Genomic DNA, 55,800 nt, shown 5'->3' on the forward strand with positions numbered 1-55,800 from the left:
CCGAGTGCGCCGAAGTGGGCGGCGATGTCTGGCGGGTACGCCTGCGTGCGCCAGCGGGCAAGCCGCCGCGCTACCACGCGGGGCAGTATTTGATGATTGAGCGGGAGAACGGTGAGAAGTCAGCGTTCTCCCTGGCTTCTGCACCGCATTCGGGGCGCGACCTGCAATTGCATGTATTGGTGCGCGAAAGCAGTGCGCAGAGCCTTTTGGACCAGCTGCAGCGCAACCCCAACGTGCGCATCGAGATGCCTTTTGGTGACACGCATCTGTCCGAGCTGCCGGATGGCCCGCTGGTCTTGATCGCTGCCGGGACCGGCATGGCGCAGATGCACAGCCTGATCGAGCACTGCCGCGCGCAGGGGTTCAAGCACCCGGTGCATCTGTATTGGGGTGTGCGGCGTCCGGAAGATTTCTATGAGATCGAGCATTGGGACGAATGGAAGTCGCTGCCCAATCTGTACCTGCACAAAGTCGTCAGCGATTTGTGCGGCTGGGAAGGGCGCTGCGGCATGCTCCACGAAGCCGTCTGCGAGGATATCGCTGATCTTTCGGGGGTCTATGTCTACGCCAGCGGTTCGCCGGCGATGATCTACGCCACGCTCGATGCGCTCGTGGGCGCTGGAATGGACGCTCATCAGATGCGTGCCGATGTGTTTGCGTATGCGCCGCGGGCTTGAACCGCGTTCATCAACCTGGGTTCAATGAGCTTTTTGTGGCGAGGGGATTTATCCCCGCTGGGCTGTGAAGCAGCCCCAAACCAGGCACCTCAGTCTGCCAGGAAGATTGAGTTCACTGTATTAGGGTTGCTGCGCAGCCCAGCGGGGATAAATCCCCTCGCCACAGGAATGGGTACTACCTTCCCGTCGATATAACTTTATATATTTCGTTTCGATATTTAGTCTCGGGGCTAGATACCGATAACGTATATAGGGTACGCAATGGCATTTAACTTGCCTGAATTCCCCTCACCGTCAATGCCATGACGGCACACCGACCACTTTTCGCCCCGCGAGGAGCCAACCGCTACCGGCCATGACCGCTATCGAATCCGCCATAACCTGCGCCCTGTACCCGCCACGACTCGAGTTGGGTCCACAGCTGACCCGCGAACAATTGCTCGCCTCCATGCAGTCGACCATGAGTCTTCATCAAGGCGGCCCGGTCTGGTTGTTCGCCTACGGCTCGTTGATCTGGCGGCCGGAGTGCACGGCAGCGGAGCGATTGCGCGGTCGGGTCCACGGTTATCATCGTGGATTGTATCTATGGTCCCATGAGCATCGCGGTACGCCGGAACTGCCGGGCTTGGTGTTCGGGCTGGATCGCGGCGGCTCTTGCAGCGGTTTCGCTTACCGATTGCCACAAGAGAACCTTGAGGATTCGTTGTTTGCCCTGTGGCAGCGCGAAATGCCGGTCCCGTCCTACCGCCCGCACTGGCTCACGTGCCGTCTTGAGGATGGCAACCGGGTTCAAGCCTTGGGTTTCGTGTTGGAGCGACACTTGCCCAGCTATGCCGGCAACCTGCCGGATCATGTGCTGAGCCAAGTGTTCGAAAGTGCCTGCGGGCGTTATGGCACGACTCGCGATTATGTCGAGCAGACCATCCACGCCCTGCGCAGCCACGCCATGCCAGACCGGAATCTGGAGGCGCGGCTCAGGCGCTGCAAATCAACGCTGGATCAGACGACCGCTTCGCGGCTCTGACTGGCGATTTGCTTGTGCCACAGGGTGGGCGCGAGGAATGCCATTGCCAATAGGCAGGCACCGATCAACAGTACGAAGCCGCCGTCCCAGCCGAAGTGGTCCACGGTGTAGCCCATGGCGGCGCTGGCCGCGACCGAGCCGCCCAGGTAACCGAATAACCCAGTGAAGCCCGCGGCGGTACCGGCGGCTTTCTTCGGCGCCAGCTCAAGCGCTTGCAAGCCGATCAGCATGACCGGGCCGTAGATCAGGAAGCCGATGGAAACCAGGGCGATCATGTCGACGGTCGGGTTGCCGGCCGGGTTCAGCCAGTACACCAGGGTCGCCACGGTTACCAACGCCATGAATACCATGCCGGTCAGGCCACGATTGCCACGGAAGATCTTGTCGGACATCCAGCCACACAACAGCGTGCCCGGAATACCTGCCCATTCGTAGAAGAAGTAAGCCCAGGAGCTCTTGTCCACCGTGAAGCCCTTGGCTTCCTTGAGGTAGGTCGGCGCCCAGTCCAGCACGCCGTAGCGCAACAAGTAGACGAAGACGTTGGCCATGGCGATGTACCACAGCATCTTGTTGCGCAGCACGTACTTGACGAAAATTTCCTTGGCGCTGAATTCGTTCTCGTGGCTGGCGTCGTAGCCTTCAGGGTAGTCGTTCTTGTATTTCTCGATTGGCGGCAGGCCCACCGATTGCGGGGTGTCGCGCATGGTCGCGAAGGCAAATACCGCGACGAACAGCGCCACCGTGGCCGGCACATAGAATGCCGCGTGCCAATCATTGAACCAGGCCATGCCCAGCAGGAACAGCGGGCCGATCAGGCCGCCGCCGACGTTGTGCGCCACGTTCCACACCGACACCACGCCGCCACGTTCCTTCTGCGACCACCAGTGCACCATGGTCCGTCCGCTCGGCGGCCAGCCCATGCCTTGGGCCCAGCCGTTGATGAACAGGAGGATGAACATGATGGTTACGCTGGACGTTGCCCACGGCGCAAAACCGAAAACGAACATCACACCGGCTGACACCAACAAGCCAAATGGCAGGAAGTAGCGTGGATTGGAGCGATCGGACACCAGGCCCATCAAGAATTTCGACAATCCGTAGGCAATGGCAATGGCCGACATGGCCAAGCCCAATTGGCCGCGGGTGTAACCCTCGTCGATGAGGTATGGCATGGCCAGGGAGAAGTTTTTGCGCAGCAGGTAGTAACCCGCATAGCCAATGAAAATCCCGGCGAAAATCTGCCAGCGAAGGCGTCGGTAGGTGCTGTCTATTTTTTCTTCAGGCAGGACTGCCTGGTGTACGGCTGGTCGGAAGAAGGCAAACATTCAAGTGCTCCAGTTCTTGTTATAACGGCGGATGCGAATGTTACAGTTTCGTTACCGAAAATAGCACCGCTCGTTGTCGCATAAATAGTGGAAAATTCGATTGATCATGTTCTTAAGCGAACATGTCGCGTGCGTATAAACTGACGGCGCTGTGGGAATCGTCGTACGCAGAAAAAAAGGCCAGAACCGCCTTATCAGCGGTTCTGGCCTTTTTTGTCCGTCTGGTTTCAACGCACCTGCACAACCACCTTCCCCACAGCCTTGCGCTGCCCAAGGTCATTGATCGCCTGGGCGGCGTTGCTCAGTGGGTACACTTGCGATACCAGCGGCTTCAGCTTTCCTTCGGCGAACCAGCCGAACAATTGCTGGAAGTTGGCAGCGTTGTCTTGGGGCTGGCGCTGGGCAAATGAGCCCCAGAACACGCCGACTACGGCGGCGCCCTTGAGCAGGGCCAGGTTCACCGGCAGTTCGGGGATGCGTCCGCTGGCGAAGCCGACGACCAGCAACCGGCCGTTCCAGGCGATGGCGCGGATGGCCTGGTCGAACAGGTCTCCGCCCACCGGATCGTAGATCACATCGGCGCCCTGGCCGTCGGTCAGGCGCTTGATTTCATCCTTGAGGCTGTTTTCGCTGTAGTTGATCAATTCGTCGGCACCGGCGGCCTTGGCCACGGCGAGTTTCTCCGCGCTGCTGGCGGCGGCAATGACCCTGGCGCCCATGGCCTTGCCGATTTCCACCGCCGCCAGGCCGACTCCGCCGGAGGCGCCGAGCACCAGCAGGGTTTCACCGGGCTGCAAGTTGGCTCGCTGCTTGAGGGCGTGCATCGAGGTGCCGTAGGTCATGCTGAAGGCGGCAGCGGTGTTGAAGTCCATGGTCGAAGGAATCGACAATACGTTGTAGCCCGGTACCGCCACCTGCTCGGCGAAGCTGCCCCAACCGGTGAGCGCCATGACCCGGTCGCCGACTTTCAGGTGGCTGACCTTTTCTCCCACTTCACGGACGACGCCCGCCGCTTCGCCGCCCGGGGAAAACGGGAAGGGTGGCTTGAACTGGTATTTGCCCTCGATGATCAAGGTGTCAGGAAAATTCACCCCGGCGGCGTGCACGTCCAGCAGCACTTCATTCTTCTTTATGACTGGACTGGCGACGTCTTCCAGCACCAGCGATTCGGCGGGACCGAACTCTTTGCACAGCACGGCTTTCATCAGGGCTATTCCTTTGGGAGTGATGGCCGATAAGTGTAGGTGTGAGAGTCAAGGGGTCAACGAGCATGCCCCGCCCTGATAGCTGTTCATAAGCTTGTGCTTGGACGGCGGGTCGGTATGCTGGGCCGCAAATCGGATGAGGAGTGGAATGTGAAAGCGTGGATCATGTTGTTGCTGGCCCTGTCGTTGCCTGTGGCTGCGATGGCCGAAGAAGCCAAAGAGGGCGAGGCGCCGCCGAAGGTCAGCTACATCACCCTGAGCCCACCGTTCGTGGGCAATTATGGGCTGGACGGTACGACGAAGCTGAAGGTCTACAAGGCCGACGTTGCCTTGCGCGTGACCGGCGATGCCGCCGCTGCAGCGGTGAAGGCAAACGAGCCGTTGATTCGCAATCAATTGGTGGCGCTGTTTGCCCAGCAGACCAGCGAGACCATGAATAACCTCGAAGCCAAGGAAAAGCTCCGTCAGGAAGCGTTGAAGCAGACCCAGCAGGTCATGAACGACGAGACCGGCAAGCCGATGGTTGAAGATCTGTTGTTCAACAACCTGATCATCCAGTAAGCCCGATCAAGCGGGTCAGCCGCCTATCGTTCAAGATTTCAATGCAATGACCGCCGCCCACTGTTCGGCCGTCACCGGCATCACCGACAACCGTGAGCCTTTTTGCACCAGCGGCATCTCGGCCAGGGCGGCCTGCTGTTTTAGATAGTCGAGCTTCAGGACGCGTGAGAACGTCTCGACATGGGCCACGTCGATCGCGGTCCAGGGATTTTTCTCCAGGCTGGCCTTGGCGTCGAAGTAATGGCCGTCAGGTTCCAGGGCCGTTGGGTCGGGATAGGCGGCCTTGATGATTTTGCCGATCCCGGCGATGCCGGGCTCGGGGCAGCTGGAGTGGTAGAAAAAAAATGAGTCGCCGACTGTCATGGTTCGCAGAAAGTTGCGCGCCTGATAGTTGCGAACCCCGTCCCAGCGCGCTTGGCCGAGCTTTTCCAGGCCCTGGATGGACAATTCGTCGGGCTCGGATTTCATCAGCCAATAGGCCATGATTTCTACTCCTGGGGGGTGTTGAGTTAAAAAAGTTCAGCGATTTTATGACAAACCGACAGTCGGTTGACGCCAGAGTTTGCGTGTGGGTTCAGGTTGCCGCAAAATGCCGGCCTTCCAAGCTTGACGCTGCTGCACGGCCAATAAGAAAACCGCTGCTGTCATCGTGTGTGATGTGCCTTGAGGGGGGCAATCGATGAAACGCAAACCGGATTTGTTGTGGATACTGGTCATCCTGTTCGGCCTCGGGGTCGTAACCACGGGTTACGCCCAGAGTTTATGGAGCAACAAGACCGATGCTCCGGTAGAAATCACCCAACCAGCGCCTTCGCTCAAGCGCTGAGCTTCTTTTCCAGGACGCCGCTATTCTCGCGGCGTCTCTCGTGCAAAGTACCAACGCCTGTCGCTGACCGTTCCCTGTAGCGGTACATCCCAACTTGCCTGTGCCAATCGTTCGACTTTCTGACACTCGTGGGCCAAGCCCAGTAACGTCGGCTTACGCCATTGTCTGCGTCGCGACAGGTACGCCAGGCTGCGGTCATAAAAGCCGCCACCCATGCCTAGCCGACCTCCCGCGTCGTCAAATCCGACCAGCGGCAACAATACCAAGTCCAGTGTCCAGACCTTGCGTTGCCGGGCGATCTTCTTGCGCGGTTCAGGGATACGAAAGCGATTGGGCTGCATTTTCTCGCCGGGATGGATTCGCTGGAAGACCATCTTGGTTTGCGGCCATGGGCTGAGTACCGGCAGGTAGACGGCCTTGCCCCGGCGTTGGGCAGCGCGCAGTAGCAGGCGCGGATCGATCTCGCCGTCGTTGGGCAGGTACAGGGCGATGTGTCTGGCGCGGCGAAACAGCGGATGCTGGGCCAGTTGCCGATAAAGCCCGTGAGCGGCTTGCCGCTGTTGGGCAGGTGTCAGGGCGCGACGGGCCTGGCGCAGCAGGCGTCGAAGTTGCGGGCGAGACAGCAGCGCAGGTTCAGTCATATCGATGCTTCACGAGTCGGCGACATCGGACAGCGTAACCGCAAACGATGCGACCAGAAATGCCAAACGCCAGAAACGACAATGCCAGTCATGAATGACTGGCATTGTTTCGAGAATCAGGCTCCCCGGATGAACCGCTGTCGGCTTAGCCCTTGAACCCGAAAGTTCAAGGTGGAAGTTGCAGGAGGCGTTAAGGCTTTCCGTCAAGCGGACATGCACACCGGCCCCAACGTGCAACCCCCGTGGTTGTGCGTATCGGCTCAGGGACATCACCAACTGGCAAGCACCCCAGGGAGTGACGTCAGTATACCCCAGGCAGTCGCGCGAATCAGCCCTTGCTGACGTCCGGATCGGTGGCGAGTACCAGATCCACCCGATCGAGCAGGTCGCGAACCTGTTCACGGGTCGAGCCACTGACCTGTACGTCCGGCGTATCCTGGCGATGCAGCAGGTCGTGGGTGATGTTCAAGGCGGCCATCACGGCGATGCGATCAGCGCCGATGACTTTGCCGCTGCTGCGGATCTCGCGCATCTTGCCATCCAGGTAACGGGCGGCGCTCACCAGATTGCTGCGCTCTTCCTGGGGACAGATGATCGAATACTCTTTATCGAGGATCTGCACGGTAACGCTATTGCTTGAACTCATGAGTCTTGCTCCAGGGCCTTGAGGCGCGAAATCATCGATTCGACCTTACGCCGGGCGATTTCGTTTTTTTCAATGAGGTGCGCGCGTTCCTCGCGCCAGGTTTTTTCCTGAGCTAATAGGAGTCCGTTTTGGCTCTTAAGTTGCTCGACCCGGTCAATTAGCAACTCGAGTCTGGCCATCAGCGCTTGCAGGTCGGTGTCTTCCATTGTGTCCACTGAAGATTGTGTCTGATGGGGGATAAGGGTCGCACAGCCTTTAATGGTCTTGGCGAGTCTGTCGATGTAGGATACAAGGCCTCCATTCTAGACATAGCGCCGTCTGGCGCCTAGCTGCCCATGCCCATTCAGAATTCCCCGTACCAAGCGTTCGCCACACTGCTGAGCACCAGCGGTCATCCTGTCTCGCCTGCAGAGCTGCATGGCTTGTTGCTCGGTCGCAGTTGCGCCGGCGCCGGTTTCGAAGCCGAAGGTTGGTTGGCCGATGCCGCCGAGCTGCTCGAAGGCGAGCCGACGGACAACGTGCGCAACGCGCTTATCGGCCTGCAAGAGATGGTCAAGGGTGAGTTGACCAGCGACGACATGACCGTCGTCCTGCTGCTGCCGACCGACGATGCGCCATTGGCCGAACGCGCCGCTGCGCTGGGCCAGTGGTGCCAGGGTTTCCTTGCGGGCTTCGGCCTGACCCGTCGCGAATACGCGTTGAGCGAGGAGGCAAAAGAAGTGTTGCAGGACCTGGCGGCGATCTCTCAGGTGCAGGATGCCCTCGAAGAATCCGACGACGGCGAAAGCGACTACATGGAAGTGATGGAATACCTGCGGGTGGCACCGTTGCTGCTGTTCACCGAGACCAAGAAAACCGATGCAGCGGCCGCCAAGCCGTCCTTGCACTGATTGCTTGAAAGGAAACTCCGCCTGCCCATGATTCATATCCCGAAATCGGAATACAGCCGTCGCCGCAAGGCCTTGATGGCGCAGATGGAACCCAACAGCATCGCAATCCTGCCCGCCGCCGCCGTTGCGATCCGCAACCGCGACGTCGAGCACGTCTACCGCCAGGACAGCGATTTTCAATACCTCAGCGGCTTCCCCGAGCCGCAAGCGGTCATCGTGCTCATGCCGGGTCGGGCCCATGGCGAGTACGTGCTCTTCTGTCGTGAGCGTAACGCCGAACGTGAATTATGGGATGGCCTGCGCGCCGGCCAGGAAGGCGCGATCCGTGACTACGGCGCCGACGACGCATTCCCCATCACCGACATCGACGACATTCTGCCGGGCCTGATCGAAGGCCGCGACCGGGTGTACTCGGCCATGGGCAGTAACCCGGAGTTCGACCGGCACCTGATGGAATGGATCAACGTGATCCGGTCCAAGGCCCACCTTGGCGCCCAGCCGCCGAACGAATTCGTTGCCCTGGATCATTTGCTGCACGACATGCGCCTGTATAAAACGGCTGCGGAAATAAAAGTCATGCGCGAAGCGGCGCGGATTTCCGCCCAGGCGCACATCCGCGCTATGCAAGCGGCGCGTCCGGGTCTTTACGAATACAGCCTGGAAGCGGAGCTAGACTATGAGTTTCGCAAGGGCGGCGCAAAAATGCCGGCCTACGGTTCCATCGTCGCGGCCGGGCGCAACAGCTGCGTGCTGCATTACCAGCAGAACGATGCGCTGCTCAAGGACGGTGACCTGGTGCTGATCGATGCCGGTTGTGAAATTGACTGCTACGCCAGCGACATCACCCGGACCTGGCCGGTCAGCGGCAAGTTCTCGCCCGAGCAGAAGGCGATCTACGAAATAGTGCTGGCCGCCCAGGAAGCCGCATTCGCCGAAATCGCGCCGGAGAAACACTGGAACCAGGCCCACGAAGCAACAGTCAGGGTCATTACCGAAGGTCTGGTGCAGCTCGGGCTGTTGGAGGGCGAGGTGGATGAATTGATCGCCAGTGAAGCGTACCGGGCGTTCTACATGCACCGCGCCGGTCATTGGCTGGGCATGGACGTGCACGACGTGGGCGAATACCGGGTCGGCGGCGAGTGGCGAGTGCTGGAGGTCGGAATGACCCTGACGGTGGAACCGGGCATCTACATCGGCCCGAACGACCGCCGCGTCGCGAAAAAATGGCGCGGCATTGGCGTGCGCATCGAGGATGACGTGGTGGTAACCAAGACCGGTTGTGAAATCCTGACCCGTGGCGTGCCGAAAACGGTCGCCGAAATCGAGGCCCTGATGGCCGATGCGCGGACCCAGGCGGCATGAGCCGGGTCAATGTGGCAATCATCGGGGGCGGCCTGGTTGGCGCAAGCCTGGCGCTGGCCTTGCAGGCCGGGGCCAAGGCCCGGGGCTGGACGATCATGCTGATCGAGCCCTTTGCGCCTGGTGATGCCTGGCAGCCAAGCTACGATGCGCGTTCATCGGCGCTCTCATTCGGCGCGCGGCAAATTTATCAACGCTTGGGCCTGTGGCAGGAAATTTCCCGCCGCGCCGAGCCGATCAAGCAGATTCACGTTTCCGACCGTGGGCGGTTTTCCACGGCGCGGTTGTCCGCCATGGAGGAGGGCGTGCCGGCCCTGGGCTACGTGGTGGAAAACGCTTGGCTCGGCCAGTGCCTGTGGCAAGGCCTGGATAAAGACGTTGTCAGTTGGCGGTGTCCGGCGCAAGTCACCCGAATGGAGCCGCAAGTCGCTGGGTATCGACTGACCCTCGACGACGAAACCACCGTGGAATGCGAACTTGCGGTATTGGCCGATGGCGGTCGCTCCGGATTGCGAGAGCAGTTGGGCGTCGGTGTGCGAAATCGACCCTACGACCAGAGCGCCTTGATTGCCAACGTCACGCCTGGTGAGGCTCACAACGGCGTGGCGTTCGAGCGCTTCACCGATGACGGCCCGATGGCCTTGTTGCCGTTGCCGGAAAATCGTTGTGCATTGGTCTGGACGCGCCAGGGCATGGACGCGCAACGGCTGGCGGCCCTCGACGAGCGCAGCTTCCTCGCTGAATTGCAGCATGTGTTCGGCTACCGGCTGGGCACGTTGAAACAAGTGGGCGCGCGGCATCTGTATCCGCTGGCGCTGGTGGAGGCCGAGGAGCAAGTCCGATCGCACCTGGCGATCCTCGGCAATGCTGCCCACAGCCTGCATCCGATTGCCGGACAGGGGTTCAACCTGTCCCTGCGCGATGCCCAGGCCTTGGCCGATGCATTGCTCGAGAGTGACAGCGCGCCAGGCGATTTTGCTGTATTGCAAGCCTACCGCGAGCGTCAGCGGCTGGACCAGGCCCTCACCGTGGGCTTCTCCGACCAAGTGACGCGCCTGTTCAGCAGCGACCTGCCCCTGGTCTCCCTCGGGCGCAACCTCGGTCTGCTGGGGCTTGACCTGCTGCCACCGGCCAAGCGCTGGTTCGCCCGCCAGGCCATGGGATTGGGGACGCGTCCCGATGCGTGATCCGGCTCATTCTTTTCACGGGCGACCGATGTCGCCAGCAACACAGGCTTAAAGCATGGAATTGCGTGCAGATCTGCTGATTGTCGGTGCCGGTATGGTCGGCAGCGCCCTGGCGCTGGCGTTGCAGGGCAGTGGCTTGCAAGTGCTGTTGCTCGACGGCAGTCCGATGAGCGTCAAGCCCTTTGATCCCCATGCGGCGTTCGAGCCCCGGGTAAGTGCCTTGTCGGCCGCCAGCCAGCGCATCCTCGAGCGTCTGGGCGTCTGGGACGGCATCACCGCCCGACGTGCGAGCCCTTACTCCGACATGCATGTGTGGGACGGCAGCGGCACTGGGCAGATTCACTTTTCAGCCGCCAGCCTGCATGCCGAAGTCCTGGGGCATATCGTTGAAAACCGTGTCGTGCAGGACGCCTTGCTGGACCGATTGCACGATTGCGACCTGGGCCTGCTGGCCAATGCGCGGCTGGAGCAGATGCGTCGCTCCGGCGATGATTGGCTGCTGACCCTGGCCGATGGCCGCACCTTGCGCGCGCCCCTGGTGATTGCCGCCGACGGGGCGAATTCCGCCGTGCGTCGACTGACGGGGATCGCCACGCGTGAGTGGGATTACTTGCACCACGCTATCGTCACCAGCGTACGCAGCGCCCGGCCTCATCGTCACACCGCGTGGCAACGCTTTACCGACGACGGTCCGCTGGCATTCCTGCCGCTGGAACGCGACGGTCAACACGACTGGTGCTCGATCGTCTGGTCGACGACACCGGGTCAAGCGCAGCGCTTGATGGCGCTTGATGACGGCAGTTTCTGTGCCGAACTGGAGCGGGCTTTCGAGGGCCAGCTAGGCACTGTCTTGAATGCCGACCCGCGTCTGTGCGTACCGCTGCGGCAACGTCATGCCAAGCGTTACGTGGCCGAAGGGCTGGCGCTGATCGGCGATGCGGCCCACACCATCCATCCGCTGGCCGGGCAGGGCGTGAACCTGGGGTTTCTCGATGCCGCGGTGCTGGCCGAGGTGCTGTTGCAAGCATCCGGGCGCGGCGAGCGCCTGGCGGACGCCAAGGTACTGAGTCGCTACGAGCGGCGGCGCATGCCGCATAACCTCGCATTGATGGCGGCAATGGAAGGCTTCGAGCGATTGTTCCAGGCCGACCCATTGCCGGTGCGCTGGCTGCGTAATACTGGTCTGAAGCTGGTAAACCGCATGCCCGAGGCCAAGGCCTTGTTCGTGCGCGAGGCGCTGGGGTTGACTGGAGACTTGCCGGATCTGGCCAAGGTTTAAGTCCGGATATCCACTCTTGCAACATTTGGAAATGTGTCTGACCACTGTTCGATTGTGGTGCTAAATGTGAGTCCTTATCATTTGCGCTCGTTCACCATCGAGAGACCGCTACCATGTTGGCAACCAGACGCCTGCTGTCCGCCCTCGCACTGACCCTGATTGGCACTTCTGTCGCTCAGGCCGCCGATGAGGTAGTGGTCTATTCCTCGCGCATCGATGAACTGATCAAACCGGTTTTTGACGCCTACACCAAGAAGACCGGCGTATCGGTGAAGTTCATCACCGACAAGGAAGCGCCATTGATGCAGCGGATCAAGGCTGAAGGCGCCAACGCCACTGCCGACCTGCTGCTGACCGTCGATGCCGGCAACCTCTGGCAGGCTGAGCAGATGGGCATTCTCCAGCCGTTCACCTCCCCGGTGATCGATGCCAACATCCCGCCTCAGTACCGCGCGTCTTCCCACGCCTGGACCGGCCTGAGCCTGCGGGCGCGGACCATTGCCTACTCGACCGACCGGGTCAAGCCGGGCGAATTGACCACCTACGAGGCGCTTGCCGGTAAAGAGTGGGAAGGCCGCTTGTGCCTGCGCACCTCGAAAAAGGTCTACAACCAGTCGCTGACCGCCACCCTGATCGAAACCCACGGCGCGGAAAAAACCGAGGAAATCATCAAGGGCTGGGTCAAGAACCTGTCCACCGATGTGTTTTCCGACGACACCGCATTGCTTGAAGCGATCAACGCCGGCCAATGCGACGTTGGCATCATCAATACCTATTACTACGGTCGCCTGCACCAGCAGAAGCCAGACTTGAAAGTGAAGCTGTTCTGGCCTAACCAGGCCGACCGAGGCGTGCACATCAACCTCTCGGGCATCGGCCTGACCAAGCATGCCCCGCATCCGGAAGCCGCGAAGAAACTGGTGGAATGGATGACCACCCCAGAAGCGCAGAATATCTTCGCCGACGTGAACCAGGAATTCCCGGCTAACCCGAAAGTGGAGCCGTCGAAGGAAGTCGCGGCGTGGGGCAAGTTCAAGGCCGATTCCCTGCCGGTGGAAGTGGCGGGCAAACGCCAGGCCGAAGCCATTCGCCTGATGGATCGCGCTGGCTGGAACTGATACAAGTCCGCTTCAGTTCGTTGATGATATGTGGCGAGGGGGCCTGCTCCCTCGCCACATAAGCCATTTGTCAGCGACGACCTTCAACCGAGAACTCTCCTTGACCCACCCCGCCCAACGCCGTTGGTATCCCCTGGTCTTCGCCGTTGCCGGGCTGGTCCTGTTGCCCCTGAGTGTCTTGCTGCTTTCCTGGCAGAGCGTCGACCAGCAGATATGGTCCCACCTGTGGGATACGCAAATGCCGCGTCTGTTGGGCAACACGTTGACGCTGATCGTAGGCGTCGGCATCGGCGTGACAATGTTGGGTGTCAGCCTCGCCTGGCTCACCAGCCTGTGCGAATTCCCCGGCCGCCGTTGGCTGGACTGGGCGCTGATGCTGCCGTTCGCGATTCCCGCCTATGTGCTGGCGTTTGTCTTCGTTGGCCTGTTGGATTTTGCCGGCCCGGTACAAACGCTGATGCGTGAGTGGTTCGGCAGCGGCTTGCGCCTGCCCCGGGTACGTTCGACCGGCGGTGTGATCCTGGTGTTGGTGCTGGTTTTCTACCCGTACGTCTACTTGCTTGCGCGCAGTGCTTTCCTGGCCCAGGGCAAGGGCTTGATGGAAGCCGCCCGGGTGCTCGGCCAATCGCCATGGCAGGCGTTCTGGCGAGTGGCGCTGCCGATGGCCAGGCCGGCAATCGGTGCCGGCGTGGCCCTGGCCTTGATGGAGACCCTGGCAGATTTCGGGGCGGTGTCGGTGTTCAATTTCGACACCTTTACCACGGCCATCTACAAAACCTGGTACGGCTTTTTCAGCCTCTCCAGCGCTGCCCAACTGGCCAGCCTCCTGCTGCTGGCGGTCATGGTGGTGCTTTACGGCGAACGTCGCGCCCGGGGCGCCCAACGGGCCGGCAACGAGCGACCGCGGGCCAAGGCGCTGTATCATTTGCGAGGGCTCAAGGCGGTGGCGGCCAGCGGCTGGTGTCTTTTGGTATTCGCCTGCGCGTTTGTCATTCCGGTGCTGCAGTTGGTGGTGTGGTTCTGGCAGCGCGGTCGTTTCGACCTGGACGAGCGTTATGCCGGCTTGATCATTCACACCCTCTACCTGGGCGCCCTCGCGGCCCTGGTCACCGTTTGTGTCGCATTATTGCTGGCTTTCGCTCGACGTCTGGCGCCAAGCCGGCCCATCCGCGCGGGTGTCGGCCTGGCGAACCTGGGCTATGCCTTGCCCGGATCGGTGCTGGCGGTGTCGATCATGCTTGCGTTCAGCTATCTGGACCGTGAGCTGGTCATTCCCCTGTCGGTCCTGCTCGGCGGCGCAGGCAAGCCGTTGCTGCTGGGCAGCCTGTCAGCGCTGTTGTTGGCGTATCTGGTGCGTTTCCTGGCCGTGGCCTACGGTCCTTTAGAAAGCAGCTTGGCGCGTATTCGCCCGTCATTGCCCGAAGCAGCACGTAGTCTCGGGGTCAGTGGGCCGCGACTGTTTTTCAACGTGTATCTGCCGTTGCTGCTGCCCGGCACGTTGAGCGCGGCACTGCTGGTGTTCGTCGATGTACTCAAGGAAATGCCGGCGACGCTACTGATGCGCCCGTTCGGCTGGGACACGCTGGCGGTACGGATCTTTGAAATGACCAGCGAAGGGGAATGGGCGCGGGCTGCATTGCCAGCGCTGACCCTGGTGCTGGTGGGGCTATTGCCGGTCATCGGATTGATACGGCGTTCGGCCCATCGACGCGTTCTCAACTAATTGAGAGCACGCCTAGGTGTCAGTCCAACAGCATGCGGATACAATGCGCGGCATTCGGTGCGGTCCGTCTGTCGGATCGGGTAGCTGAGGACGTCAGAAAAATCTGTTTTTCAGGCGTTCGGGCTGTGGCTGTACCCGTCCGCACCTTCGCCAAGCCCGGAAGGAGAAACCCATGGGACAGCGTACGCCTCTGTATGACCTTCATCTCGCCCTTGGCGCGAAGATGGTCGATTTTGGCGGTTGGGATATGCCCTTGCACTATGGCTCGCAGGTAGAGGAGCACCATCAGGTGCGTCGTGACTGCGGCGTGTTCGATGTATCCCACATGACCGTGATCGACGTGGCTGGTCCCCAGGCCAAGGCCTGGTTGCAGCGCTTGCTCGCCAATGATGTCGATCGCTTGCAGGACACGGGCCGTGCGTTATACAGCGCCATGCTCAACGAGCGTGGCGGCATCGTCGACGACATGATCATCTACCGGGTCGAGGACGGTTACCGGCTGGTGTTCAATGCTTCCACCCGCGACCAGGACCTGGCCTGGATGCAGGCGCAACTTGGCGAGTACGCCGTGCAACTGCACGAGCGCCCCGAATTGGCGATGCTGGCCATCCAGGGGCCGCAAGCTCGCCTCAAGATTGCCGAACTGGTCACGCAATCTCGCGGCCAGTTGATCCAGCAGCTCAAGCCCTTCGAAGGCCGCGCCGACGGTGACTGGTTCATCGCCCGTACCGGCTACACCGGTGAAGACGGTTTGGAAATCGTCCTGCCGGCCCATGAAGCCCCGAGTTTTTTCAACGACCTGGTGGGCGCCGGCATTCCGCCCATCGGACTCGGCGCCCGGGATACCTTGCGCCTGGAAGCCGGCATGAACCTCTACGGCCAGGACATTCACCAGGATGTTTCACCCTTGGCCTCGAACATGGCCTGGAGCATCGCCTGGGAGCCTGCAAGCCGCCAGTTCATCGGTCGCAGTGCCCTCGAAGCCGAACTCGTTGCCGGCGTGCAGGACAAATTGGTCGGATTGGTGCTCGAGGAGCGCGGCGTTCTACGCGCCCATCAGGTAGTTCGTATCGCCGATATTGGCGAAGGAGAGATCACCAGTGGTAGTTTTTCTCCTACGCTTAGCAAGTCGATTGCCCTGGCACGTGTTCCGATGGCTACCGCCGACCGTGCCGAGGTGGAAATTCGTGGCAAGTGGTACCCGGTACGGGTGGTCAAGCCGACCTTCGTCCGCCATGGCAAAACCCTGATCTAACCTTTTGCGGCGGGCCCCTGGCCGCTGACACTTCTCTTGAGGACACAGAATATGAGTGATATCCCTGCCGAACTGCGTTTTGCCGAAAGCCATGAGTGGGCGCGCCTGGAAGCCGACGGTACTGTCACCGTGGGCATCAGCGATCATGCGCAGGAAGCCTTGGGCGATGTGGTGTTTGTCGAGTTGACTGAAGTCGGTAAGGTTTTTGCTGCGGGCGATCAGGCCGGTGTGGTCGAATCGGTTAAAGCGGCTTCCGATATCTATTCCCCGGTTGCGGGCGAAGTGGTTGCAGTCAATGAAGAGCTGGGCGGAACGCCGGAATTGCTGAGCTCCGATCCCTACGGCGCCTGGATCTTCAAGCTCAAGCCAAGCGACAAGGCCGAGCTGGACAAGTTACTCGATGCGGCAGGCTACAAGGCTGCTATCGGCGAATAACCCACACAGGTTATTCAGCTCAGCCTTGGAATATCTTCAGGCAAAAAAATGCCGCTCAACCGAGCGGCATTTTTCATCGACCTGGAATCACTCCTGGGCGATGGCGTTTTTCGCCAGGATCGCGTTGGCCAGTTCCATGTCGGTGGCCTGCAGGCCTGGGTTGTCGGCACGGACTTTCTGCATCGCGGCTTCCAGATAAGGGCCACGAATACCGCCGTCGCTGGCGACGAAGCTGCCGGCGTCGTCCTGGGCGGCAACGATCAGCTTGTTATCCTTGAAGGTCAGGTAGGTGGAACCGGTGGTCGCACCGGACGAGATGACGTTACGCCAAAACGTGTCGGCCATTGCCGAGCCAACGGGAAGAGAAAGCAAGGCCAGGGTCGCGACAGCAAGTTTGAGACGCATGATAGGTGACTCCACAGGGTTAACTATGACGTTGGATTACCCACGCACTGATTCAGTTCCGTGACATGTCAGTCCGTCCGTTCGACTGTCAATATCGCGCCTTCCTGGGCAATTACCTTGACCCGGGCGCCAACGGGCGAATCGGGCCCCTTGGCCAGCCAGACGCCGTCGGCCACCTTGATCTTGCCGCGGCCGTCGACAATCGCTTCATGCACCAGGAAGGCCTTGCCGATGAGTTCCTGGCCACGCAGGTTCAGGTGCGGCTGATCGCTTTGACGAACAGCGCTGCGCTGGCGTCGCCACCAGTACAAGGCTGTCGCGATGGCGAACAGGCCGAACAGCAGGAATTGCATTTCCCAGGGCAGCTGCGGCAGGACGAACGTGAGCACCCCGACGGCGGCGGCTGCCATGCCGATCCACAGCAGGTAACCGCCGGCGCCAAACACTTCCAGGATCAGCAGGATGACGCCCAGCGCCAGCCAGTCCCAGTACGACATTTGCTGCAGGAATACCCACATACGCGCGCCTCAGGCTTTCTTGCTGTCGAAAGTGGCCCTGACGATTTCGCCGATGCCGCCCACTGCGCCGATGACCTGGCTGGCTTCCAGTGGCATCAGGATCACCTTGCTGTTGTTGGCCGAGGCCAGGCGGCCCAAGGCGTCGATGTATTTTTGCGCGACGAAGTAATTCACCGCCTGGACGTTACCGTCGGCGATGGCCTGGGACACCACCTGGGTGGCCAGGGCTTCGGCTTGCGCCTGGCGTTCGCGGGCTTCCGACTCAAGGAACGCAGCCTGGCGGCTGCCCTCTGCCTCGAGGATCTGCGCCTGCTTCTTGCCTTCGGCGGTCAGAATCGCCGCCGCTCGCAAGCCCTCGGCTTCGAGGATCTGGGCGCGCTTGATCCGTTCGGCTTTCATCTGCCCGGACATGGCGGCCATCAGGTCGGCCGGTGGGCTGATGTCCTTGATCTCGATACGCGTGATCTTGATGCCCCACGGCGCCGTGGCTTCATCGACGGTGCGCAGCAGTTTTTCATTGATACCGTCGCGTTGGCTCAGCATGGCATCCAGCTCCATGGATCCGAGCACCGTGCGAATATTGGTTTGCAGCAGGTTGCGGATGGCGTGTTCGAGGTTGTTGACCTCGTAGGCGGCCTGAGCCGTATTGACCACCTGGAAAAAGCACACGGCGTCGATCTGTACCGTGGCGTTGTCGGCGGTGATGACCTCTTGTGGCGGGATGTCCAGCACGCTTTCCATGACGTTGATCTTGCGACCGATGCGATCCATCACGGGAATGATGATGTTCAGGCCGGGCTTGAGCGTGTTGGTGTAGCGGCCGAACCGCTCGACTGTCCATTGGTAGCCTTGCGGCACGACCTTGAACCCCATGAACAGGATGGCGACCACGAGGCCGATAAAAAGTAGAAGTACGCTACCGATTTGCATGACTGTTCCCTGTGCGAATTAATGGACCTGCGAAGCCCCCAGTGTAGGGCAACCGGCCATTATCTTTGCCATGGTCCTTTCCGGTTTGTTTGTGGGACCTTTCCGTTCCTTCGCCGGACGGTGCCTACTTCTGCTCGCTCTGCGGCGTTACCCGCAACACTTCCTCGACGGTGGTCAAGCCCGCCGCGACTTTTTGCGCCCCTGAAAGTCGCAGGCTGCGCATGCCTTCCTTGAATGCCTGGCGGCGCACGGCCAGCAGGTCGGTGTCGGGGTGGATCAAACCTTTGACGCTGTCTGTCAGTTGCATGATTTCGTACACCCCGGCGCGCCCGCGATAGCCGGTGTCGCGACATTCCGAACAACCGACGGCTTGATGGGCGTTGGTGGGCAGGGGAGCCTGCCAGGGACGCGTCAGGGTTTGCCAGTCGTCTTCGTCCAGGGTCAAGGGCGACTTGCAATGCGGGCACAAGGTGCGGACCAGGCGCTGGGCCATGACCCCGAGCACCGTGGCCTTGATCAGGTAATGCGGCACGCCGAGCTCCAGCAGGCGGCTTATGGCACTCGGCGCATCGTTGGTGTGCAACGTCGATAGCACGAGGTGCCCGGTGAGTGCTGCCTGGATCGCCATTTCCGCGGTTTCGAGGTCACGAATCTCACCGATCATGATGATGTCCGGGTCTTGTCGCATCAGCGCGCGCACGCCCGCGGCAAAGGACAGCTCGATATTGTGCTGCACCTGCATCTGGTTGAAGGACGACTCGACCATTTCAATCGGATCTTCGATGGTGCAGAGGTTCACCTCCGGCGTCGCCAGTTTCTTCAGCGTGGTGTAGAGAGTGGTGGTCTTGCCGGACCCGGTGGGGCCCGTTACCAGGATGATGCCGTTGGGCTGGCGGGTCATGTCCTGCCAGCGCCGCAGGTCGTCGGCGGAAAAACCCAACTGGTCGAAATCCTTGAGCAGCACTTCCGGATCGAAAATCCGCATGACCATTTTCTCGCCGAACGCTGTCGGCAGGGTCGACAGTCGCAACTCCACTTCACCGCCGTCCGGGGTCTTGGTCTTGACGCGGCCGTCCTGCGGCTTGCGTTTCTCAGCGACGTTCATTCGGCCCAGGCTCTTGAGTCGGCTGATGATGGCCATCGTCACCTGGGGCGGGAACTGGTAGACAGTGTGCAGCACCCCGTCGATGCGAAAGCGCACGGTGCCTTGCTCGCGGCGCGGCTCGATGTGGATATCGCTGGCGCGTTGCTGGAAGGCGTACTGGAACAGCCAGTCGACGATGTTGACGATATGCGCGTCGTTGGCGTCCGGCTCCTGATCGCTGGCGCCCAGGTTGAGCAACTGTTCGAAATTGCTCAGGTTGCTCGGTTGCTGGTCGACCGTGGTGGCGCCGCTGACCGATTTGGCCAGGCGATAGAACTCTACGCTCAGGCGCTGGATATCCACCGGGTTGGCGACCACCCGCTTGACCGGCAGCTTGAGCACATGGGTCAGGTCCGATTCCCAACTGCTGACATAGGGCTGGGCACTGGCGACGGTGACGGCGTCGCGATCGACCGCCACGGCGAGGATCTTGTGACGTTGCGCAAAGGCATAGGACATCAGCGGCGTAACGGCCGCCACGTTGATTTTCAACGGATCGATGCGCATGTAGGGCTGGTCGGCCTGCTGGGCCAGCCACAGGGTCAGGTTTTCCAGGTCCAGGCGCTTACCGGGGCGACTGAGGTCGTCGAGGTGCTGGTTGGCAATGAATTCCAACGGGTGCAACTGGCTGTTGGCGTTATGGCGCCGGCGGGCGTTAAGCGCTGTTTCGGCTGAATCCTGGCTGATGATGCCCTGGGCGACCAGTTGGCGCAGCAGATCGTTGAGGTCCAGCCAGCGATCCTGAGTGGCGTGTTTGGTGGACATGAGCGTTCGAGTTCCTATTGGACAATTGCAGCAAAGCCGCGAAGCAGACGCTTCGGCATTCCGGCTTGTTCTGCAAAAGAATAGTCCCGACCCTATGGACCGTTGGGCCACTACCCGACCAATGCGTTTCCAATTTTTGCCCCGAGGCCCTCAACCGACCGCTTGAACCGGTCCGCCCAGCGCAATCTCGGCGTCTTGTACGTCCACCGAACAGATGCTGATTAAGTTACGCAATTTTTCAGCCAGCACTTGGGCACGGTGCCAGCTCAGGCCGCCCAGAAGAACTTCCATGGACAGCAAGTCGTCGTGACGCTGGATCTGCGCAGCCTCAAGTGTCAGGCCCTGCAAGGCAAACAGGTTTAGCACCCGGCACGGCAAGTCCGGCTCGGCTTCGCCCTGCAGCTGAAATTGAACGCGACAATGCGCGTTGGCGGTGTGCCAGACATCGGCGCGGGTCGGGGCTGTTGCGACGGTTTCGAATGAAGGCATGTGCGATCTCCTGAAGTGCGGAAGAAATGTTTACATGCGCGGCGGGGTATTTCTTATCTAAGATGCGTAAGATTCCTAAAATTATGAATTGGCCAAGTCCATAGTTGGATAATTACGGGTTTATCTATGCAAATTGAGCTGGACGCCTACGACCGCAGGATATTGGCGCTGCTGCAAGAGGATGCATCCCTGTCCAGCGCGCAGATCGCCGAGCAGGTAGGTTTGTCCCAATCACCTTGTTGGCGGCGGATTCAGCGGATGAAGGAGGAGGGGGTCATACGTGGGCAAGTGACGCTTCTGGATCGCAAGAAAATTGGCCTGAACACGCAGATTTTCGCCGAGATCAAGCTCAACGCCCATGGCCGCTCGAATTTCACCGGGTTCACCGAGGCGATCCGTGGCTTTCCCGAGGTGCTGGAATGCTACGTGCTGATGGGATCGGTGGATTTCCTGCTAAGGATTGTCACGGCGGATATCGAGGCCTATGAGCGATTCTTTTTCGAGAAACTGTCGATGGTGCCGGGGATTCAGGAAGTGAATTCGATCGTGGCGCTGTCGGAGATCAAATCGACGACGAGCTTGCCGGTTATGCGCTGACCGGCCGTTTTTGTGGCGAGGGAAGCAAGCTCCCTCGCCGCAGTTTCAGCGCATCACAGGCGCAACAAAGTCTTCCAGGCCCGATTCTGATACACCGCAATAGCCTGCTGCTTGCGCGCATCCAGGGTTTCGTCGGTGATCGGCTCGTTGGCCAGTTGCGCCAATTTGTTCAGTTCGCCATAGAGGCGGTCCATTTCCGGGATTTCCAACACTTGGCGAGCATGGTGAAGCCAGGCCTGGATGCGCTCGATGCGTGGCAATTGCTCCGCGAGGTCTTCCGGTTGCTGCTGGTAACGTTGCAGTTGCAGCGACGAGGCCTCCTCGCTCAGCAGGCGTGGCAGCCAGCTGGCCAGTTGCGCGGCGCCCTGGCGATCGCCACGGGTGTTGCGGCCGGTGGTCCAGCTACGGGCCAGCAGCCAGCGTGAAGCGTTCAGCGAAAAGAGGCCCCAACGTGGGTCTTGCAGCTCTTCGAGGAACTGTTCCGGCGCTGCCTTGCGCACGTCTTCGTCATCCAGCCCAGCCTGGACCAGCGGACGCCAATCTTCCAACAGCGCATCCAGGGCGACGCGCAAGTCGTGGGTCGATTGGCGCGGCGCGGCCTGGCCAAGGCTGCTGAGCAAGGCGCGCAGTTCGGCGAGGTTCTCCACCCAGTCCTGCAACAGTCGCCAATGGCCGTTGAAGCGATATTGCTCGGCCAGGCGCTGGCTGCTGCCGAGCAAATGCCAGCTCAACGCGGCGAAGGCGTCGTCCAGCGGTGTCTCGCCGGCCAGTTGCGGGGCAGGCAGGCTCAGGGCGTAACTGCTGGCGTCATGCAGGCGATAGCCACGTTCGGCCTTGCTGATGTCGCAAGGCATCAAGGGCAGGGTGGCGGCCAGCTCGGCGGCGAGTTCCAGCAGGGCAGCCGGCTCGCCTTCGCGCAATTCCAGCTCAAGCTCGCAGATTTCTTCCTTTTGCTTGCCGACTACGACGTGACCCAGGTCCAACGCGGCTTCGATGACGACTTTGCTTTTGCCACGGCCCCAGGCGATCTCGGCGCGTTCGCGGACGAAATCCGTGGTGAAGATCGGCTTGAGGGTCTTCTTGTCCAGTTCGGCCAGCGCCTCTGGCCAGCATTCGCCTTCCAGCTTCTTGATGTCGAGCTTGGCCTTGGCCAGGTGCCAGTCGTATTCGTTACGCTCGGACAGGCCGGCGATGCTCTGGCCGCGGGTCTTGAGGGTCTGGATCACCTCTTCGCCGTCGCGACGCAGGCGCAGGGCGACTTTGGCCCGGGCCAGGTCACGCTCCGGCGTGTCGAAGTACTGGTTCATCAGTTCGTGGCGTTCCCAGCCACTCTTGTTGCGCTTTTTCAGCAGCGGATGCTCGCGCAGCGCTGCCAGGGTCTCGCGGCTGACGCGGAGTTTGATTTCGGTTTCTTTCTGCATGGCCGGAAAATCCAGGGATCAGGTGCGCAGCCGGGGGAAGGTGTGGCTGCCAAGGTCGTGCAGTGTACAGGACTCGTCCGTCCTACGCGCCGCGACGGTTCCTTCCTGACTCCCGATGGTTCTATGATGGACGTCAAATTGGTATGCCCCGGAGCCAGCGATGCCTTTGCCATCCATGAAAGATCAGTTCGCTGCCCTGATCGCCGCGCCTTCGGTCAGCTGTACCCAGCCAGCGCTGGACCAGTCCAATGCTGCCGTGATCGAACTGTTGGCGGGCTGGCTCACCGAGCTTGGATTTTCCTGTGATATCCAGCAGGTCAGCCCCGGCAAGTTCAATCTCCTGGCCAGTTTCGGTACCGGCCCCGGCGGGCTGGTGTTGGCCGGGCACAGCGACACGGTGCCGTTCGATGGCGCGCTGTGGCAGACCGATCCCTTGAAGCTCACCGAGGTCGATGGGCGTTGGGTGGGCCTGGGCAGTTGCGACATGAAGGGCTTCTTTGCCTTGGCCATCGAAGCGGTCAGGCCTTTGCTGGATCAACCGTTCAAGCAACCGTTGCTGATCCTTGCCACGTGCGACGAAGAAAGCTCCATGGCCGGCGCCCGTGCCCTGGCCGACGCAGGACGCCCGCTGGGGCGCGCGGCGGTGATCGGCGAGCCCACGGGTCTCAGGCCAATCCGCCTGCACAAGGGGGTGATGATGGAGCGCATCGACATCCTCGGGCGCAGCGGCCATTCCTCCGACCCGAGCCTGGGCCATAGCGCCCTCGAAGCGATGCACGACGCCATGGGCGAGCTGCGCGGTTTGCGCCTGCAATGGCAGCGGGAATTCCGTAACCCTCAGTTCACCGTGCCACAGCCGACCCTGAATTTCGGCTGCATCCACGGCGGTGACAACCCCAATCGGATTTGCGGCCAGTGCTCCATGGAATTCGACCTGCGGCCCTTGCCGGGCATGGACCCGCAAGTTCTACGGGCGGCTATCCAGCAGAAGCTCGATCCGATTGCCGAGCGTCACAAGGTCAGGATCGACTATGCGCCGCTGTTTCCCGAAGTGCCGCCATTCGAGCAGGCCGAGGATGCGGAATTGGTCCGGGTCGCCGAACGGCTCACCGGTTATCGCGCCGAAGCAGTGGCGTTCGCTACCGAAGCGCCTTATCTTCACCGTCTTGGCTGCGAAACCCTGGTGTTGGGTCCCGGCGATATTGCCTGTGCCCACCAGCCCGGCGAATACCTTGAAATGTCACGTTTGCAACCTACCGTAGAGTTGTTGCGCCAGTTGATCGGGCATTATTGCCTGACACCGGCCACGGCCGATTAAATTGCCCGCCTGCGGGCCCGTATTTCATCTCATGAGGAGAGCGCGCGTGTCGCCAAGCCTGTTCCGACGATAACCACCAGCCCGCTGTGCGTTCCGCTTCGTCTTTATTTCGGCTGTTATTTATTACAGGCCCAGGTTCATGCCCGAATACGTCAATTGGCTTCGTCACGCTTCGCCCTATATCAATGCCCACCGCGATTGCACCTTCATCGTCATGCTGCCTGGCGATGGGGTGGAGCATCCCAACTTCGGCAACATTGTCCATGACCTGGTGCTGCTGCACAGCCTCGGCGTACGCCTGGTGCTGGTTCATGGTTCGCGCCCGCAGATCGAAACCCGCCTCGCTGCCCGGGGCCTGACACCGCATTATCATCACGGCATGCGCATCACCGATGCCGCCACGCTGGAGTGCGTGATCGACGCGGTCGGGCAGTTGCGCATCGCCATCGAGGCGCGCCTGTCCATGGACATGGCGTCCTCGCCGATGCAGGGCTCGCGGCTGCGGGTCGCCAGCGGCAACCTGGTCACCGCGCGGCCGATCGGCGTGCTTGAAGGGGTGGATTATCACCACACCGGCGAGGTGCGTCGGGTCGACCGCAAGGGCATCAATCGCCTGCTGGACGAGCGCTCCATCGTGCTGCTGTCGCCGTTGGGCTATTCGCCCACCGGCGAAATCTTCAATCTGGCCTGCGAAGACGTCGCCACCCGGGCGGCCATTGATCTGGCGGCCGATAAACTGCTGCTGTTCGGTGCCGAACAGGGATTGATCGGTGAAGATGGCCGGCTGGTTCGCGAGTTACGGCCGCAGCAGGTCCCGGCCCACATGCAGCGCCTGGGCAGCGACTACCAGGCCGAACTGCTGGACGCGGCCGCCCAGGCTTGCCGTGGCGGTGTCGCGCGCAGCCATATCGTCAGCTATGCCGAAAACGGCGCGTTGCTGGCTGAGCTGTTCACTCGGGACGGTAGCGGCACGCTGGTTGCCCAAGAGCAATTCGAAGTGGTGCGCGAAGCGGCCATCGAGGACGTCGGCGGCTTGCTCGACCTGATCAGCCCGCTGGAGGAGCAAGGAATCCTGGTGCGTCGCTCTCGCGAAGTGCTGGAGCGTGAAATCGAACAGTTCAGCGTGGTCGAGCGCGAAGGCATGATCATCGCCTGCGCGGCGCTGTACCAGATCGCCGATTCTGACGCCGGGGAGTTGGCCTGCCTGGCGGTGAACCCGGAATACCGCCACGGTGGCCGGGGCGATGAATTGCTGGAGCGGATCGAAACCCGGGCCCGTGCCAAGGGGCTCAAGACCCTGTTCGTACTCACGACCCGAACCGCCCACTGGTTCCGTGAGCGGGGCTTTGAACCCAGTAGCGTCGAGCGCCTGCCAGCGGCGCGAGCGTCGCTTTACAACTACCAGCGCAACTCGAAAATCTTCGAAAAAACCCTGTAGCTGATTGTTCCAAACCTTCGCGCGACCGCGATCTTCTTGATTTCAGACAATGAGCAGCTAGTCTGGAACACGTCAAGATCGCGGCATGCCGAGCCGTCGTGATCCTGATCGGCGCCATTGGAGGCGTCGGAGCCTATCTCGCCGCCAGGATTCGCGGACCTCGCAAATGCCCATAAAACACCATTCAGTATTCCTCGACGTCGCCGATAAGCCTTGTCACGGCTTGATGACGCTTTGATGGCATCCATATGTCGAAACGAGCTGAAAACTGTTGAAACAATTCTTTTTGGATTTATAAAGAATCCATTATTCTTCGGGCCGGTGTCGCGGGGCTAGACCATGGTCGTAGTCCGAAAGGGTTGCGGTTGACTTGCCAGTCACGGTCTGGCGCTAATCGCGCATCCGCGGATTCCGGGCGTTCGAACCGGAACCAACGACACACAAGAATTAGAAAACGAGAGGAGCGAAACATGAAGAAGTCCACCTTGGCCATGGCAGTGGCCGTTGGGGTATTGGCGCAGCAAGCAGGCGCCGCCGGTTTTATCGAAGACAGCAAGGCGTCTGTTAGTTCTCGTACCATGTATTTTGACAACGATAACCGTGAAGGCGCCGAAGATCAGCGTGAGGCGGCGACCGGCCTGAAGTTCGATTACAAGTCCGGCTTCACTCAAGGTGTCGTTGGTTTTGGTATCGATGCCCAAGCGTTGGTTGGTCTTCACTTGGATGGCGGTAAAGGCCAGCGCCCAGCAGACAACAACTCTTTCTCGCCTAGCGATTCCGACGGTTCGGCGGAACACAGCTGGAGCCGTGCGTCGGGCAATGTGAAGGCGCTCTTCTCCAAGACCGAGGCACACCTGGGGGGGGCTCTGCAGCCTAACCTGCCGATCCTGGTCGCCAACGATGGCCGCCTGCTGCCGCAAACCTTTGAAGGTGGCACCATCACCTCCAAGGACTTGGACAACGTGACGTTCAATGCCGGTCAACTGGAACACGCCGTTGGCCGTGCCGGGACTAACAGCACCGGCTTGGCGGTCAACGGTGGTACTGAAGAAAGTAACCAGTTCCGTTATGCCGGTGCTGATTGGAAGGTCACCAAAGACCTGACCCTGCAGTACTACTACGCCAACCTGCAGGATTACTACAAGCAACACTTCCTGGGCGCAGTACACGTGTTCCCGATCAGCGAAGGCCAGTCGTTCAAGACTGACCTGCGTTACTTCGACAGCAGCTCGGACGGCCGCAACGGCGACGCGGGCTACAGCTTCAACAACAACGGTGGCTATGCCAAGACCCCGGGCGAGGTCGATAACAAGACCTGGAGCGCCATGTTCACGTACACCCTGGGCGGTAGCGCGTTCCTGTTGGGTCACCAGCAAGTGGGCGATGACGGTGGCTTCGTCTACATGAACCAAGGCAGCCTGCTTAACGACAACGGTCGCAACGAAGGCGCGGGTGGTTCAAGCTTCTACCTGTTCACCGACAGCATGATCCATCAGTTCGTTCGTGCAGGTGAGAACACCACGTTTGGTCAGTACTCGTACGACTTCACTGGCTTGGGCGTTCCTGGCCTGAAGGCAGCGATTGCCTATCTGCACGGCGATGACATCAAGTCCGCCACCGGCGGAAGCGAAACTTCCGAGTGGGAACGCGACATGCGTCTGGACTACGTTGTCCAGCAAGGTTCGCTCAAGGGCTTCGGCGCTACCCTGCGTCATGGCTCTTACCGTGGCAGCAGCACCGGTATTGACGACCAGGATCAGACCCGCCTGATCTTCAACTACACTTACAACTTCATGTAAGACGTAGCGAAGTAAAAAAGCCCCGCCCGGCATCACGCCGGGCGGGGCTTTTGCGTTTCGGGTCTGGCCCACCCCTGTAGCCTTCCCCGAACCTTCTCCTCTTTTCAGCAACTCGAGGCCTTCTCGAACCTCGGGGTGATCTTCGGCTGCTATGCGCAATGACGCCAGTGAACAGTTTCTTATATTCGCTAAAAGTATAAAGAACTGAGTATTCATTCTTTTTCAAAAAATCAAAACCGGTGCACAGTTGGGCTCACAAAACCAACCAGGAGCCGAACCATGAGCCTCAGACTTGGCGACATCGCCCCCGATTTCGAACAGGATTCCAGCGCCGGCACGATTCGCTTCCACGAATGGCTTGGCGACAGCTGGGGCGTGCTGTTTTCCCATCCGGCGGACTTCACGCCGGTGTGCACCACCGAACTGGGCCTGACCGCCAAGCTCAAGGACGAATTCGCCAAGCGTGGGGTCAAGGCCATCGCTCTCTCGGTAGACCCGGTGGACTCGCACCACAAGTGGATCGACGACATCAACGAAACTCAGAATGCCGTGGTCAATTTTCCGATCCTGGCCGATGCCGACCGCAAGGTGTCGGACCTGTACGACCTGATCCACCCCAACGCCAGTGACACGTTGACCGTGCGTTCGCTGTTCGTGATCGACCCGAACAAGAAAATTCGGCTGACGATCACCTACCCGGCCAGCACCGGCCGCAACTTCAATGAAATCCTGCGCGTGATCGACTCCTTGCAACTGACTGACAACTACAAAGTTGCCACGCCGGCCAACTGGCAGGACGGCGACGAAGTGGTAATCGTGCCGTCGCTCAAGGATGAAGAAGAACTCAAGCGGCGCTTTCCCAAGGGCTATCGCGCTGTGAAGCCTTACCTGCGCCTCACACCGCAGCCCAACAAGTAGAGCTTCGGATTCCCCGATGATGATCGTTCCAACGCTCTGCGTGGGAACGCCTCAACGGACGCTCCGCGTTCGGCTTTGGGACGCAGAGCGTCCCTGGCTGCATTCCCACGCAGAGTGTGGGGACGATCACAGCAGTTTGATCTTTTCTGTGCACCAAGGGTTTTGGCCGTTTCTACGGCCTTTTTTTATTGCATCAAGGAAGTAAACCGCATAGCTCAAAATCGCATAACCAAATGAATAAATATGATTTAAAGATATATAAATCCACTGTTATGGTTTGCTCCATACAGCGAGATCGCCCACCGCGAATCGCAAGTGAGATTTAAGGAAGGATTGGCATGTTGGTTGTCTCGCTCGGTGGCAGTCCCAGCCAGCGCTCCCGTTCAGGTGTGCTGTTGGAGCGCTCGCAACGTTGGTTGCAGCAGCAGGGTGTGGAGGTGGTGAGCTACCAGGTGCGGGATTTTCCGGCCGAAGATTTGCTCCATGCCCGCTTCGACAGCCCCAAGGTGGTGGACCTGCTTGCCCAGATTGAAAACGCCGATGGGCTGTTGATCGCAACGCCGGTTTACAAGGCATCTTTTTCCGGTGCATTGAAGACGGTGCTGGACCTTCTGCCAGAACGGGCCCTGGCCCATAAGGTGGTATTGCCCATGGCCACGGGCGGTAGCATCGCCCACATGCTGGCGGTGGATTACGCCCTCAAGCCGGTGTTGTCAGCGCTCAAGGCCCAGGAAATGCTTCACGGGATTTTTGCCGAAGACAGTCAGATCGCTTACGGCGAAGGCAGTGCCCAGGCGCAATTGGCGCCGGCCCTGCAACAGCGCTTGGATGAGGCACTGGAACAGTTTTTCAGCGCCATGGCCCGTCGGCCCAGGCCGTTGGACCCGCACGTATTGAACGAACGTTTGCGGAGTGCTCACTGGAGCATTTGAACCCGAAACACCCCTGATTCAACTCACCTTACTCAGCCGTCAACGGCCAAGCAGGTGCAGCCAAAACCCCACAGCAAAAAGGAGAGGCGCCATGCGCACTGTCATTTTGCGTCGCGGGCTGGTCGCTCTGTTTGCTGCGGCTGTGTCCTTCGGCGCCATCACCCAGGCTCAAGCCGAAACCTTGCGGATCGGTTATCAGAAGTACGGCACGCTGGTGCTGCTCAAGGCCAAGGGCACGTTGGAAAAACGCCTCGCAGCCCAAGGGGTGGACGTGCAATGGACCGAGTTCCCCGGCGGCCCGCAGCTGCTTGAAGGCTTGAACGTCGGCTCCATCGATTTTGGCGTGACCGGTGAAACCCCGCCGGTGTTCGCCCAGGCCGCGGGCGCCGACCTGCTCTACGTCGCTTACGAGCCCCCGGCGCCAAACAGCGAGGCGATCCTGGTGCCAAAGGGTTCGCCCATCCAGTCGGTGCAGGACCTCAAAGGCAAGAAAGTCGCGCTGAACAAAGGCTCCAACGTGCATTACCTGCTGGTTCGTGCACTCGAAGACGCCGGCCTCAAGTACACCGATATCCAGACCGTTTTCCTGCCGCCGGCCGACGCCCGTGCCGCGTTCGAACGCGGCAGCGTGGACGCCTGGGTCATCTGGGATCCGTACCAGGCTGCCGCCGAACAACAGTTGCAAGCGCGCACCCTGCGCGACGGCAAGGGCATCGTCGACAACCACCAGTTCTACCTGGCCACCAAACTCTATGCGCAGAAAAATCCCCAGGTGATCACGACGCTGGTGGAAGAAGTGCGCGCGGTGGGGGAGTGGTCCCAGGCCAATCCTGAAGAGGTGACCCAGCAGGTCTCGCCGCTGCTCGGCCTGCCTGCCGACATCACGCTCACTTCCGTCAAGCGCCAAGGCTACGGGGCGCTGTTTCTCACCCCGGAGGTGGTGGCGGCGCAACAGAAAATCGCCGACAGCTTCTACCAGCTCAAATTGATTCCCAAGCCCTTGCACATCAAGGACGTGATCTGGACGCCGCCGGCGGCCGTTGCGAACGCGCAGTAATTCGATCCCTTAGGAGACCACTCCATGAGCCTCAATATTTTCTGGTTCCTGCCCACCCACGGCGATGGCCATTACCTTGGCACCGCTGAAGGCGCTCGCGCTGTTGATCACGGTTATCTGCAACAAATCGCCCAAGCGGCGGATCGGCTGGGTTTCGGCGGAGTATTGATCCCCACTGGTCGTTCCTGCGAAGACTCCTGGCTGGTGGCCGCTTCGTTGATCCCGGTGACCCAGCGCCTGAAGTTCCTCGTTGCCCTGCGCCCCGGGATCATTTCCCCGACGGTAGCGGCGCGGCAGGCCGCGACCCTCGACCGGTTGTCCGGCGGGCGGGCGCTGTTCAACCTGGTCACCGGTGGCGACCCGGACGAACTGGCCGGCGATGGGCTTTTCCTTGATCACGAACAGCGCTATCAGGCATCGGTGGAATTCACCCGCATCTGGCGGAGAGTGTTGGAAGGCGAGACCGTGGACTACGACGGTGAGCACATCAGTGTGAAGGGCGCCAAATTGCTCTATCCGCCGATCCAGCAACCGCGTCCGCCGCTGTATTTTGGCGGCTCGTCCGAAGCTGCCCAGGACCTGGCCGCCGAGCAGGTGGAAATGGTCCTTACCTGGGGCGAGCCACCGGCCGCCGTCGCGGAAAAAATTGCCCAGGTGCGAGCGAAGGCGGCGAAGCTGGGGCGCACCGTGCGCTTCGGCATCCGCCTGCATGTGATCGTGCGTGAAACCAACGCCGAAGCCTGGCAAGCGGCGGATCGGTTGATCTCTCACCTGGACGACGAAACCATCGCCCGCGCCCAAGCGTCCCTGGCGCGTTTCGACTCGGTGGGCCAGCAACGCATGGCCGCGCTGCACGGTGGCCGGCGCGACAAATTGGAAGTCAGCCCCAACCTGTGGGCCGGCGTCGGCCTGGTTCGCGGCGGTGCCGGCACGGCGCTGGTGGGCGATGGCCCGACCGTGGCCGCGCGGGTCAAGGAGTACGCGGACCTGGGCATCGACACCTTCATCTTCTCCGGTTATCCACATCTGGAAGAATCCTATCGGGTGGCGGAGCTGCTGTTCCCGCACCTGGACGTCGAGCGTCCCGAGCTGCCAAAGAGCCAAGGCTACGTGAGCCCGTTCGGTGAAATGGTCGCCAACGACATCCTGCCCAAAGCCGCGTCCCAGAGCTGAGGCGGCCATGAAGAAAATCATCCACAACCTCGCGCCCTGGGTGGTGCCGCTATTGTTGGTGGCGGTGTGGCAATTGTCGGTATCGGCGGGCTGGTTATCCACGCGAATCCTGCCGGCGCCGTCAGCGGTGATCGAGGCCGGAGCGAGCCTGGTGCGCAGCGGCGAAATCTGGACGCACCTGGCAATCAGCGGCTGGCGAGCCGCGGTCGGCTTTTTGATTGGCGGCGGCCTCGGCTTGGCGCTGGGCTTTATCACCGGCCTGTCGAAATGGGGCGAACGACTGTTGGACAGCTCCGTGCAGATGGTCCGGAACGTCCCGCACCTGGCGCTGATTCCACTGGTGATCCTGTGGTTCGGCATCGATGAGTCAGCGAAGATTTTCCTGGTCGCGCTGGGCACGCTGTTCCCCATCTACCTCAACACTTACCACGGCATCCGTAACGTCGATCCGGCGCTGGTGGAGATGTCGCGCAGCTACGGCTTGTCCGGCTTCAGTCTGTTTCGCCAAGTGATCCTGCCGGGCGCCTTGCCTTCGATCCTGGTGGGCGTGCGGTTTGCCCTGGGTTTCATGTGGCTGACGTTGATCGTGGCGGAAACCATCTCGGCCAGTTCCGGCATCGGCTATCTGGCGATGAATGCCCGGGAATTCCTGCAGACCGACGTGGTGGTGCTGGCGATTCTCCTGTACGCCGTACTCGGCAAATTGGCCGACCTTGCTGCCCGTGGCCTCGAACGGGTCTGGCTGCGCTGGCACCCGGCGTACCAAGTGAACAAGGGAGGTGTCGCATGACCGCCCAACAACCGCCGCGCCTGCTGCGGGGTATTCCGCTGGCGGTGCGCAATCTGCAGAAGACGTTTGGCTCGCGCCAAGTGCTGCGTGACATTGATTTGCACGTTCCGGCTGGGCAGTTCGTCGCGGTGGTCGGTCGCAGCGGCTGCGGCAAGAGTACGTTACTGCGATTGCTGGCAGGCCTCGATCAACCAACGGGCGGCCAGCTGTTGGCCGGTTCGGCGTCGCTGGATGCTGCACGGCAGGACACGCGGCTGATGTTCCAGGAAGCGCGTCTGCTGCCGTGGAAAAAGATCATCGATAACGTTGGCCTTGGGCTCAAAGGCAACTGGCGGCCGCAAGCCTTGCAGGCGCTGGAGGCCGTAGGGTTGGCTGATCGCGCCCATGAGTGGCCGGCGGCGTTGTCCGGCGGGCAGAAGCAGCGGGTGGCCTTGGCCCGCGCGCTGATCCATCAACCGCGCCTGTTGCTGCTCGATGAGCCCTTGGGCGCGCTCGATGCGCTGACTCGGATCGAGATGCAGCAATTGATCGAACGCCTGTGGCAGCAACACGGTTTCACCGTACTGCTGGTGACTCATGACGTCAGTGAAGCGGTGGCAATTGCCGACCGGGTGATCCTGATCGAAGACGGCCAGATCGGCCTCGACTTGGCCATTGACCTGCCACGGCCACGTGCTCGCGGCTCCCATCGGCTGGCGAGCCTGGAAACCGAAGTGCTCAATCGCGTGTTGTCCTTGCCCGGCCAACCGCCGGAGCCCGAACCCGTTTCACCCTTGCCCACGCAGTTGCGGTGGGCGCAATAACTTCATCCAGACAGGAATCGACACCATGACTATCAAAGCCATCAACGTACGCAACCAGTTCAAAGGCACCATCAAGGAAATCGTCGAAGGCGATGTGTTGTCGGAAATCGACGTGCAGACCGCTTCGGGCATCGTTACCTCAGTCATCACCACCCGCTCGGTCAAGGAGCTGGAACTGGCGATTGGCAGCGAAGTGATTGCCTTCGTCAAATCCACCGAGGTGTCTATCGCCAAGTTGTAAGCGATGCTTCTCCCACAGCCCCGGACGGCGTGAGCCCTTCGGGGCTGATCGTTCCCACGCTCTGCGTGGTAACGCCTCTACGGACGCTCCGCGTTCGGCTCTTGGGCGCGTGCTAACGATCAATCAGAGCGCTTGGGCAAATACGGTGGCAGATACAGCCCCAGGTACGCATCGAACACGCGCATGCCTTCCTCGGCCATGCGCGGGGTGATCTGCCCGTGTTGCTGCACCGAGCGGGCGTAGACGCGGTCGCCCAGTTCCATCGCCAGCGCGAACACATCGACGTCGTCGGGCAGGGCCGGCAATGCGAAGTGGCGGTCGAAAAGCTTATGCATCAAGTCGCTCAGCTCGAGGTCGTGCTGACGGTCGGCCTGGGTGACTTCGGTCAGGCCATGCTGGGCCAGGATCAACTGACGCGCGGCGGCGTCGTCGCTGTAGATCATCAGCATCCGCTGCTCCACCAGCCGCGACAAGTCGTGCCAGTGGTTCAGCGCGGCGTGGTCGATCGGCGCTTGCAGGCAGGCGCGGAAGGCTGCGTGTACATCGGCGGTGAGGGCTTCGAGCAGGGCCGGGACGCTGGCGAAAAAGTGATACACGGAGGAGGGTGGGATCCCGGCGCGCTCGGCGACGCTGTAGATCGACAGGCTGGCCACGCCTTCGGCGGCGAGCAGCGTACGGGCGGCGTCGAGAATCGAGTCGATCCGGGCCTGGCTGCGGGCGCGAGGTTTGCGTGGGGTGGCGATGCGCGTCATGGAGGTCTCCTGCGGGGCTGCCGGGCATTGTACGCAGAGCGGGAGGCTGGTCCATATCTTGTGCTGAAAGGATTTTCTGTGCAGCCAAAAAAAACGCCGCAGTCCCGAAGGCCTGCGGCGTTTCTTTTTACTGCAACCACTTACACGGTATGCAGGTACCAGTTGTATTCAAGGTCGGAGATGGAGTGTTCGAATTCCTCCAGCTCGCTTTCCTTGCAGGCCACGAAGATATCGATGTATTTCGGATCGATGTACTTGGCCATGACTTCGCTGTCGTCCAGCTCGCGCAGCGCATCGCGCAGGTTGTTCGGCAGGCTTTGCTCGTTCTGCTCGTAGCTGTTGCCTTCCACCGGCGCGCCGGGCTCGATCTTGTTGACCAGGCCATGGTGCACGCCCGCCAATACCGCCGCCATCAGCAGATAAGGGTTGGCATCGGCGCCGGCGACACGGTGTTCCAGGCGCACGGCATCGGAAGAACCGGTGGGTACGCGCAGGGCTACGGTGCGGTTGTCCAGGCCCCAGGTCGGCGAGTTCGGCACATAGAACTGTGCACCGAAACGACGGTAGGAGTTGACGTTCGGGCAGAGGAAAGCCATCTGCGCGGGCAGGGTCTCGAGCACACCGCCGATCGCGTGACGCAGCGCGGCGTTCTGCTCGGGATCCTCGCTGGCAAAGATATTGTTGCCTTCTTTGTCCAGGATCGAGATGTGGACGTGCAGACCGTTGCCCGCCTGGCCCGGATACGGCTTGGCCATGAAGGTGGTGTCCATTTCATGGTCGTAGGCGATGTTCTTGATCAGGCGCTTGAGCAGGACCGCGTAGTCGCAGGCCTTGATCGGGTCGGCGACGTGGTGCAGGTTCACTTCGAACTGCGCCGGGGCACTTTCCTTGACGATGGCGTCGGCGGGAATGCCTTGCTCCTTGGCACCTTCGAGGATGTCCTGGAGGCAATCGACGTATTCGTCGAGGTCGTCGATCAGGTAGACCTGGGTCGAATGCGGGCGCTTGCCGGAGATCGGCGAGCGAGGCGGTTGCGGGCGGCCATTCACGTTCTCCTGGTCGATCAGGTAGAACTCCAGCTCGAACGCCGCGCAGATGGTCAGGCCCATCTCATCGAACTTGGCCACGACCTGGCGTAGCACTTCACGCGGGTCGGCGAAGAAAGGTTCGCCTTCGAGTTCGTGCATGGTCATCAACAGTTGCGCAGTCGGGCGCTTCTGCCAAGGCTCGTTGCACAGGGTGTCAGGGATTGGATAACAGATCCGGTCGGCATCGCCGATGTCCAGGCCCAGGCCGGTGCTTTCCACCGTAGAGCCATTGATATCCAGGGCAAATAAAGAGGCCGGCAGGTTGATGCCTTTCTCGTAAACCTTGTGGAGGCTGGTGCGTTCGATGCGCTTGCCGCGCACCACACCATTCATATCCGCAATCAGAAGGTCAACGTACAGAACCTCAGGATGTTCCTTAAGGAACGCGTTCGCTTCGTTAAGCTGAACGGCACGCGGGGGTACCGACATGATGCAACACCTTTGTTGTTAAAAATATCAATCATTGATTGCTTTGAAAGCCAGTCAACCCGAACGGCATGCCGAAGTCAAGCGGGGCCGTTTTTGCCCTAAAAAAGCACCTGTAGGGGTTTTTTGGGGCAATTTTGGGCGTTTTTTGCCTTTCAAGCGGCTTGCCGCCCGCAGGCTTGAGCGGGCCGTGTTGTATTTTTTACGGGGGTGTTGTGTAAAAAAATGAACAAGGCTAAGCTCGATTCAAACCCATAACAGCAATAATACCGGGGTGCTTCATGTCTCGCCTGCCGTTAATCGGCGTCACCACCTGTTCCAAGCAGATTGGTTTGCATGCGTATCACACCACCGGCGACAAATATGCCCGGGCCGTGGCAACGGCCGCCAAGGGCCTGCCCGTGCTGATCCCCTCGATGGCAGACCTGTTTTCACCGTCCGATATTCTGGACGCCCTGGACGGTATTCTCTTTACCGGCTCCCCTTCCAATGTAGAACCTTTTCACTATCAGGGCCCGGCCAGCGCGCCAGGCACTGCTCATGATCCTGCACGGGACGCCATCACCCTGCCGCTGATCCGTGCCGCTGTCGATGCGGGCGTCCCGGTGCTCGGCATCTGCCGCGGTTTCCAGGAAATGAACGTTGCCTTTGGCGGCAGCCTGCATCAGAAAGTTCATGAAGTCGGAACCTTTATCGATCATCGTGAAGACGACACCCAGCCAGTTGAGGTCCAGTATGGTCCTGCCCATGCTGTGCATATCCAGCCCGGCGGCGTTCTCGCGGGCCTGGGCTTGCCGCCGATGATCGACGTCAACTCGATCCACAGCCAGGGCATCGAGCGTTTGGCACCGGGGCTGCGGGCCGAAGCACTGGCGCCGGATGGCCTGATCGAGGCGCTCTCGGTTGCACAAGGCAAGGCTTTTGCTTTGGGTGTGCAATGGCATCCTGAATGGGCGGTAGGCGCTAATCCGTACTACCTTGCGATTTTCCAGGCATTTGGCGATGCCTGCCGAGCAAGGGCAACACAACGCGACGCCGATGCGTCAAACAACGCCTGACTACTAATAGCAGCCAGGAAACTCACGCCTAGAGGCATTTATGAGTAACAACCTCGACCAGCTCACCGATTGGTTGAAAGACCACAAGATCACAGAAGTCGAATGCATGATTGGCGACCTCACCGGCATTACCCGGGGCAAGATCTCGCCGACCAACAAGTTCATTGCCGAAAAAGGCATGCGCCTGCCCGAGAGCGTTCTGCTCCAGACCGTGACGGGCGACTATGTCGAAGACGACATCTATTACGAACTGCTCGACCCGGCCGACATCGACATGATCTGTCGCCCGGATGAGAACGCCGTGTTCCTTGTGCCCTGGGCCATCGAGCCCACCGCCCAGGTCATCCATGACTCCTACGACAAGCAAGGCAACCCCATCGAGCTGTCGCCGCGCAACGTGCTCAAGAAGGTGCTCAAGCTCTATGCGGACAAGGGCTGGCAGCCGATTGTCGCGCCGGAAATGGAGTTCTACCTGACCAAGCGCAGCGACGACCCCGATTTTCCTCTGCAGCCACCCATCGGCCGCTCCGGCCGGCCGGAAACGGGTCGCCAGTCGTTCTCCATCGAAGCCGCCAACGAATTCGACCCGCTGTTCGAAGACGTGTACGACTGGTGCGAATTGCAGGAACTGGACCTCGATACCTTGATCCACGAGGACGGCACCGCGCAGATGGAAATCAACTTCCGTCACGGTGACGCGCTGTCCCTGGCCGACCAGATCCTGGTGTTCAAGCGCACCATGCGCGAAGCGGCGCTCAAGCACGACGTGGCCGCCACCTTCATGGCCAAGCCCATGACTGGCGAGCCGGGCAGCGCCATGCACCTGCACCAGAGCATCATCGACAAGGACACTGGCAAGAACGTCTTTTCCAATGAAGACGGAACCATGAGCGAACTGTTCCTGAACCACATCGGTGGCTTGCAGAAGTTCATCCCCGAGTTGTTGCCGCTGTTCGCGCCGAACGTCAATTCGTTCCGCCGCTTCCTCCCCGACACCTCGGCGCCGGTGAACGTGGAATGGGGTGAAGAGAACCGCACCGTGGGCCTGCGCGTGCCGGATGCCGGGCCGCAGAACCGCCGGGTGGAAAACCGCTTGCCGGGCGCCGACGCCAACCCGTACCTGGCGATTGCCGCCAGCCTGCTGTGCGGCTACATCGGCATGGTCGAAGGCATCAACCCGAGCGCGCCGGTGGTGGGCCGCGGCTACGAGCGCCGCAACCTGCGCCTGCCGCTGACCATTGAAGATGCCTTGGAGCGCATGGAAAACAGCACCACCATCGAGAAGTACCTGGGCAAGAAATTCATCACGGGCTACGTCGCGGTCAAGCGGGCCGAGCATGAAAACTTCAAGCGCGTCATCAGTTCGTGGGAGCGGGAATTCCTGCTCTTTGCCGTCTGATGCGCCGGGCGGGGCTGCCATGGGCCCCGCCCCCAATGGAATAAAAGGAGAATTCGCATGACCCGCAACAATCCGCAAACCCGTGAATGGCAGGCCCTGAGCAGCGATCATCACCTGGCACCGTTCAGCGACTTCAAGCAGCTCAAAGAGAAAGGCCCGCGCATCATCACCCACGCCAAGGGCGTGTACCTCTGGGACAGCGAAGGCAACAAGATCCTCGACGGCATGGCCGGCCTCTGGTGCGTGGCCGTCGGCTACGGTCGCGATGAACTGGCGGACGCCGCCAGCCAACAGATGCGCGAACTGCCCTATTACAACCTGTTTTTCCAGACCGCCCACCCGCCGGTACTGGAACTGTCGAAGGCCATCGCCGACATCGCCCCGGAAGGCATGAACCACGTGTTCTTCACCGGCTCCGGCTCCGAAGGCAACGACACCATGTTGCGCATGGTCCGCCACTACTGGGCGATCAAGGGCCAGCCGAACAAGAAAGTCATTATCAGCCGCAAGAATGGCTATCACGGCTCAACCGTGGCCGGCGCGAGCCTGGGCGGCATGACCTACATGCACGAGCAAGGCGACCTGCCGATCCCGGGCATCGTCCACATCGCCCAGCCATACTGGTTCGGCGAAGGCGGCGACATGAGCCCCGAATCGTTCGGAATCTGGGCCGCCAACCAACTGGAAGAAAAGATCCTCGAGATCGGCGTGGACAACGTCGGCGCTTTTATTGCCGAGCCGATCCAGGGCGCCGGCGGCGTGATCGTGCCGCCGGACAGTTACTGGCCGCGCATGAAGGAAATCCTCGCCAAGTACGACATCCTGTTCGTGGCCGACGAAGTGATCTGCGGTTTCGGGCGCACCGGTGAGTGGTTCGGTACCGACCATTACGGGTTGAAACCGCACATGATGACCATCGCCAAGGGCCTGACCTCGGGCTACATCCCCATGGGCGGCCTGATCGTTCGCGACGACGTGGTCGCGGTGCTCAACGAAGGCGGCGACTTCAACCACGGGTTCACCTACTCGGGTCACCCGGTGGCCGCGGCGGTGGCCTTGGAAAACATCCGCATTCTGCGCGACGAGAAGATCATCGAGCGTGTCCACAGCGAAACGGCACCCTATTTGCAGCAACGCTTGCGGGAACTGAACGATCATCCGTTGGTAGGTGAAGTGCGCGGCGTCGGTTTGCTGGGGGCGATCGAACTGGTCCAGGACAAGGCCACGCGCAAACGCTACGAAGGCAAGGGCGTGGGCATGATCTGCCGGCAGTTCTGCTTCGATAACGGGCTGATCATGCGCGCGGTGGGCGACACCATGATCATTGCGCCGCCGCTGGTGATCAGCAAGGCCGAGATCGATGAGCTGGTGGCCAAGGCGCGGCAATGCCTGGACCTGACCCTCAGTGCTTTGCAGGGCTAAGTGCTAGGCTCTGAGCGAGGTGCCGGCATGGGCCTCGCCCGGTGGAAACAAAAGGCTGGGCTTTGGTTGAAAGCCTGCCCTGTAACTTGCCAGACTACCGACTGTTCAAGTTGCCCGCGAGCCGGCTACTGAACGTGGCTAAAAAGAATAACTGGAGCATCATCCATGAAGGCATTAGGTATGAAGATAGCTGGCAAGACCCTCCTCGCCATGTCCCTGATGGGCATGATGGCGGGCGCCGTCCAGGCGGACGACAAAGTGCTGCACGTCTACAACTGGTCCGACTACATTGCGCCGGACACGGTCGCCAAGTTCGAGAAGGAGACGGGGATCAAGGTCGTCTACGACGTCTTCGACAGCAACGAGACTCTCGAGGCCAAGCTGCTGGCGGGCAAGTCCGGCTATGACGTAGTGGTGCCGTCGAACAATTTCCTGGCCAAGCAGATCAAGGCCGGCGTCTATCAGGAGCTGGACAAGTCCAAGCTGCCTAACTGGAAGAACCTCGACACTGACCTGCTCAAGGCCGTTGGCGATGCCAGCGACCAGGGCAACAAGCATGCCTTCCCCTACATGTGGGGCACCATCGGCATCGGCTACAACCCGGAGAAGGTCAAGGCTGCACTGGGTGTCGACAAGATCGATTCCTGGGACACCCTGCTCAAGCCCGAGAACATCGCCAAGCTCAAGGGCTGCGGTGTGAGCTTCCTCGATTCGCCGACCGAAATGATTCCGGTGGCGTTGCACTACCTGGGCTACCCGACCGACAGCCAGGACAAGAAGCAACTGGCCGAGGCCGAAGCGCTGTTCCTCAAGCTGCGTCCGTCGATCGGTTACTTCCACTCGTCCAAATACATTTCGGACCTGGCCAACGGCAACATCTGCGTCGCCGTGGGCTACTCGGGTGATATCGAACAATCCAAGAGCCGTGCTGCCGAAGCGGGTGGCAAGGTGAAAGTGGCCTACACCATTCCGAAGGAAGGTGCCGGTTCGTTCTACGACATGGTCGCCATTCCCAAGGATGCCGAAAACGTCGAGGCCGCTTATAAGTGGATGAATTTCATCATGCAGCCGGAAATCATGGCGGAGATCACCGACAACGTGCGTTTCCCTAACGGCAACAAGGCCGCCACGCCTTTGGTGGACAAGGAAATTTCGGGTGACCCGAGCATTTATCCGTCGGACGAAGTGAAGGCCAAGCTGTACGCCATCGCTGACCTGCCGTCGGCGACCCAACGGCTGCTGACCCGCAGCTGGACCAAGATCAAATCCGGTAAATAAGCCGGCTTGAAGCAGTCTCCCGTTGTCGCGGTCATCGCGACGGCGGCAACGGGAGCAATTAAATAACTAAAAGTTTTGCTGGATCGGTTTATCGAGGGTAAGTTGCGCGCCGGTTTTGTTGCAGGGCACATCGTGGTCCGGCAACGGGGGCAACTTGGGCCCAACTATTTAAGAGGACCTCCACGTGCCTGTCTTTTCTTTGTTACGCAACGCCTTGCTGGTCGGTGCCGGCCTGACCCTCGCTGTCAGTGTCCAGGCGGCTTCCACCGTGCATATTTATAACTGGTCGGACTACATCGGCGAATCCACCCTGGCGGATTTCGAGAAAACTACCGGGATCAAGCCGGTCTACGACGTGTTCGATTCCAACGAAACCCTGGAAGGCAAGTTGCTGGCCGGTCGTACCGGTTACGACGTGGTGGTGCCGTCCAACCACTTCCTCGGCAAGCAGATCAAGGCCGGGGCGTTCCAGAAGCTCGACAAGGCACAGTTGTCCAACTATGCCAACCTCGACCCTGCGCTGCTCAAGCGCCTGGACAAGAACGACCCGGGCAACCAGTACGCCGTGCCTTACCTGTGGGGCACCAACGGCATCGGCTACAACGTCGAGAAGATCAAGGCCGTCCTGGGCGTCGATAAAATCGATTCGTGGGCCATGCTGTTCGAGCCGGAAAACATCAAGAAGCTGTCCAGTTGCGGTGTGTCGTTCCTCGACTCGGGCGATGAGATGATCCCGGCGATGCTCAACTACCTGGGCCTGGACCCCAACAGCCAGAACCCTGATGACTACAAGAAGGCCGAGGCCCAGCTGCTCAAGATCCGGCCTTACGTGACCTATTTCAATTCTTCCAAGTACATCTCCGACCTGGCCAACGGCGAGATCTGCGTGGCTGCCGGTTTCTCCGGCGACATTTTCCAGGCCCGCGAACGTGCCAGCGAGGCCGGCAAGGGCGTCGATATCGCCTACGTGATTCCCAAGGAAGGCGGCAACCTCTGGTTCGACATGCTGGCGATCCCGCGCGACGCCACCAACGTCAAGGAGGCCCACGCGTTCATCAACTACCTGCTCAAGCCTGAGGTCATCGCCCAGGTCAGCGACTACGTCGGTTACGCCAACCCGAATCCCAAGGCGGGTGAACTGATGAACCAGGAAGTACGCACCGACGAGGCGGTCTATCCACCGCAAGCGGTCGTCGACAAGCTCTACGTCAACTCCGAGTTGCCGCCCAAGATCCAACGACTCATGACCCGCAGCTGGACCAAGGTCAAGTCGGGTAAATAGCGTTTAGCGCTCTAACTATTCCAAGCTCGTCCGCATGGGGCGGGCTGCAAATTCTGTGGGAGTTTCGTAAATGGCAGTTGCCTCCGGCGCCTATAAGAAAGCCCTCGAGGGCGACCAGACACCCAAGCAGGTGTTGGTCAAGATCGACCGGGTCACGAAGAAGTTCGACGAGACGATTGCCGTGGACGACGTGTCCCTGGAAATCAAGAAAGGTGAAATTTTCGCCTTGCTCGGCGGTTCGGGATCGGGCAAATCCACTTTGCTGCGCATGCTGGCAGGTTTCGAGCGGCCCACGGAGGGGCGAATTTTCCTCGATGGCGTAGACATCACCGACCTGCCGCCCTATGAGCGGCCGATCAACATGATGTTCCAGTCCTACGCCTTGTTTCCCCACATGACCGTGGCGCAGAACATCGCCTTCGGTCTGCAACAGGACAAGATCTCGAAATCCGAGATCGACGCCCGCGTGGCCGAAATGCTCAAGCTGGTGCAGATGAGCCAGTATGCCAAGCGCAAGCCGCACCAGCTCTCCGGTGGCCAGCGCCAGCGCGTGGCCCTGGCCCGTTCCTTGGCCAAACGACCGAAACTTCTACTGCTCGACGAGCCGATGGGCGCCCTGGACAAGAAGCTGCGCTCGCAAATGCAGCTTGAGCTGGTGGAGATCATCGAGCGCGTGGGCGTGACCTGCGTCATGGTGACCCACGACCAGGAAGAGGCCATGACCATGGCCGAGCGCATCGCGATCATGCACCTGGGTTGGATCGCCCAGATCGGCAGCCCGATCGACATCTACGAGACCCCGACCAGCCGGCTGGTCTGCGAGTTCATCGGCAACGTCAACATCTTCGAGACCGAAGTGGTGGAAGACGCCGAGGGCCATGCGGTGCTGACCTGCAAGGACCTGGACCGCAACATCTACGTGGGCCACGGCATCAGCACCTCGGTGCAGGACAAGTCCGTGACCTACGCCATCCGCCCGGAAAAACTCCTGGTCACCCCAGAGCAGCCGACCTGTGAGCACAACTGGTCCAGCGGCAAGGTCCACGACATCGCCTACCTGGGCGGTCACTCAGTGTTCTACGTCGAATTGCCGAGCGGCAAACTGGTGCAGTCGTTCGTCGCCAACGCCGAGCGACGTGGCCAGCGTCCGACCTGGGGCGACCAGGTGTTCGTCTGGTGGGAAGACGACAGCGGCGTGGTGCTTCGCTCATGAACATGCGCAAACTCAAACGCCGACTCGCCCGAATAACGCCCGGTGGCCGTCAATTGGTCATCGGGGTGCCCTTCATCTGGCTGTTCCTGTTCTTCATGTTGCCGTTCTTCATCGTATTGAAGATCAGTTTCGCCGAAGCCGATGTCGCCATCCCGCCGTACACCGAGATCTACAGCTACATCGACCAGAAGCTGCAGGTGCTGCTCAACCTCGGCAACTATGTGATGCTCAGCGAGGACGAGCTGTACATCGCCGCCTACCTCGGCTCGCTGAAAATGGCCCTGATCAGCACGGTGCTGTGCCTGTTGATCGGCTACCCGATGGCCTACGCCATCGCCAACGCCCGTAAAGAGATGCAGACGGTGCTGGTGTTGCTGATCATGATGCCGACCTGGACCGCGATCCTGATCCGCGTCTACGCGTGGATGGGCATCCTCAGCAACAACGGTTTGCTCAATGGCTTCCTGATGAGCATGGGCTGGATCAGCGAACCCTTGCAGATCCTCAACACCAACCTGGCGGTGTACATAGGCGTCGTCTATTCCTATTTGCCGTTCATGATCCTGCCGTTGTACGCCAACCTGGTGAAGCATGACGCCAGCCTGTTGGAAGCCGCGTCGGACCTGGGTTCGAGTACCTTCAACAGCTTTTGGAAAATCACCGTGCCGCTGTCCAAGAACGGCATTATCGCGGGCTGCATGCTGGTGTTCATTCCCGTGGTGGGCGAGTTCGTGATCCCGGAACTGCTGGGTGGCCCGGAAACCCTGATGATCGGCAAAGTGCTGTGGCAGGAATTCTTCAATAACCGAGACTGGCCGGTGGCGTCCGCCCTGGCGGTGGTGATGCTGGCGATCCTGATCGTGCCCATCATCTTGTTCAACCGTAGCCAGGCCAAAGAAATGGAGGGCAAGGAATGAAGCGCTTCCGTTTTTCAAGCCTGATGCTGGTGCTGGGTTTGCTGTTCATCTACGCACCGATGCTGATCCTGGTGATCTACTCGTTCAACGCCTCGAAGCTGGTGACGGTGTGGGGCGGCTGGTCGATCAAATGGTACGTCGGCCTGCTGGACAACAGCCAGTTGATGGGCTCGGTGATGCGCTCGCTGGAAATCGCCTGCTACACGGCGATTGCCGCGGTGGCCCTGGGGACGCTGGCGGCCTTCGTGCTGACCCGCATCACCCACTTCAAGGGGCGCACGCTGTTCGGTGGCCTGGTCACCGCGCCGCTGGTGATGCCGGAAGTGATCACCGGTCTGTCGCTGTTGCTGCTGTTCGTGGCCATGGCGCAGATGATCGGCTGGCCGCAGGAACGTGGCATCGTCACGATCTGGATCGCCCACACGACGTTCTGCGCGGCTTATGTGGCGGTGGTGGTCTCGGCGCGCTTGCGTGAGCTGGACCTGTCCATCGAGGAAGCGGCGATGGACCTCGGGGCGCGGCCGTGGAAGGTGTTCTTCCTGATCACCATCCCGATGATCGCGCCGTCACTGGCAGCGGGCGGCATGATGTCCTTCGCCTTGTCCCTGGACGACCTGGTGCTGGCAAGCTTCGTTTCCGGTCCTGGGTCGACGACCTTGCCGATGGAAGTGTTCTCGGCGGTGCGCCTGGGTGTGAAGCCGGAAATCAACGCCGTGGCGAGCCTGATCCTGCTGGCGGTGTCGCTGGTGACCTTCCTGGTCTGGTACTTCAGCCGTCGCGCCGAAGAGAACCGCAAGCGGGCGATCCAGCAAGCCATCGAGGAAAGCGCTGCCGATTCCTGGAAACAACCGCAGGCGCGCCGGGCCGATACCGCGCCGGTCTGACCCGGCGCAGGACTTACTGTGGGAGCGGACTTGCTCCCGCAGTGGTCTGTTCGATCATTCCCACCTTCACTTCTTCAGCGCGTCATGAGCCTCCAGCGCCCGCAAGGAATAGATATAGGCCGCCCCGGCGTTCAGCGAAACCGCGGTGGCCAGGGTCGCGGCAATTTCTTCGCGGGTAGCGCCGGCCTTGATGGCGGCGTCGGTGTGCACGCCAATGCAGCCGTCGCAGCGGGTGGTAATCGCGACGGCGATGGAGATCAGCTCGCGGGTCTTGGCATCGAGCACGTTGTTATCGGCGGCGGCTTCATCCAGGGCCACGTAGGCCTTGACCATTTTCGGATTGCTTTTGCCCAAGGCGCCAAACGCGCTTTTGATGGTGGGGAGCAGCTCGGACCAGTTATTGAACATTGCGGTGGACTCCATTGCGATGAAAGGGCTTGGGCCCTCGTAGTCTTGACCATCAATGGCGAGCGAGCCGGTTGATGGTCAAAAGATTCACTGCGCCCCGGCGGGTAGCAGTTTCAAAGTGCCGCGGCTATTGGCCGTGACTTCTTCCTCGGCCAGGTGCGCCTGGTGATACAAACCCTCGATGTAGGCTTCGGCCTGGTCCTCGTAATGCTTGTCGAACGGCACGCCGCTCTGGCCGACAGGGTTGATGGTGAGGCTGTGGGTCGGGTCGCCGAAGTCGATGATGCGTCGCGTGGACGGGCCGTAGGTCACTGGCCAGGGCGCCGGGCCGATCTTGGCCGAAAGGTTGTTGGGCACTTCATGGGTGCCGGGCGCCGCGAACGGGCCGACATTGAAGATCCGGTCCAGGGGTTTTTGCTGGCCCAATGGATGGCCGTGGGCCAGGGTGTGGGCCTTGCCCCACTGCCATTGGCTGGCGTCTTCGCCCAATGTGGCCTTCAGGTGTACCAGGGTCTTGGTCCAGGCCTTGATCACCGTGTCGGCGCGGGTTTCGGTGCCCAATGTCGAACGGTCGTCCCACCACGGCGAATCCTTCGCCTCAGCCAAGCGTGGCAACGCGGCGTCGATCACGCGAGTCGACAGCGCGGTTTCGAAGAAACCATCGCCCAGCTCATCGCGCAGCGCAGCGTTGGCCAGCTCGAACAGGAACTGGTTGAACAGCGTGGCGCTGATGGAGTCCAGCGGGTAATCGCCTTTCCATGCACCCAGTTGTTCAAGCCATTTACGTTCCTGCGGGTCGCTGACGGTTTCGCGCAGGATCGGCAACAATGGCGCGAGCAGGCGCGGGCCATAGGCGGTGGTGGTGCCCAGTTGCAGTTTTTGGGTGGTCTGGAGATCCCACTTGGCCTGCTTGTCGCCCAACTGCTGGTCAAGTTGCTGGCCACGGTCGGGAAGATTGTAGTAACCCGGAATCTCGATCCCGCTGGCCGGCACCGGCTGGAAATTCGCCGAGAGAACGTAGCCTCGGGCCGGATTTTCTTCCTGGGGATTGCTGCTGAAAGGATAGAAACCGTCTTTTTCCGCTTCTGCGCCGCTGCCATCGAGGATGAAACCGGGCTTCACGCCAGCCTGGCGCTTAGGCAATTGCGCCGCAGCCCACCAGCCGATATCGCCCTTGGCATTGGCCCAGACCACATTCAGCCCCGGCGCATGGATCTTGGCCGATGCGCCGCGGGCCTTGGCGAGGGTGTCGGCGCGGTTGAGCTCGTAGAACGCTTCGAGGATCGGATTGCGGCTTTCCAGAAATCCCCACCACATGGCAATCGGCGTCTTGCCGGCATTCGCGCCGAGGGCGTCATTGACGATCGGGCCATGGGGCGACTGGCGCAGCACCAGCGTCACCGGCGCCTGGCCCTTGACGGCGATCTGCTGTTCGCTGCGGGTCATGTCCACCCACTGGTCGCGGTACCAGACTTGCTCTGGGTTGTCGGGGTTGATCTTCTCGGCGATCAGGTCCAGGTCGTCGTTCTGGAACATGGTGATGCTCCAGCCGAAATCCTTGTTCATGCCCAACGAGGCAAACGGCATCAACGCCTGATACTGGCCGTAGAGTTCAAAGCCCGGCGCCGACAGGTGCGCCTCGTACCACACCGACGGCGCGGAAAAGCGAATGTGCGGGTCGCCGGCCAACAAGGGCTTGCCGCTGTGGGTGCGGCTGCCGGAGACCGCCCACGCATTGCTGCCCTCGAACTGCGGCAGCCCATTATCGGCCAAGGCCTGCTCGCTCAGGCGCGCCAGGGCGTTGAGGCCTGTCCAGTCGGAAGCGGACAACGACGGAGCGGTTTGCGCGTCAGGGGCGAGCACGCCGTTGGGCTGCCAGTCGAGGTCGAAAATATCCAGGTAGTCGGCGCCGAGCTTGTCGCGCACGTAAGTCAGCAGGGGTTCGGTGCGAAAGGCGGCGGCAAAGCTGTACGCCATGTAGCCGACGATGCTGGCGGTATCTTCAGCGGTGAACGGGCGCTTGGGAATGCCCAGTACATCGAACTCCAGCGGCCGGGCATGGGTTTGCTGATAAGTGTTGATGCCGTCCAGGTACGCCTGGGTCGCGATCCAGGCCGGGGACTGGCGATCCTGCTCGGCAACGTAGCTGGCGGCGCGCTCACGAATGCGCAGGCTGCGCATCAGCTTGTCGGTGTCGAGCAGCTTCGGCCCGAGGATTTCCGCCAGTTCACCACGGGCGAGGCGACGCATGATTTCCATCTGGAACAGCCGGTCCTGGGCATGGACATAACCGAGGGCGCGATACAGGTCAGTTTCGTTCTCGGCGCGGATATGCGGCACGCCGCGCTCGTCGTAGCGCACCGTCACCGAGCCCTGCAGCCCTTGCACTTGCACGGTGCCCTGGCGGGTCGGCTGCTTGCTGTAGAGGTAGCCGCCCGCGACGATGACGGCGGTGACGACCAGTGACAGGAAGGCGATGAGGGTGCGTTTCATGAAAAATTCCATTTCCTAATTGCCGAAGGTTATCGATAAACAACGTAGAGCATTGATCTAAAACAAACAATAGCCCGTTAAGTGACTAGATTCCTACAAGAACAAAACTTGTCTTAGGAAGCATCCCGCATGTCTATCGGAATTGCACTACAAGAATAATGTTGCTGGTGCTTTCATATCTAATCTATAAAAGATGAATGGTTTTTCAATGCGTTCTGGTCGGCGATTTGGGGCGCAGGTTAGTGATAGTGGTGGAAGTCAGATGATAAGTGTCAAAGAGATAAGGGAAGACGTAGGAAGAATGAAGGCTAACTTATCCGCAAGGGGGCTAAGCTTTGATTTGGATCGGTTTCTCTCTTTATATGACGATGTGAAGTCGCATAAACAGAAGATCGAGGAAGTGCAGTGCAAGCTGAATGCAGTTTCTAAGATTATAAAAGATGGTCTATGGAAGGACGACTCTCAGTCGATGCTCTCCGATGCGTCAGTACTGAAGGGCTATATCCTGCGCGCCAAGGAGTCTTATAACTTGCTAATTGAGGAGTTTGATTTGCTTTCGCGGCAACTGCCCAATTGGACCTCCCCAGACGTACCTGTGGGGAAAACTGATGATGATAATTTAACCATCAAATATAAGGGGCAGATTCCAGAATTCGATTTTTCTCATAAGGACCATGTTCAGTTAGGTCAGGAATTAGATCTAATCGATTTTGATTCGGGTACGAAAGTAGCGGGTTCAAAGTTTTATTTTTTGAAGAATCAGGCTGTATTTCTCCAGCACGCACTTAAGAGTTTTATTTTTAATAAGGCATTGAGAGCTGGATTCACGCCATTGCAAACTCCGGATGTCTCTTTTAATCACATTTTGGAAGGTGTTGGCTTCGCTCCAAAAGGTGACGAAAGTAACACTTATGGTCTCGAGGGTCTGGATAAAAGTCTTATTGCTACTGCTGAAATATGCGTTGCCGGGATGCATGCTGGGGAGGTTATTGATGAATCTAGATTGCCTCTGCTCTACATCGCTGAAAGTCATTGTTTTAGGCGTGAAGCTGGCGCTTCCGGGAGATCCAGTAAAGGGCTTTATAGAGTCCATCAGTTTGAGAAATTGGAGCTGTTTGTCATATGCAAGCCGGAGGACAGTGCTAAATATCATGACAAGATTCTTGAGCTGCAAGAGGAGATCTATGGTGAGTTGGGTATTCCCTATAAGGTCGTAATAAACTGCACTGGGGATTTAGGGGCGCCAGCATATAAAAAATATGATATTGAAGCGTGGATGCCAGGGAAAGGTATCGCCGGGGAGTACGGTGAGATTACTTCCGCCAGTAACTGTACCGACTATCAGGCTCGGCGACTGAATATCAAGTACAGAGATTCTGCTTCAAAAACTAATCGGTATGTTCATACTCTTAACGGTACTGCATCTGCGTTGGGCAGAACGATGGTGGCCATTTTAGAAAATTATCAGTGTGCTGATGGTTCGGTGAAAATGCCTGAAGCGCTGAAGCGTTACCTTGACTTTGACCAGATTGCGCCAGTGGTCAACGACTCCCATAGAGCATAAGCCTGGGCGGAGCAAACCCATCTTTTACTTGAGGTGGGTTTGCTCATTTGCTCGACTCAGCCCAAGGACAATAACAACCCACCGCCATCGTGTGCGTCGCATCGACCGCCCGGCCGACGCTAAGGGCTTCGAGAATCGGTTCGATAAAGCTGTTGCTGGAGTTGCAAGTCAGGCCTTCGCTGTAAGGACCGAAATACGCCAGCTTGCCGCTGCGGTCCCAGATTGCTACGGCCGGGCTGGCGGGAATCTGGCTCGATCCGGGAAGCGCCGGGAGGGTTTTCAAGTTGCTCAACGTGGCGGGCAGCCGACCTTGGCTGCCCGTTTTTTGTACCGTATAAAACTCGACGCCTTGCGGTGCATATTTGTCGACCAGTTCGGACAGGTGTTGCTGGTTGCCGACATTGCATGGACAGGCCGGATCCCAGAAATGCACCAGGCGGATCGCGCCCGGGCCGGCCAGGTCGGCGGGCAGGCTTAGAGGGTCACCGGAAAAGACCGCCGTATGTTGGCTGAACGCCCGCAGGAAACGTCCCTGGAACCAGTCGTAGGCGAACCACAGCATGACGGCGCACCCTAGGGCGAGGAAGCAGGCAAGCAAGGTCGGGCGGTGGGACGGGCGCATGGAGTCGATCCTCTGAAGCCGCGTAGCTTGCCATGCCCGGCGCGACAGATGAATATCACACACCTATAAAGCCTGTTTTCGCGCGATGCGCATTTGCCTGGACTATTGATGCCCGCCTCTTTCGACCCTGATTACCTGCGCGCCAGCCTGCAACCCTTGGCGCATTGGCAGCCGTTGTCTGCACAAGCGCAGGCCTACCAGCATTTCTATGGACTCGACTTTGCGACGCGCACCTTGCGCAGGGGCCTGGGCCGTTTCGAAATACCGGGATTCGAGCTGGTTAGCCAGGTCTGGTGGCCGGAAAAGGCCGTGGCGACGTTGTTCGTCTTTCATGGTTACTACGATCACATGGGACTGTATCGGCACCTGATCGAATGGGCGCTGGAACAGCAGTTTGTGGTGATCAGCTGCGATTTGCCAGGGCATGGCCTGTCCAGCGGCGAACGCGCCAGCATCGGCGATTTCGCTGATTACCAAGCGACGTTGCAAGGTCTGCTGAGTGAAGCCCAGACACTGGGTTTGCCGCAACCCTGGCACCTGTGCGGACAGAGCACCGGCGGAGCCATCGTGGTGGACCATGTCCTCAACCATGGCGTGGACAGTCCGGCCCAGGGTCAGGTCATCCTGCTGTCGCCGCTGGTTCGGCCACGAGCCTGGGGCTGGTCGCGCCTGAGCTATTACTTGCTCAAGCCTTTTGTGACTGGCATCGCCCGGCGTTTCAGCGAGAACTCCAGCGATCCGGATTTCCTGCCGTTCCTGCAGGCCGATCCGCTGCAACCGCTGCGCTTGCCCACCGCGTGGGTCGGTGCGCTAGGGCAATGGATCAAGCGCATCGAGGCAGCGCCGAGCAGTTCGCGCCAACCCTTGATCGTGCAGGGGCAGGCTGACATGACGGTGGATTGGCGGCATAACCTGCAAGTGCTGCGCGGCAAGTTTGATCGGCCACAGGTCATGATGTTGCCTGAGGGGCGGCATCACCTGGCAAATGAAACGCTGGCGATGCGCGAAGAGATGTTCGGGTTCTTGACCCAGCGGATGAGTGTGAACGGGCGAAGCTGAAGTTCTACTGCCCCAGGCTTTGCCCCACCGCCAACCCCGCCCGAATCGCCTCCAGGGCCGCTTTGTAATAAGCCTGGCCCTCGGCCGATTCGGCGAACGTCGCGAACTCTTCCAGCTCGGTATCGCTCAAGTCGCGGTAGACGTACAGCAGCGTGTTGTTCAGGTCCGTGCCGATCTGGTCCATCAGGCGCTGGCGTTGGCCATTCAACATGCCTTGGGCCTGGCCGCCGCCGAGCAGGCCGGGAATCATCGAGCTCAGGCTGTCGGCCGCCACACCGGCGATGGCCAGGCTGACCTCGGCGCCGGCTTCGCGGGCGGGCAGGGCCTGGGCCAAATGGCCGATGATCAGCAAGCGATTGTCGCTGGCCTGCATCTTGGGCAGGCCCTTGGCGTTCTTCGCCAATTGATCGCGGCGGGTGGCGAGCAGTTCGGCCGCGACAACCTTGCGACCCAGCGGTGACTGGAAAAAGGTCAGGGCCGGGTTCGGGTCGGATAGGTTCTTGCGCAACTGAGCCTCGGCCCGTTGATCCATGGCCTGGGGGGCGAAACGTTGATTGCTGTTGTTCACCAGCGCCTGGAAGACGGCGGGCGGCAGGCTGCTCTGGTATCGCTGCTGCGCGGCGTTCAAGGCGTCATTGAAATGCGCCCGTTGTTCCGGCCAGCCGGCGACCTTGTACAACTGGTCGTAGCTGTCTGCCCAGGCGGGCAACACGCAGAACATCAACAGTGAGAAAAGCAAACGGCGCATAGGGACTCCTGTCAGCAGCCGACTATTCTCCGTGGGGGGCGGGAACTTGTCGAGAATTCGTATCAAGTTCGTACGGCGGTGCTACTTCGGTCGGCCAACCTGCTGCGCGGCGCTGTCGGTTTTTCAGGCACAGGAATACTATGCGCGCCATGCAAATACCTTCTGATCATCCGTTGCTGTTACGTATCGTCGACGACCTGGCCGAGCACGGTTGGTCGCAGCAGAATATCTTCCTGCCCGATGCGCTGACGCGCGCCCTGGCGACCGAGTGCCGTCAGCGCGCCGCCGAGGGCGAACTGGCTCCAGCCGCCGTTGGGCGCGGGCCGTTTTCGCAGATCCGTGAAGGAATCCGGGGTGATCGCATCCAATGGATCGAGCCCGGCCAGGTGCAAGCCTGCGATCGTTACCTGGCGCTGATGGACAGCCTGCGCGAGGCCTTGAACCGTGGGCTGTTCCTGGGGCTGGAGGATTTTGAAAGCCACTTCGCCCTGTATCCGCCGGGAGCGTTTTATCTCAAGCACGTCGACCGCTTCCGTGACGATGATCGACGCATAGTCTCGGCGGTGCTCTATCTCAATGACGCTTGGCTGCCGGAGCATGGCGGCCAATTGCGCATGTACCTGGACGAAGGTGTGGCCCACGATGTGGTGCCCACGGGCGGATGCCTGGTGGTGTTCTTATCGGGGGAGATTCCCCATGAAGTGCTGCCGGCCACGCGTGACCGCCTGTCTTTGACCGGTTGGTTCCGACGCCGCGGCAACGAGCTGTTCTGAACATGGAAAAGATTCTCGTCAGTCGCTGCCTGCTCGGCCACCGCGTGCGCTACGACGGTGGCGCCAGTGGCCCATTCGACCGGCTCCAGCAATGGCTCGACGAAGGCCGGGTCGTGGCGCTGTGCCCGGAAGTCGCCGGCGGCTTGCCTACGCCTCGGGCGGCGGCGGAGATTCCCGGCGGACAGGGCGCGCAGGTGCTTGATGGCGATGCGGCGGTGATCACGACCGACGGCGAGGATCTCAGCGCGCAGTTTCTCTCGGGTGCGCATCAGGCGTTGGACCTGGTGCGGGAACACGGCATCCGGATCGCCGTGCTCAAGGCCAACAGCCCCTCGTGCGGCAACCTGCTGACTTATGACGGTACGTTCAGTGGTGTGAAGGTTCGTGGCGAAGGCGTGACGGCGGCTTTGCTCAAGCGCAACGGCGTCTTGGTGTTCAGCGAGTTGGAGCTGGCTGAAGCGGCGTTGGCGCTCAAGGCGCAGGGCGCAGAATAGCAGCCCCAGATCTGCTTTTTTGTGGCGAGGGGATTTATCCCCGCGGGGTCGCGAAGCGGCCCCTGCTTTTCTATCCGATAAACGCCGGCGCTCGATATTTTTTTGGGGCCGCTTCGCACCCCAGCGGGGATAAATCCCCTCGCCACAGAAGTTTGTCCCTTAGAGCTCCTCGGCCAATTGCTCGATCTGCTCCTGCCGTTCAGCCTGGCTCAATTTTGGCTGGGGATTGAGCGACGACCATTGCGGATACGCCCGAGCCTTGCTCAACGCCTCGGGCAGCTTGCCTTCGCGCCAGGTCTTGTCCTGGGGCGCGTCGATGCGGATGCTGTCCATCGCCGCATGGCCGCGCTGATTGATCGCTTGCAGCAATTGCCGCTGACGCAAGGCCAGCAGGCGCAGCACGTTGTCGTCCACCGTCAACTCCCGCTGGCCCTTGAGCTTGCCCATCAATCGGTTGCCATAGCTGCGGGCCGTTTGCAGCGCGCCGCCGGCAATCGCCCCGGCCAGGGCGGCGGCGCCAAGGGTCAGGCCACCCACCAGCAAGTCCACGCCAGCACCCGCCGCCGCGCCCGCCGCGATCCCGCCACCGACCCGCACGCCCAACTGCTTGAGCGTGTCGGGATTGAATAGATCATCGCCCCAGCGGCCGTCCAGCAGCGGTAAATCGCTGGCGGCTGCATCTTGCGGGCGGAAGGCATAGAGCTTGAGCAAGGCCTCGACGCAGCGCTGCTCCCGCTGACGCACGGCGTTGCGCAATTGACCGATGGCCTCGCGTTCCAGGTCGGCTTCGCTGGCGACGCTACGTCGGCAGGCGGCGCAGTCGATCAGCAGTTCGGCGATCAATCGCTTCGCGCTCTGCTGGCGAGCCAGGCGCTGGGCCTGTTGATCGACGATCAGGCGCTCCAAGGGTTCGCGGGCGCTTTCCAGCAGCAGCGCGAGGCTTTCATAGAGCCGGCGTTCGCCGTCCTCCGGCGGGGCTACGCTGTCGAAGCGCACCAGCGCATGCAGGCCCAACCGTGCCAGGGCTTCGCGCCAGTCGGGTTCGCGGTGGTGGGCGCTGCTGACGAAGTTGAGCACCGGCAGTAACGGTTTGCCGCAACTGGCGAGGACTTCCAATTCATCGCGATATTTGGCCAGCACAGGCTCGCGGGCATCGATCACGTAGAGCCCGGCATCGCTGGCGAGCAGTTGCCGCAGGACCTTGGCTTCCTGCTCGAAGCGCTGCCGCGCCTCGCTGCCCTCAAGGAAACGCGCCAGGCGCGCCGGGCCATCCAAGCGCTCACCCGGCCGCTCCAGGCGTTCGAGGTAATCAAGCAGGGCGATGGCGTCTTCCAGCCCCGGCGTGTCGTACAGTTCCAGCAACGCTTGGCCGTCCACTGACAAGCGAGCCCCTTCGACGTGCCGGGTCGTGCTCGGCCGGTGGGACACCTCGCCGAAGCCAACGTCCCGCGTCAAGGTTCGCAGCAGGGACGTCTTGCCGACATTGGTGTGGCCGACGACGGCGAGTTTCAATGGCTTGATGGAGTCAGTCATGGCCAGTCTCCAGCCAGTTCAACGGCGCACAGTCGGCGAACGGCAATTGCAATTGTTGCAGCGCGTTGTGCCAGTCCCCCAGGCGCTCGCCATCCAGCGCTTCGCCGGGCGGCGCCTGCAGCAGCCAGACGCGGGTGGCGCTGGCGCTGCGAGCCAGTTCGGCGATCAACGCCAGGCTGCCGCGGTCAGGCGAGCGCCGGGGATCACAGGCAATCGCCAGGCGCGCGGGGGGAAAACGCGACAGTTGTTCGAGGAGTTTGTGGCGAGACTCGCGGCTGTCGAGAATACCGGCGTTTTTCACCGAGTCGGGCAGCTTCGGCGGCCACGGGCGTTCGTCCAGCTCTATGGCCACCAGCAATGCGCCGTCGCTCTCCATCGCATCGACTGTGCGCTCGACCTGATGCAATTGCGCGGGTGCGGCGTCATTGACCCCCAGGCGTTCGCTGCTGGGCATCAGTCGCTCGCGCAACTGAGCGTAGCCCGGCAGGTTCAGGTCCAGGCGCAGCCCGGCGCGACCACAGCGCCAGCGCCACAGGCACAGCAGGGCCAGGCACAGGCGCGGCAGCACGCCGTAGACCAGCAGAATGCCGACCAGCCACGCAGCCCAGGCCTGGCGGGCGCTCTCGATGTTCAACGCGGCGTCGCCACTGGCGCGGATCATCTCGACGGTCGGCACGCTGAACCCAAGGAGGGCAGGCAGCGCTCCGAGGGACTGGGTCAGGACGATGAAGGTTTCGCCGCCCAGAAGGGTGGTTTCCCAGACGAAGCCGTAACGCCGGGTCGCCATCAACATCAAGACGATCACCATTGCGCTGAGCATGGCCAGCAACCACAAACCGTTGACCAACACACCGAGCGCCCAGCGATTGAGTTTGTGCCGTTGCAGCAACAGCAGCAGGGCCGGTGCCAGTTGGGCAGCCTTGGCGTCGCGGGCGAGTTTTTCGCTGAGCCACAACCACAGGCGCCCCAGCGCAGCACCTTGTTCCCCCGCGAATATCAGGCCCAGCACCCAACCGATGAGCAGGATCAGATTCAATCCCAACAGACTGCCGAGGGCCCAGAACACGTTGACCGGCGCGCGTCCATCGCCAAGGGCTGCGAACCCCAGGCCGGCGCCGCTGACCGTGGCGAGCACCGCCAGCACCACTAGGGCCAGGCGCGCGCCTTGCAGCCAGTGGCGCAAGGCTTGGGTGAGGCCATCGCGTTCGGCCAGCGAGTGGGCGCGGTGGTGGATACGGGTGGACAGATCGCCTCCCGCCGCGCGGGCCAGGCGATTGGCTTCCTGGTCCTCAAGCGGGCCGGCGTGTTCTTCACGCAGGCGTATCGTCTCGGTCAACCAGAGGTTTTGCAGTTCAGTCACGAGGGCTTCCGTTGCTCGAATGAGGAATCAGCATAACCGCTGTGGCGCTTGTCCGGGCCTCTGGTATTCTCGCCGTCATGAAAAAAACTCTTCCCTTAAGCCTGATCGCAGCCCTCGGTAATAACCGGGTGATCGGCA

Annotated in this window: 56 protein-coding genes and 1 other RNA gene (2 of these 57 only partly in view); 36 read left to right on the top strand and 21 right to left on the bottom strand. The window is 60.7% G+C overall.

Going from position 1 to position 55,800, the window contains the following annotated elements; all coding sequences use genetic code 11:
- A protein-coding gene (locus HU742_RS00550; protein ID WP_186633854.1) for a CDP-6-deoxy-delta-3,4-glucoseen reductase crosses the window boundary here: on the top strand, positions 1-677 show its 3' portion. Its footprint begins 292 nt before the window's first position; 677 of the gene's 969 nt are visible here — the last part of the coding sequence; its start codon lies beyond the left edge, outside the window; it ends in the stop codon at positions 675-677.
- Between the two features lie 355 nt (positions 678-1,032).
- A complete protein-coding gene (locus tag HU742_RS00555) occupies positions 1,033-1,701 on the top strand; it encodes a gamma-glutamylcyclotransferase (protein WP_186633857.1) in 669 nt (222 codons plus the stop codon).
- Here the strand turns inward: HU742_RS00555 and glpT are convergent.
- Together glpT and HU742_RS00565 are read right to left on the bottom strand one after the other, a co-directional pair.
- Positions 1,677-3,026, bottom strand: coding sequence for a glycerol-3-phosphate transporter (gene glpT, locus HU742_RS00560; protein ID WP_186633861.1), 1,350 nt, complete (start codon positions 3,024-3,026; stop codon positions 1,677-1,679). The two genes, HU742_RS00555 and glpT, sit on opposite strands and share 25 nt — an antisense overlap.
- Before the next feature lie 227 nt (positions 3,027-3,253).
- Entirely contained in the window at positions 3,254-4,231 is a 978-nt protein-coding gene (locus HU742_RS00565) for an NADPH:quinone oxidoreductase family protein (protein WP_186633864.1), read from the bottom strand.
- Positions 4,232-4,381: 150 nt separating this feature from the next.
- Between HU742_RS00565 and HU742_RS00570 the strand changes: the two genes are divergently transcribed.
- Complete coding sequence (locus HU742_RS00570) at positions 4,382-4,792, top strand: flagellar basal body-associated FliL family protein (protein WP_186612798.1); 411 nt, start codon at positions 4,382-4,384, stop codon at positions 4,790-4,792.
- 30 nt (positions 4,793-4,822) lie between these two features.
- On the opposite strand, the gene HU742_RS00575 is transcribed toward HU742_RS00570, so the two are convergent.
- Positions 4,823-5,275, bottom strand: coding sequence for an EVE domain-containing protein (locus tag HU742_RS00575; RefSeq protein ID WP_186633866.1), 453 nt, complete (start codon positions 5,273-5,275; stop codon positions 4,823-4,825).
- 196 nt (positions 5,276-5,471) lie between these two features.
- On the opposite strand from HU742_RS00575, the gene HU742_RS00580 reads away from it, so the two are divergent.
- Complete coding sequence (locus tag HU742_RS00580; protein WP_186633869.1) at positions 5,472-5,618, top strand: hypothetical protein; 147 nt, start codon at positions 5,472-5,474, stop codon at positions 5,616-5,618.
- A gap of 20 nt (positions 5,619-5,638) precedes the next feature.
- Here HU742_RS00580 and HU742_RS00585 read toward each other — a convergent pair whose 3' ends face one another.
- The 4 genes from HU742_RS00585 to HU742_RS00600 all read right to left on the bottom strand — a co-directional run bounded on the left by HU742_RS00585 (position 5,639) and on the right by HU742_RS00600 (position 7,111).
- Complete coding sequence (locus HU742_RS00585) at positions 5,639-6,259, bottom strand: 5-formyltetrahydrofolate cyclo-ligase (RefSeq protein ID WP_186643418.1); 621 nt, start codon at positions 6,257-6,259, stop codon at positions 5,639-5,641.
- 118 nt (positions 6,260-6,377) lie between these two features.
- Positions 6,378-6,557, bottom strand: a non-coding RNA gene (gene ssrS, locus HU742_RS00590) — 6S RNA.
- A 30-nt stretch (positions 6,558-6,587) separates the two neighbouring features.
- Positions 6,588-6,905 (bottom strand): cell division protein ZapA, encoded by a 318-nt coding sequence (locus tag HU742_RS00595; RefSeq protein ID WP_039590276.1) that lies wholly within the window; start codon positions 6,903-6,905, stop codon positions 6,588-6,590.
- Positions 6,902-7,111, bottom strand: a complete 210-nt coding sequence (locus tag HU742_RS00600; RefSeq protein WP_003177365.1) for a TIGR02449 family protein — start codon at positions 7,109-7,111, stop codon at positions 6,902-6,904. The genes HU742_RS00595 and HU742_RS00600 overlap by 4 nt, the downstream gene beginning before the upstream one ends.
- A 129-nt stretch (positions 7,112-7,240) precedes the next feature.
- Here HU742_RS00600 and HU742_RS00605 point away from each other — a divergent pair, with 129 nt between their 5' ends.
- The 8 genes from HU742_RS00605 to gcvH all read left to right on the top strand — a co-directional run bounded on the left by HU742_RS00605 (position 7,241) and on the right by gcvH (position 16,151).
- Complete coding sequence (locus tag HU742_RS00605; RefSeq protein WP_186643419.1) at positions 7,241-7,795, top strand: YecA/YgfB family protein; 555 nt, start codon at positions 7,241-7,243, stop codon at positions 7,793-7,795.
- A 27-nt stretch (positions 7,796-7,822) separates the two neighbouring features.
- Positions 7,823-9,157 carry a Xaa-Pro aminopeptidase gene (gene pepP / locus HU742_RS00610; protein WP_186643420.1) on the top strand — a complete coding sequence of 445 codons (1,335 nt, stop codon included), beginning with the start codon at positions 7,823-7,825 and terminating at the stop codon, positions 9,155-9,157.
- Complete coding sequence (ubiH, locus tag HU742_RS00615; protein WP_186643421.1) at positions 9,154-10,341, top strand: 2-octaprenyl-6-methoxyphenyl hydroxylase; 1,188 nt, start codon at positions 9,154-9,156, stop codon at positions 10,339-10,341. Before pepP ends, ubiH begins: the two co-directional genes overlap by 4 nt.
- Before the next feature lie 61 nt (positions 10,342-10,402).
- The gene (locus tag HU742_RS00620) at positions 10,403-11,620 is read left to right on the top strand and encodes a 2-octaprenyl-3-methyl-6-methoxy-1,4-benzoquinol hydroxylase (protein ID WP_186634448.1); all 1,218 of its coding nucleotides are present in this window, start codon (positions 10,403-10,405) and stop codon (positions 11,618-11,620) included.
- A gap of 113 nt (positions 11,621-11,733) precedes the next feature.
- Positions 11,734-12,738 (top strand): extracellular solute-binding protein, encoded by a 1,005-nt coding sequence (locus HU742_RS00625; RefSeq protein WP_186612812.1) that lies wholly within the window; start codon positions 11,734-11,736, stop codon positions 12,736-12,738.
- Between the two features lie 100 nt (positions 12,739-12,838).
- Entirely contained in the window at positions 12,839-14,461 is a 1,623-nt protein-coding gene (locus HU742_RS00630) for an ABC transporter permease (protein ID WP_186633881.1), read from the top strand.
- 172 nt (positions 14,462-14,633) lie between these two features.
- Positions 14,634-15,716: a glycine cleavage system aminomethyltransferase GcvT gene (gene gcvT, locus HU742_RS00635; RefSeq protein ID WP_186643422.1), complete on the top strand. Its 1,083-nt coding sequence runs from the start codon at positions 14,634-14,636 to the stop codon at positions 15,714-15,716.
- Between the two features lie 51 nt (positions 15,717-15,767).
- Positions 15,768-16,151 (top strand): glycine cleavage system protein GcvH, encoded by a 384-nt coding sequence (gene gcvH / locus HU742_RS00640; RefSeq protein WP_186643423.1) that lies wholly within the window; start codon positions 15,768-15,770, stop codon positions 16,149-16,151.
- Positions 16,152-16,238: 87 nt separating this feature from the next.
- On the opposite strand, the gene HU742_RS00645 is transcribed toward gcvH, so the two are convergent.
- From HU742_RS00645 to HU742_RS00665, 5 genes are all read right to left on the bottom strand, one after another.
- Entirely contained in the window at positions 16,239-16,556 is a 318-nt protein-coding gene (locus HU742_RS00645) for a DUF2388 domain-containing protein (protein ID WP_186633889.1), read from the bottom strand.
- A gap of 68 nt (positions 16,557-16,624) precedes the next feature.
- A complete protein-coding gene (locus HU742_RS00650) occupies positions 16,625-17,074 on the bottom strand; it encodes an NfeD family protein (protein WP_186633892.1) in 450 nt (149 codons plus the stop codon).
- 9 nt (positions 17,075-17,083) lie between these two features.
- Entirely contained in the window at positions 17,084-18,004 is a 921-nt protein-coding gene (locus HU742_RS00655) for an SPFH domain-containing protein (protein ID WP_186612132.1), read from the bottom strand.
- 124 nt (positions 18,005-18,128) lie between these two features.
- Complete coding sequence (gene tfpB / locus HU742_RS00660) at positions 18,129-19,913, bottom strand: type IV pilus assembly ATPase TfpB (RefSeq protein ID WP_186633895.1); 1,785 nt, start codon at positions 19,911-19,913, stop codon at positions 18,129-18,131.
- Positions 19,914-20,063: 150 nt separating this feature from the next.
- On the bottom strand, positions 20,064-20,402 hold the full coding sequence (locus HU742_RS00665) for an ACT-like domain-containing protein (RefSeq protein WP_186633898.1): 339 nt from the start codon (positions 20,400-20,402) through the stop codon (positions 20,064-20,066).
- 126 nt (positions 20,403-20,528) lie between these two features.
- On the opposite strand from HU742_RS00665, the gene HU742_RS00670 reads away from it, so the two are divergent.
- Positions 20,529-20,999: an Lrp/AsnC family transcriptional regulator gene (locus HU742_RS00670; protein WP_186643424.1), complete on the top strand. Its 471-nt coding sequence runs from the start codon at positions 20,529-20,531 to the stop codon at positions 20,997-20,999.
- A 53-nt stretch (positions 21,000-21,052) separates the two neighbouring features.
- On the opposite strand, the gene HU742_RS00675 is transcribed toward HU742_RS00670, so the two are convergent.
- Positions 21,053-22,420 (bottom strand): CYTH domain-containing protein, encoded by a 1,368-nt coding sequence (locus tag HU742_RS00675; protein ID WP_186643425.1) that lies wholly within the window; start codon positions 22,418-22,420, stop codon positions 21,053-21,055.
- Positions 22,421-22,580: 160 nt separating this feature from the next.
- Here HU742_RS00675 and argE point away from each other — a divergent pair, with 160 nt between their 5' ends.
- From argE to HU742_RS00725, 10 genes are all read left to right on the top strand, one after another.
- A complete protein-coding gene (argE, locus tag HU742_RS00680; protein ID WP_186633907.1) occupies positions 22,581-23,738 on the top strand; it encodes an acetylornithine deacetylase in 1,158 nt (385 codons plus the stop codon).
- 139 nt (positions 23,739-23,877) lie between these two features.
- Positions 23,878-25,176, top strand: coding sequence for an amino-acid N-acetyltransferase (argA, locus tag HU742_RS00685; protein WP_186643426.1), 1,299 nt, complete (start codon positions 23,878-23,880; stop codon positions 25,174-25,176).
- Positions 25,177-25,646: 470 nt separating this feature from the next.
- Positions 25,647-26,975, top strand: a complete 1,329-nt coding sequence (locus tag HU742_RS00690) for an OprD family outer membrane porin (protein ID WP_186633913.1) — start codon at positions 25,647-25,649, stop codon at positions 26,973-26,975.
- Between the two features lie 279 nt (positions 26,976-27,254).
- A complete protein-coding gene (locus HU742_RS00695; protein ID WP_186643427.1) occupies positions 27,255-27,893 on the top strand; it encodes a peroxiredoxin in 639 nt (212 codons plus the stop codon).
- Between the two features lie 338 nt (positions 27,894-28,231).
- Positions 28,232-28,825, top strand: a complete 594-nt coding sequence (ssuE, locus tag HU742_RS00700) for an NADPH-dependent FMN reductase (protein WP_186643428.1) — start codon at positions 28,232-28,234, stop codon at positions 28,823-28,825.
- Between the two features lie 91 nt (positions 28,826-28,916).
- Complete coding sequence (locus HU742_RS00705; protein WP_186643429.1) at positions 28,917-29,882, top strand: sulfonate ABC transporter substrate-binding protein; 966 nt, start codon at positions 28,917-28,919, stop codon at positions 29,880-29,882.
- Between the two features lie 24 nt (positions 29,883-29,906).
- The gene (ssuD, locus tag HU742_RS00710; protein ID WP_186643430.1) at positions 29,907-31,055 is read left to right on the top strand and encodes an FMNH2-dependent alkanesulfonate monooxygenase; all 1,149 of its coding nucleotides are present in this window, start codon (positions 29,907-29,909) and stop codon (positions 31,053-31,055) included.
- Between the two features lie 7 nt (positions 31,056-31,062).
- Positions 31,063-31,845, top strand: coding sequence for an aliphatic sulfonate ABC transporter permease SsuC (ssuC, locus tag HU742_RS00715; protein ID WP_186643431.1), 783 nt, complete (start codon positions 31,063-31,065; stop codon positions 31,843-31,845).
- Positions 31,842-32,648, top strand: a complete 807-nt coding sequence (gene ssuB, locus HU742_RS00720) for an aliphatic sulfonates ABC transporter ATP-binding protein (RefSeq protein ID WP_186643432.1) — start codon at positions 31,842-31,844, stop codon at positions 32,646-32,648. The genes ssuC and ssuB overlap by 4 nt, the downstream gene beginning before the upstream one ends.
- 25 nt (positions 32,649-32,673) lie before the next feature.
- Positions 32,674-32,889, top strand: a complete 216-nt coding sequence (locus HU742_RS00725; protein WP_003177394.1) for a TOBE domain-containing protein — start codon at positions 32,674-32,676, stop codon at positions 32,887-32,889.
- A gap of 119 nt (positions 32,890-33,008) precedes the next feature.
- Here HU742_RS00725 and HU742_RS00730 read toward each other — a convergent pair whose 3' ends face one another.
- Positions 33,009-33,641 (bottom strand): TetR/AcrR family transcriptional regulator, encoded by a 633-nt coding sequence (locus HU742_RS00730; RefSeq protein WP_186643433.1) that lies wholly within the window; start codon positions 33,639-33,641, stop codon positions 33,009-33,011.
- 140 nt (positions 33,642-33,781) lie between these two features.
- Positions 33,782-35,158, bottom strand: a complete 1,377-nt coding sequence (locus tag HU742_RS00735) for a glutamine synthetase family protein (protein WP_186633933.1) — start codon at positions 35,156-35,158, stop codon at positions 33,782-33,784.
- 278 nt (positions 35,159-35,436) lie between these two features.
- Here HU742_RS00735 and HU742_RS00740 point away from each other — a divergent pair, with 278 nt between their 5' ends.
- The 8 genes from HU742_RS00740 to HU742_RS00775 all read left to right on the top strand — a co-directional run bounded on the left by HU742_RS00740 (position 35,437) and on the right by HU742_RS00775 (position 44,608).
- Positions 35,437-36,213: a gamma-glutamyl-gamma-aminobutyrate hydrolase family protein gene (locus tag HU742_RS00740; RefSeq protein WP_186633936.1), complete on the top strand. Its 777-nt coding sequence runs from the start codon at positions 35,437-35,439 to the stop codon at positions 36,211-36,213.
- A gap of 40 nt (positions 36,214-36,253) precedes the next feature.
- Complete coding sequence (locus HU742_RS00745; protein WP_186612110.1) at positions 36,254-37,612, top strand: glutamine synthetase family protein; 1,359 nt, start codon at positions 36,254-36,256, stop codon at positions 37,610-37,612.
- 57 nt (positions 37,613-37,669) lie between these two features.
- The gene (locus tag HU742_RS00750; RefSeq protein WP_186643434.1) at positions 37,670-39,034 is read left to right on the top strand and encodes an aspartate aminotransferase family protein; all 1,365 of its coding nucleotides are present in this window, start codon (positions 37,670-37,672) and stop codon (positions 39,032-39,034) included.
- 165 nt (positions 39,035-39,199) lie between these two features.
- A complete protein-coding gene (locus HU742_RS00755; RefSeq protein ID WP_186633941.1) occupies positions 39,200-40,312 on the top strand; it encodes a polyamine ABC transporter substrate-binding protein in 1,113 nt (370 codons plus the stop codon).
- A gap of 184 nt (positions 40,313-40,496) precedes the next feature.
- The gene (locus HU742_RS00760) at positions 40,497-41,594 is read left to right on the top strand and encodes an extracellular solute-binding protein (RefSeq protein WP_186633944.1); all 1,098 of its coding nucleotides are present in this window, start codon (positions 40,497-40,499) and stop codon (positions 41,592-41,594) included.
- A gap of 70 nt (positions 41,595-41,664) precedes the next feature.
- Entirely contained in the window at positions 41,665-42,807 is a 1,143-nt protein-coding gene (locus tag HU742_RS00765; RefSeq protein ID WP_186633947.1) for an ABC transporter ATP-binding protein, read from the top strand.
- Complete coding sequence (locus HU742_RS00770; protein ID WP_186633949.1) at positions 42,804-43,724, top strand: ABC transporter permease subunit; 921 nt, start codon at positions 42,804-42,806, stop codon at positions 43,722-43,724. Before HU742_RS00765 ends, HU742_RS00770 begins: the two co-directional genes overlap by 4 nt.
- Complete coding sequence (locus tag HU742_RS00775; RefSeq protein WP_186633952.1) at positions 43,721-44,608, top strand: ABC transporter permease subunit; 888 nt, start codon at positions 43,721-43,723, stop codon at positions 44,606-44,608. The genes HU742_RS00770 and HU742_RS00775 overlap by 4 nt, the downstream gene beginning before the upstream one ends.
- Positions 44,609-44,674: 66 nt before the next feature.
- Here the strand turns inward: HU742_RS00775 and HU742_RS00780 are convergent, their stop codons facing one another.
- Positions 44,675-45,016 (bottom strand): carboxymuconolactone decarboxylase family protein, encoded by a 342-nt coding sequence (locus HU742_RS00780; protein WP_186643435.1) that lies wholly within the window; start codon positions 45,014-45,016, stop codon positions 44,675-44,677.
- A gap of 87 nt (positions 45,017-45,103) precedes the next feature.
- Entirely contained in the window at positions 45,104-47,509 is a 2,406-nt protein-coding gene (locus tag HU742_RS00785) for a penicillin acylase family protein (RefSeq protein WP_186643436.1), read from the bottom strand.
- Positions 47,510-47,717: 208 nt separating this feature from the next.
- Here HU742_RS00785 and serS point away from each other — a divergent pair, with 208 nt between their 5' ends.
- Positions 47,718-49,073 (top strand): serine--tRNA ligase, encoded by a 1,356-nt coding sequence (serS, locus tag HU742_RS00790; RefSeq protein ID WP_225923542.1) that lies wholly within the window; start codon positions 47,718-47,720, stop codon positions 49,071-49,073.
- Between the two features lie 43 nt (positions 49,074-49,116).
- Here serS and HU742_RS00795 read toward each other — a convergent pair whose 3' ends face one another.
- A complete protein-coding gene (locus HU742_RS00795; RefSeq protein WP_186633964.1) occupies positions 49,117-49,695 on the bottom strand; it encodes a DUF6436 domain-containing protein in 579 nt (192 codons plus the stop codon).
- Between the two features lie 108 nt (positions 49,696-49,803).
- Here HU742_RS00795 and bipL point away from each other — a divergent pair, with 108 nt between their 5' ends.
- A complete protein-coding gene (bipL, locus tag HU742_RS00800; RefSeq protein WP_186633967.1) occupies positions 49,804-50,754 on the top strand; it encodes a phospholipase BipL in 951 nt (316 codons plus the stop codon).
- A gap of 4 nt (positions 50,755-50,758) precedes the next feature.
- Here bipL and HU742_RS00805 read toward each other — a convergent pair whose 3' ends face one another.
- The gene (locus HU742_RS00805; RefSeq protein WP_186633970.1) at positions 50,759-51,502 is read right to left on the bottom strand and encodes a DUF2059 domain-containing protein; all 744 of its coding nucleotides are present in this window, start codon (positions 51,500-51,502) and stop codon (positions 50,759-50,761) included.
- Between the two features lie 140 nt (positions 51,503-51,642).
- Between HU742_RS00805 and HU742_RS00810 the strand changes: the two genes are divergently transcribed.
- Together HU742_RS00810 and HU742_RS00815 are read left to right on the top strand one after the other, a co-directional pair.
- Entirely contained in the window at positions 51,643-52,275 is a 633-nt protein-coding gene (locus tag HU742_RS00810; protein ID WP_186643437.1) for a 2OG-Fe(II) oxygenase, read from the top strand.
- 2 nt (positions 52,276-52,277) lie between these two features.
- On the top strand, positions 52,278-52,769 hold the full coding sequence (locus HU742_RS00815; RefSeq protein WP_186643438.1) for a 2-thiouracil desulfurase family protein: 492 nt from the start codon (positions 52,278-52,280) through the stop codon (positions 52,767-52,769).
- Between the two features lie 159 nt (positions 52,770-52,928).
- On the opposite strand, the gene HU742_RS00820 is transcribed toward HU742_RS00815, so the two are convergent.
- Entirely contained in the window at positions 52,929-54,302 is a 1,374-nt protein-coding gene (locus tag HU742_RS00820; protein ID WP_186633980.1) for a GTPase/DUF3482 domain-containing protein, read from the bottom strand.
- Positions 54,295-55,662 carry a DUF2868 domain-containing protein gene (locus HU742_RS00825; RefSeq protein ID WP_186643439.1) on the bottom strand — a complete coding sequence of 456 codons (1,368 nt, stop codon included), beginning with the start codon at positions 55,660-55,662 and terminating at the stop codon, positions 54,295-54,297. Before HU742_RS00825 ends, HU742_RS00820 begins: the two co-directional genes overlap by 8 nt.
- A 77-nt stretch (positions 55,663-55,739) precedes the next feature.
- Here HU742_RS00825 and HU742_RS00830 point away from each other — a divergent pair, with 77 nt between their 5' ends.
- On the top strand, positions 55,740-55,800 hold the 5' end (the start) of the coding sequence (locus HU742_RS00830) for a dihydrofolate reductase (protein ID WP_186633986.1). The gene runs 452 nt beyond the window's last position; the window shows 61 of its 513 coding nt (coding positions 1-61); it begins with the start codon at positions 55,740-55,742; the stop codon falls past the right edge of the window.

The sequence above is a fragment of the Pseudomonas marvdashtae genome, assembly GCF_014268655.2.
Classification (GTDB): Bacteria; Pseudomonadota; Gammaproteobacteria; order Pseudomonadales; family Pseudomonadaceae; genus Aquipseudomonas; species Aquipseudomonas marvdashtae.

Bases quoted from the DNA above. Each gene is read 5' to 3' on its own strand.
- serS (WP_225923542.1), top strand. From the start codon at position 47,718: ATGCGTTCTGGTCGGCGATTTGGGGCGCAGGTTAGTGATAGTGGTGGA.
- HU742_RS00820 (WP_186633980.1), bottom strand. From the start codon at position 54,302: ATGACTGACTCCATCAAGCCATTGAAACTCGCCGTCGTCGGCCACACC.
- HU742_RS00725 (WP_003177394.1), top strand. From the start codon at position 32,674: ATGACTATCAAAGCCATCAACGTACGCAACCAGTTCAAAGGCACCATC.
- HU742_RS00675 (WP_186643425.1), bottom strand. From the start codon at position 22,420: ATGCAGAAAGAAACCGAAATCAAACTCCGCGTCAGCCGCGAGACCCTG.
- HU742_RS00765 (WP_186633947.1), top strand. From the start codon at position 41,665: ATGGCAGTTGCCTCCGGCGCCTATAAGAAAGCCCTCGAGGGCGACCAG.
- HU742_RS00810 (WP_186643437.1), top strand. From the start codon at position 51,643: ATGCGCGCCATGCAAATACCTTCTGATCATCCGTTGCTGTTACGTATC.
- HU742_RS00770 (WP_186633949.1), top strand. From the start codon at position 42,804: ATGAACATGCGCAAACTCAAACGCCGACTCGCCCGAATAACGCCCGGT.
- HU742_RS00595 (WP_039590276.1), bottom strand. From the start codon at position 6,905: ATGAGTTCAAGCAATAGCGTTACCGTGCAGATCCTCGATAAAGAGTAT.
- argA (WP_186643426.1), top strand. From the start codon at position 23,878: ATGCCCGAATACGTCAATTGGCTTCGTCACGCTTCGCCCTATATCAAT.
- HU742_RS00735 (WP_186633933.1), bottom strand. From the start codon at position 35,158: ATGTCGGTACCCCCGCGTGCCGTTCAGCTTAACGAAGCGAACGCGTTC.
- HU742_RS00780 (WP_186643435.1), bottom strand. From the start codon at position 45,016: ATGTTCAATAACTGGTCCGAGCTGCTCCCCACCATCAAAAGCGCGTTT.
- HU742_RS00750 (WP_186643434.1), top strand. From the start codon at position 37,670: ATGACCCGCAACAATCCGCAAACCCGTGAATGGCAGGCCCTGAGCAGC.
- ssuB (WP_186643432.1), top strand. From the start codon at position 31,842: ATGACCGCCCAACAACCGCCGCGCCTGCTGCGGGGTATTCCGCTGGCG.
- HU742_RS00575 (WP_186633866.1), bottom strand. From the start codon at position 5,275: ATGGCCTATTGGCTGATGAAATCCGAGCCCGACGAATTGTCCATCCAG.
- ssuD (WP_186643430.1), top strand. From the start codon at position 29,907: ATGAGCCTCAATATTTTCTGGTTCCTGCCCACCCACGGCGATGGCCAT.
- HU742_RS00585 (WP_186643418.1), bottom strand. From the start codon at position 6,259: ATGACTGAACCTGCGCTGCTGTCTCGCCCGCAACTTCGACGCCTGCTG.
- tfpB (WP_186633895.1), bottom strand. From the start codon at position 19,913: ATGTCCACCAAACACGCCACTCAGGATCGCTGGCTGGACCTCAACGAT.
- HU742_RS00705 (WP_186643429.1), top strand. From the start codon at position 28,917: ATGCGCACTGTCATTTTGCGTCGCGGGCTGGTCGCTCTGTTTGCTGCG.
- HU742_RS00745 (WP_186612110.1), top strand. From the start codon at position 36,254: ATGAGTAACAACCTCGACCAGCTCACCGATTGGTTGAAAGACCACAAG.
- HU742_RS00755 (WP_186633941.1), top strand. From the start codon at position 39,200: ATGAAGGCATTAGGTATGAAGATAGCTGGCAAGACCCTCCTCGCCATG.
- HU742_RS00690 (WP_186633913.1), top strand. From the start codon at position 25,647: ATGAAGAAGTCCACCTTGGCCATGGCAGTGGCCGTTGGGGTATTGGCG.
- ubiH (WP_186643421.1), top strand. From the start codon at position 9,154: ATGAGCCGGGTCAATGTGGCAATCATCGGGGGCGGCCTGGTTGGCGCA.
- HU742_RS00565 (WP_186633864.1), bottom strand. From the start codon at position 4,231: ATGAAAGCCGTGCTGTGCAAAGAGTTCGGTCCCGCCGAATCGCTGGTG.
- HU742_RS00580 (WP_186633869.1), top strand. From the start codon at position 5,472: ATGAAACGCAAACCGGATTTGTTGTGGATACTGGTCATCCTGTTCGGC.
- HU742_RS00645 (WP_186633889.1), bottom strand. From the start codon at position 16,556: ATGCGTCTCAAACTTGCTGTCGCGACCCTGGCCTTGCTTTCTCTTCCC.
- argE (WP_186633907.1), top strand. From the start codon at position 22,581: ATGCCTTTGCCATCCATGAAAGATCAGTTCGCTGCCCTGATCGCCGCG.
- HU742_RS00775 (WP_186633952.1), top strand. From the start codon at position 43,721: ATGAAGCGCTTCCGTTTTTCAAGCCTGATGCTGGTGCTGGGTTTGCTG.
- HU742_RS00740 (WP_186633936.1), top strand. From the start codon at position 35,437: ATGTCTCGCCTGCCGTTAATCGGCGTCACCACCTGTTCCAAGCAGATT.
- HU742_RS00785 (WP_186643436.1), bottom strand. From the start codon at position 47,509: ATGAAACGCACCCTCATCGCCTTCCTGTCACTGGTCGTCACCGCCGTC.
- ssuE (WP_186643428.1), top strand. From the start codon at position 28,232: ATGTTGGTTGTCTCGCTCGGTGGCAGTCCCAGCCAGCGCTCCCGTTCA.
- HU742_RS00605 (WP_186643419.1), top strand. From the start codon at position 7,241: ATGCCCATTCAGAATTCCCCGTACCAAGCGTTCGCCACACTGCTGAGC.
- HU742_RS00655 (WP_186612132.1), bottom strand. From the start codon at position 18,004: ATGCAAATCGGTAGCGTACTTCTACTTTTTATCGGCCTCGTGGTCGCC.
- HU742_RS00650 (WP_186633892.1), bottom strand. From the start codon at position 17,074: ATGTGGGTATTCCTGCAGCAAATGTCGTACTGGGACTGGCTGGCGCTG.
- HU742_RS00695 (WP_186643427.1), top strand. From the start codon at position 27,255: ATGAGCCTCAGACTTGGCGACATCGCCCCCGATTTCGAACAGGATTCC.
- HU742_RS00600 (WP_003177365.1), bottom strand. From the start codon at position 7,111: ATGGAAGACACCGACCTGCAAGCGCTGATGGCCAGACTCGAGTTGCTA.
- HU742_RS00670 (WP_186643424.1), top strand. From the start codon at position 20,529: ATGCAAATTGAGCTGGACGCCTACGACCGCAGGATATTGGCGCTGCTG.
- HU742_RS00805 (WP_186633970.1), bottom strand. From the start codon at position 51,502: ATGCGCCGTTTGCTTTTCTCACTGTTGATGTTCTGCGTGTTGCCCGCC.
- gcvH (WP_186643423.1), top strand. From the start codon at position 15,768: ATGAGTGATATCCCTGCCGAACTGCGTTTTGCCGAAAGCCATGAGTGG.
- glpT (WP_186633861.1), bottom strand. From the start codon at position 3,026: ATGTTTGCCTTCTTCCGACCAGCCGTACACCAGGCAGTCCTGCCTGAA.
- HU742_RS00625 (WP_186612812.1), top strand. From the start codon at position 11,734: ATGTTGGCAACCAGACGCCTGCTGTCCGCCCTCGCACTGACCCTGATT.
- gcvT (WP_186643422.1), top strand. From the start codon at position 14,634: ATGGGACAGCGTACGCCTCTGTATGACCTTCATCTCGCCCTTGGCGCG.
- HU742_RS00795 (WP_186633964.1), bottom strand. From the start codon at position 49,695: ATGCGCCCGTCCCACCGCCCGACCTTGCTTGCCTGCTTCCTCGCCCTA.
- bipL (WP_186633967.1), top strand. From the start codon at position 49,804: ATGCCCGCCTCTTTCGACCCTGATTACCTGCGCGCCAGCCTGCAACCC.
- HU742_RS00555 (WP_186633857.1), top strand. From the start codon at position 1,033: ATGACCGCTATCGAATCCGCCATAACCTGCGCCCTGTACCCGCCACGA.
- HU742_RS00815 (WP_186643438.1), top strand. From the start codon at position 52,278: ATGGAAAAGATTCTCGTCAGTCGCTGCCTGCTCGGCCACCGCGTGCGC.
- HU742_RS00730 (WP_186643433.1), bottom strand. From the start codon at position 33,641: ATGACGCGCATCGCCACCCCACGCAAACCTCGCGCCCGCAGCCAGGCC.
- pepP (WP_186643420.1), top strand. From the start codon at position 7,823: ATGATTCATATCCCGAAATCGGAATACAGCCGTCGCCGCAAGGCCTTG.
- HU742_RS00665 (WP_186633898.1), bottom strand. From the start codon at position 20,402: ATGCCTTCATTCGAAACCGTCGCAACAGCCCCGACCCGCGCCGATGTC.
- ssuC (WP_186643431.1), top strand. From the start codon at position 31,063: ATGAAGAAAATCATCCACAACCTCGCGCCCTGGGTGGTGCCGCTATTG.